At 71.9% G+C, this 55,766-nt stretch carries 56 protein-coding genes and 1 tRNA gene; 23 read left to right on the top strand and 34 right to left on the bottom strand.

Going from position 1 to position 55,766, the window contains the following annotated elements; all coding sequences use genetic code 11:
- Positions 1–1,140 precede the first annotated feature (1,140 nt).
- Entirely contained in the window at positions 1,141–2,304 is a 1,164-nt protein-coding gene (locus FL583_RS31040; RefSeq protein ID WP_205752617.1) for an ROK family protein, read from the bottom strand.
- A gap of 117 nt (positions 2,305–2,421) precedes the next feature.
- Between FL583_RS31040 and FL583_RS31035 the strand changes: the two genes are divergently transcribed.
- The 9 genes from FL583_RS31035 to FL583_RS30995 are packed head-to-tail and all read left to right on the top strand — an operon-like array spanning position 2,422 to position 9,588.
- Positions 2,422–3,150, top strand: a complete 729-nt coding sequence (locus tag FL583_RS31035) for an amino acid ABC transporter ATP-binding protein (protein WP_142708465.1) — start codon at positions 2,422–2,424, stop codon at positions 3,148–3,150.
- Positions 3,151–3,161: 11 nt separating this feature from the next.
- Positions 3,162–4,100, top strand: a complete 939-nt coding sequence (locus FL583_RS31030; protein WP_142708419.1) for a glutamate ABC transporter substrate-binding protein — start codon at positions 3,162–3,164, stop codon at positions 4,098–4,100.
- 58 nt (positions 4,101–4,158) lie between these two features.
- Positions 4,159–4,803, top strand: coding sequence for an amino acid ABC transporter permease (locus tag FL583_RS31025; RefSeq protein ID WP_142708418.1), 645 nt, complete (start codon positions 4,159–4,161; stop codon positions 4,801–4,803).
- Complete coding sequence (locus FL583_RS31020) at positions 4,800–5,627, top strand: amino acid ABC transporter permease (RefSeq protein WP_142708417.1); 828 nt, start codon at positions 4,800–4,802, stop codon at positions 5,625–5,627. Before FL583_RS31025 ends, FL583_RS31020 begins: the two co-directional genes overlap by 4 nt.
- The gene (locus FL583_RS31015) at positions 5,624–6,574 is read left to right on the top strand and encodes an asparaginase (RefSeq protein ID WP_142708416.1); all 951 of its coding nucleotides are present in this window, start codon (positions 5,624–5,626) and stop codon (positions 6,572–6,574) included. The genes FL583_RS31020 and FL583_RS31015 overlap by 4 nt, the downstream gene beginning before the upstream one ends.
- The gene (locus FL583_RS31010; RefSeq protein WP_142708415.1) at positions 6,571–7,251 is read left to right on the top strand and encodes a copper homeostasis protein CutC; all 681 of its coding nucleotides are present in this window, start codon (positions 6,571–6,573) and stop codon (positions 7,249–7,251) included. The genes FL583_RS31015 and FL583_RS31010 overlap by 4 nt, the downstream gene beginning before the upstream one ends.
- Positions 7,248–8,201 (top strand): ROK family protein, encoded by a 954-nt coding sequence (locus FL583_RS31005; protein WP_142708414.1) that lies wholly within the window; start codon positions 7,248–7,250, stop codon positions 8,199–8,201. The genes FL583_RS31010 and FL583_RS31005 overlap by 4 nt, the downstream gene beginning before the upstream one ends.
- A gap of 10 nt (positions 8,202–8,211) precedes the next feature.
- Positions 8,212–9,015 (top strand): SAM-dependent methyltransferase, encoded by an 804-nt coding sequence (locus FL583_RS31000; protein ID WP_240746875.1) that lies wholly within the window; start codon positions 8,212–8,214, stop codon positions 9,013–9,015.
- Positions 9,016–9,036: 21 nt separating this feature from the next.
- The gene (locus FL583_RS30995; protein WP_142708413.1) at positions 9,037–9,588 is read left to right on the top strand and encodes a TetR/AcrR family transcriptional regulator; all 552 of its coding nucleotides are present in this window, start codon (positions 9,037–9,039) and stop codon (positions 9,586–9,588) included.
- On the opposite strand, the gene FL583_RS30990 is transcribed toward FL583_RS30995, so the two are convergent.
- The 3 genes from FL583_RS30990 to FL583_RS30980 all read right to left on the bottom strand — a co-directional run bounded on the left by FL583_RS30990 (position 9,566) and on the right by FL583_RS30980 (position 11,041).
- The gene (locus FL583_RS30990) at positions 9,566–10,297 is read right to left on the bottom strand and encodes an SDR family oxidoreductase (RefSeq protein WP_142708412.1); all 732 of its coding nucleotides are present in this window, start codon (positions 10,295–10,297) and stop codon (positions 9,566–9,568) included. The genes FL583_RS30995 and FL583_RS30990 overlap by 23 nt on opposite strands.
- A gap of 70 nt (positions 10,298–10,367) precedes the next feature.
- Positions 10,368–10,715 carry a UBP-type zinc finger domain-containing protein gene (locus FL583_RS30985; RefSeq protein ID WP_142708411.1) on the bottom strand — a complete coding sequence of 116 codons (348 nt, stop codon included), beginning with the start codon at positions 10,713–10,715 and terminating at the stop codon, positions 10,368–10,370.
- Between the two features lie 125 nt (positions 10,716–10,840).
- Complete coding sequence (locus FL583_RS30980) at positions 10,841–11,041, bottom strand: hypothetical protein (protein WP_142708410.1); 201 nt, start codon at positions 11,039–11,041, stop codon at positions 10,841–10,843.
- Between FL583_RS30980 and FL583_RS30975 the strand changes: the two genes are divergently transcribed.
- Both FL583_RS30975 and FL583_RS30970 read left to right on the top strand, forming a co-directional pair.
- Positions 11,024–11,581: a GNAT family N-acetyltransferase gene (locus FL583_RS30975; RefSeq protein WP_205752616.1), complete on the top strand. Its 558-nt coding sequence runs from the start codon at positions 11,024–11,026 to the stop codon at positions 11,579–11,581. The two genes, FL583_RS30980 and FL583_RS30975, sit on opposite strands and share 18 nt — an antisense overlap.
- Positions 11,582–11,694: 113 nt before the next feature.
- Positions 11,695–12,870, top strand: coding sequence for an epoxide hydrolase family protein (locus FL583_RS30970; RefSeq protein ID WP_142708409.1), 1,176 nt, complete (start codon positions 11,695–11,697; stop codon positions 12,868–12,870).
- A gap of 36 nt (positions 12,871–12,906) precedes the next feature.
- Here the strand turns inward: FL583_RS30970 and FL583_RS30965 are convergent, their stop codons facing one another.
- Entirely contained in the window at positions 12,907–13,422 is a 516-nt protein-coding gene (locus FL583_RS30965; RefSeq protein WP_142708408.1) for a CGNR zinc finger domain-containing protein, read from the bottom strand.
- Between the two features lie 81 nt (positions 13,423–13,503).
- On the opposite strand from FL583_RS30965, the gene FL583_RS30960 reads away from it, so the two are divergent.
- Entirely contained in the window at positions 13,504–14,526 is a 1,023-nt protein-coding gene (locus tag FL583_RS30960; protein WP_205752615.1) for a DMT family transporter, read from the top strand.
- A gap of 14 nt (positions 14,527–14,540) precedes the next feature.
- Positions 14,541–15,167 carry a GNAT family N-acetyltransferase gene (locus FL583_RS30955; protein ID WP_205752614.1) on the top strand — a complete coding sequence of 209 codons (627 nt, stop codon included), beginning with the start codon at positions 14,541–14,543 and terminating at the stop codon, positions 15,165–15,167.
- Between the two features lie 49 nt (positions 15,168–15,216).
- On the opposite strand, the gene FL583_RS30950 is transcribed toward FL583_RS30955, so the two are convergent.
- Entirely contained in the window at positions 15,217–15,837 is a 621-nt protein-coding gene (locus FL583_RS30950; RefSeq protein WP_142708406.1) for an N-acetyltransferase, read from the bottom strand.
- A gap of 116 nt (positions 15,838–15,953) precedes the next feature.
- Here FL583_RS30950 and FL583_RS40480 point away from each other — a divergent pair.
- Both FL583_RS40480 and FL583_RS30940 read left to right on the top strand, forming a co-directional pair.
- Positions 15,954–16,017, top strand: a tRNA-Arg gene (locus FL583_RS40480).
- An 855-nt stretch (positions 16,018–16,872) separates the two neighbouring features.
- Positions 16,873–18,957: a DEAD/DEAH box helicase gene (locus FL583_RS30940; RefSeq protein ID WP_142708405.1), complete on the top strand. Its 2,085-nt coding sequence runs from the start codon at positions 16,873–16,875 to the stop codon at positions 18,955–18,957.
- A 2-nt stretch (positions 18,958–18,959) separates the two neighbouring features.
- On the opposite strand, the gene FL583_RS30935 is transcribed toward FL583_RS30940, so the two are convergent.
- The 3 genes from FL583_RS30935 to FL583_RS30925 form a co-directional block, all read right to left on the bottom strand.
- Positions 18,960–19,799 (bottom strand): carbohydrate ABC transporter permease, encoded by an 840-nt coding sequence (locus FL583_RS30935; protein WP_142708404.1) that lies wholly within the window; start codon positions 19,797–19,799, stop codon positions 18,960–18,962.
- Positions 19,792–20,757 (bottom strand): carbohydrate ABC transporter permease, encoded by a 966-nt coding sequence (locus tag FL583_RS30930; RefSeq protein ID WP_142708403.1) that lies wholly within the window; start codon positions 20,755–20,757, stop codon positions 19,792–19,794. The genes FL583_RS30935 and FL583_RS30930 overlap by 8 nt, the downstream gene beginning before the upstream one ends.
- A gap of 61 nt (positions 20,758–20,818) precedes the next feature.
- Complete coding sequence (locus FL583_RS30925; protein ID WP_142708402.1) at positions 20,819–22,114, bottom strand: ABC transporter substrate-binding protein; 1,296 nt, start codon at positions 22,112–22,114, stop codon at positions 20,819–20,821.
- Positions 22,115–22,343: 229 nt separating this feature from the next.
- Here FL583_RS30925 and FL583_RS30920 point away from each other — a divergent pair, with 229 nt between their 5' ends.
- Positions 22,344–22,697, top strand: coding sequence for a hypothetical protein (locus FL583_RS30920; protein WP_142708401.1), 354 nt, complete (start codon positions 22,344–22,346; stop codon positions 22,695–22,697).
- A 168-nt stretch (positions 22,698–22,865) separates the two neighbouring features.
- Here the strand turns inward: FL583_RS30920 and FL583_RS30915 are convergent, their stop codons facing one another.
- From FL583_RS30915 to FL583_RS30900, 4 genes are read right to left on the bottom strand one after another with little or no spacing between them, the layout of a single operon-like run.
- Entirely contained in the window at positions 22,866–23,900 is a 1,035-nt protein-coding gene (locus FL583_RS30915; protein WP_142708400.1) for a sugar kinase, read from the bottom strand.
- A complete protein-coding gene (locus FL583_RS30910) occupies positions 23,897–24,526 on the bottom strand; it encodes a bifunctional 4-hydroxy-2-oxoglutarate aldolase/2-dehydro-3-deoxy-phosphogluconate aldolase (protein WP_205752613.1) in 630 nt (209 codons plus the stop codon). Before FL583_RS30910 ends, FL583_RS30915 begins: the two co-directional genes overlap by 4 nt.
- Positions 24,511–25,266 (bottom strand): SDR family oxidoreductase, encoded by a 756-nt coding sequence (locus tag FL583_RS30905; RefSeq protein WP_142708399.1) that lies wholly within the window; start codon positions 25,264–25,266, stop codon positions 24,511–24,513. Before FL583_RS30905 ends, FL583_RS30910 begins: the two co-directional genes overlap by 16 nt.
- Positions 25,263–26,282: a zinc-dependent alcohol dehydrogenase gene (locus FL583_RS30900; protein WP_142708461.1), complete on the bottom strand. Its 1,020-nt coding sequence runs from the start codon at positions 26,280–26,282 to the stop codon at positions 25,263–25,265. Before FL583_RS30900 ends, FL583_RS30905 begins: the two co-directional genes overlap by 4 nt.
- Before the next feature lie 106 nt (positions 26,283–26,388).
- On the opposite strand from FL583_RS30900, the gene FL583_RS30895 reads away from it, so the two are divergent.
- From FL583_RS30895 to FL583_RS30865, 7 genes are read left to right on the top strand one after another with little or no spacing between them, the layout of a single operon-like run.
- Positions 26,389–27,744 (top strand): ABC transporter substrate-binding protein, encoded by a 1,356-nt coding sequence (locus FL583_RS30895; RefSeq protein WP_142708398.1) that lies wholly within the window; start codon positions 26,389–26,391, stop codon positions 27,742–27,744.
- Positions 27,741–28,661, top strand: a complete 921-nt coding sequence (locus FL583_RS30890) for a carbohydrate ABC transporter permease (RefSeq protein WP_142708397.1) — start codon at positions 27,741–27,743, stop codon at positions 28,659–28,661. The genes FL583_RS30895 and FL583_RS30890 overlap by 4 nt, the downstream gene beginning before the upstream one ends.
- 3 nt (positions 28,662–28,664) lie before the next feature.
- Positions 28,665–29,543, top strand: coding sequence for a carbohydrate ABC transporter permease (locus FL583_RS30885; protein WP_142708396.1), 879 nt, complete (start codon positions 28,665–28,667; stop codon positions 29,541–29,543).
- Positions 29,544–29,562: 19 nt separating this feature from the next.
- A complete protein-coding gene (locus FL583_RS30880; protein ID WP_142708395.1) occupies positions 29,563–30,741 on the top strand; it encodes a mandelate racemase/muconate lactonizing enzyme family protein in 1,179 nt (392 codons plus the stop codon).
- Complete coding sequence (locus FL583_RS30875) at positions 30,738–31,079, top strand: L-rhamnose mutarotase (protein ID WP_142708394.1); 342 nt, start codon at positions 30,738–30,740, stop codon at positions 31,077–31,079. Before FL583_RS30880 ends, FL583_RS30875 begins: the two co-directional genes overlap by 4 nt.
- A complete protein-coding gene (locus FL583_RS30870; RefSeq protein ID WP_205752611.1) occupies positions 31,076–31,885 on the top strand; it encodes an amidohydrolase family protein in 810 nt (269 codons plus the stop codon). Before FL583_RS30875 ends, FL583_RS30870 begins: the two co-directional genes overlap by 4 nt.
- Positions 31,882–32,853 (top strand): aldo/keto reductase, encoded by a 972-nt coding sequence (locus FL583_RS30865; RefSeq protein ID WP_205752610.1) that lies wholly within the window; start codon positions 31,882–31,884, stop codon positions 32,851–32,853. Before FL583_RS30870 ends, FL583_RS30865 begins: the two co-directional genes overlap by 4 nt.
- Here the strand turns inward: FL583_RS30865 and FL583_RS30860 are convergent.
- The 21 genes from FL583_RS30860 to FL583_RS30765 all read right to left on the bottom strand — a co-directional run bounded on the left by FL583_RS30860 (position 32,850) and on the right by FL583_RS30765 (position 55,440).
- The gene (locus FL583_RS30860; RefSeq protein WP_205752609.1) at positions 32,850–33,581 is read right to left on the bottom strand and encodes a FadR/GntR family transcriptional regulator; all 732 of its coding nucleotides are present in this window, start codon (positions 33,579–33,581) and stop codon (positions 32,850–32,852) included. The genes FL583_RS30865 and FL583_RS30860 overlap by 4 nt on opposite strands.
- 137 nt (positions 33,582–33,718) lie before the next feature.
- Complete coding sequence (locus FL583_RS30855; protein ID WP_142708391.1) at positions 33,719–35,140, bottom strand: GGDEF domain-containing protein; 1,422 nt, start codon at positions 35,138–35,140, stop codon at positions 33,719–33,721.
- Positions 35,141–35,172: 32 nt separating this feature from the next.
- Positions 35,173–36,060 (bottom strand): SGNH/GDSL hydrolase family protein, encoded by an 888-nt coding sequence (locus FL583_RS30850; RefSeq protein WP_142708390.1) that lies wholly within the window; start codon positions 36,058–36,060, stop codon positions 35,173–35,175.
- Entirely contained in the window at positions 36,057–36,881 is an 825-nt protein-coding gene (locus FL583_RS30845; protein ID WP_170323959.1) for a carbohydrate ABC transporter permease, read from the bottom strand. Before FL583_RS30845 ends, FL583_RS30850 begins: the two co-directional genes overlap by 4 nt.
- Positions 36,878–37,768, bottom strand: a complete 891-nt coding sequence (locus tag FL583_RS30840) for a carbohydrate ABC transporter permease (RefSeq protein WP_142708389.1) — start codon at positions 37,766–37,768, stop codon at positions 36,878–36,880. The genes FL583_RS30845 and FL583_RS30840 overlap by 4 nt, the downstream gene beginning before the upstream one ends.
- Positions 37,768–39,123, bottom strand: coding sequence for an ABC transporter substrate-binding protein (locus tag FL583_RS30835; protein ID WP_142708388.1), 1,356 nt, complete (start codon positions 39,121–39,123; stop codon positions 37,768–37,770). The genes FL583_RS30840 and FL583_RS30835 overlap by 1 nt, the downstream gene beginning before the upstream one ends.
- Positions 39,124–39,289: 166 nt before the next feature.
- Positions 39,290–40,270, bottom strand: a complete 981-nt coding sequence (locus tag FL583_RS30830; protein ID WP_205752608.1) for a LacI family DNA-binding transcriptional regulator — start codon at positions 40,268–40,270, stop codon at positions 39,290–39,292.
- A gap of 53 nt (positions 40,271–40,323) precedes the next feature.
- The gene (locus tag FL583_RS30825) at positions 40,324–41,283 is read right to left on the bottom strand and encodes a PaaX family transcriptional regulator (RefSeq protein WP_205752607.1); all 960 of its coding nucleotides are present in this window, start codon (positions 41,281–41,283) and stop codon (positions 40,324–40,326) included.
- Positions 41,280–42,518: a 2-hydroxyacyl-CoA dehydratase family protein gene (locus FL583_RS30820; protein ID WP_142708387.1), complete on the bottom strand. Its 1,239-nt coding sequence runs from the start codon at positions 42,516–42,518 to the stop codon at positions 41,280–41,282. The genes FL583_RS30825 and FL583_RS30820 overlap by 4 nt, the downstream gene beginning before the upstream one ends.
- Positions 42,515–43,588 (bottom strand): 2-hydroxyacyl-CoA dehydratase family protein, encoded by a 1,074-nt coding sequence (locus tag FL583_RS30815; RefSeq protein ID WP_142708386.1) that lies wholly within the window; start codon positions 43,586–43,588, stop codon positions 42,515–42,517. The genes FL583_RS30820 and FL583_RS30815 overlap by 4 nt, the downstream gene beginning before the upstream one ends.
- Entirely contained in the window at positions 43,585–44,829 is a 1,245-nt protein-coding gene (locus FL583_RS30810) for a CaiB/BaiF CoA transferase family protein (protein WP_142708385.1), read from the bottom strand. The genes FL583_RS30815 and FL583_RS30810 overlap by 4 nt, the downstream gene beginning before the upstream one ends.
- Entirely contained in the window at positions 44,826–45,653 is an 828-nt protein-coding gene (locus tag FL583_RS30805; protein WP_142708384.1) for an alpha/beta fold hydrolase, read from the bottom strand. The genes FL583_RS30810 and FL583_RS30805 overlap by 4 nt, the downstream gene beginning before the upstream one ends.
- Positions 45,640–46,974: an alpha/beta hydrolase domain-containing protein gene (locus FL583_RS30800; RefSeq protein WP_142708383.1), complete on the bottom strand. Its 1,335-nt coding sequence runs from the start codon at positions 46,972–46,974 to the stop codon at positions 45,640–45,642. The genes FL583_RS30805 and FL583_RS30800 overlap by 14 nt, the downstream gene beginning before the upstream one ends.
- Positions 46,971–47,999 (bottom strand): oligopeptide/dipeptide ABC transporter ATP-binding protein, encoded by a 1,029-nt coding sequence (locus FL583_RS30795; protein ID WP_142708382.1) that lies wholly within the window; start codon positions 47,997–47,999, stop codon positions 46,971–46,973. Before FL583_RS30795 ends, FL583_RS30800 begins: the two co-directional genes overlap by 4 nt.
- Positions 47,996–49,846, bottom strand: coding sequence for a dipeptide/oligopeptide/nickel ABC transporter permease/ATP-binding protein (locus FL583_RS30790; RefSeq protein WP_142708381.1), 1,851 nt, complete (start codon positions 49,844–49,846; stop codon positions 47,996–47,998). Before FL583_RS30790 ends, FL583_RS30795 begins: the two co-directional genes overlap by 4 nt.
- Positions 49,843–50,784 carry an ABC transporter permease gene (locus FL583_RS30785; protein ID WP_142708380.1) on the bottom strand — a complete coding sequence of 314 codons (942 nt, stop codon included), beginning with the start codon at positions 50,782–50,784 and terminating at the stop codon, positions 49,843–49,845. The genes FL583_RS30790 and FL583_RS30785 overlap by 4 nt, the downstream gene beginning before the upstream one ends.
- 9 nt (positions 50,785–50,793) lie before the next feature.
- Complete coding sequence (locus FL583_RS30780; RefSeq protein ID WP_205752606.1) at positions 50,794–52,359, bottom strand: ABC transporter substrate-binding protein; 1,566 nt, start codon at positions 52,357–52,359, stop codon at positions 50,794–50,796.
- A 223-nt stretch (positions 52,360–52,582) separates the two neighbouring features.
- Positions 52,583–53,341 carry an IclR family transcriptional regulator gene (locus tag FL583_RS30775; protein WP_205752605.1) on the bottom strand — a complete coding sequence of 253 codons (759 nt, stop codon included), beginning with the start codon at positions 53,339–53,341 and terminating at the stop codon, positions 52,583–52,585.
- Complete coding sequence (locus FL583_RS30770; protein WP_205752604.1) at positions 53,338–54,264, bottom strand: PDR/VanB family oxidoreductase; 927 nt, start codon at positions 54,262–54,264, stop codon at positions 53,338–53,340. Before FL583_RS30770 ends, FL583_RS30775 begins: the two co-directional genes overlap by 4 nt.
- On the bottom strand, positions 54,257–54,409 hold the full coding sequence (locus FL583_RS40475) for a hypothetical protein (RefSeq protein WP_170323958.1): 153 nt from the start codon (positions 54,407–54,409) through the stop codon (positions 54,257–54,259). The genes FL583_RS30770 and FL583_RS40475 overlap by 8 nt, the downstream gene beginning before the upstream one ends.
- Positions 54,406–55,440 carry an aromatic ring-hydroxylating oxygenase subunit alpha gene (locus tag FL583_RS30765; protein WP_142708379.1) on the bottom strand — a complete coding sequence of 345 codons (1,035 nt, stop codon included), beginning with the start codon at positions 55,438–55,440 and terminating at the stop codon, positions 54,406–54,408. Before FL583_RS30765 ends, FL583_RS40475 begins: the two co-directional genes overlap by 4 nt.
- Positions 55,441–55,766: the final 326 nt, after the last annotated feature.

Here is a 55,766-nt window from a genome sequence, read left to right as displayed (position 1 = left end):
CGGTCGGCTCGACCGTGGTCGGGCCCGCCAGCATGCTTCATCTGGCGGCCGATGCGGGACGGCCGTGGGCGCTGCTGGGCACCGCCGGCCAGGCCGGAGACGCATCTCCGTTCCGGTCCGTGATCGAGGCCGTCCGCGCGAGCAGCCGAGCCAACGGGTCCCGGACGGAGCCCCGGCCCCGGGCCCGGCCCACGGGGTTCGGGTTCGAACGCCGGTGGGCGGCCGCCGTGGCGGCCACGGCGTCGTGGTGGCCGATGCGGTCAGCCGGTTCCAGGGTCATGGCCGGTATCCCACGTTGCCGCCGGTTGGCGCAGAACCGTAGCAGCGGCACGCGGTCGAAGGCGGGATCAACCCTTCCTCGAGCGACGCCCGCTACCTGGCCGCCTGCCCGTTGCCGCCGGTCGCGGTGCGGGCCCGGGGCGGGCTCGGGGCGGGCTCGGGGCGGGCTCGGGGCGGGCTCGGGGCCTGCCGGCGACGGCGGCGAGGTAGAGCGGCGCGTTCCGGTCGTGCAGCCGACGTCGGCATGCGTTCACGCGGGGAGCCTCGTGGGGCTTGCCCACCGCCGCAGAACGGCCCTGACCTCGGTCAGCCTCGCCGCCCCCCGGACGCGCATACCGGGCCGGGCGCGCCCAGGTCGGCGCTGGCCGCGGCGGAAGTCGGCCGGTAGTGGTTCCCGCGATGCCCCCGGCCCCAGCGACACACCTGGGTAGCCGGGCGCGAACCTAGGCCCGCAGCTCGATGCCCTGCAGAATCGGCCCAACGCGCCTCCCGCCCCAGGTCTGCCGCCGGGCGCGCCGCGGCCTCTCGCCGGCCGGTCGAGGCCGCCGACCCACCTGCACCAGGGCCTGTGAGTCGCTGACCGGCCTGGTCGGATGCTCGGGTGGTTCGTCGGGACAAGGCCGTCCGGCTGACCGCCGGCACCCCGCAGCTCCGCTGCTGGAGGAGAATTCGGTGCCCCGGCCAGGGCCGAATGCGGACGCGGCCGGAGCGGATCGTGACCGACCAGGCCTCCCGCATCTCTCACCGCGACGCCGATCCGGCCTACCTGATTCGCAGGACAGCCCCACGGCGCGACCAACGCCGGGAGGCGATCAGCGCAGCCCCGGCCCTCACTCAGCGGCCGAGAACGGGCCGGAACCGCTACGCCTGGGCCAGCGCGTTGACCCGGTTCGGGTCGAACAGATGCTCCAGCATCAACTGCCCCCCACCGATCACGCCCGTACGGCGCCCCGCCCGGCTGGGCGTGATCGTCAGCTTCTCGACGGCCATCGGCAGGCACCGCTCGTACAGCGTCGACCGGATGCTCGCCACGTACGGCTCGGCCTGGCTGAGCTGCCCACCCAGCACCAGCGTGTCCGGGTTGAAGAAGTTGACGATCGTGGCCAGCACGTCCGCGGTGGCCCGGCCGGCGTCGCGGAACATCCGGGCCGACACCGGCTCGGCGTTCTTCGCGATCTCCACCACCCCGGCCGTCCCCTGGACGTCGAAGCCGGCTTCGGCGAGTTTGCGGGCCAGCGCGGCACCGCTGGCCACGGCGTCCAGACAGCCGTTCCGGCCGCAGGAGCACGGCACGTCCTGCTGATCGGAGACCGGCGCGTGCGAGATGTCGCCGGCCGCGCCCCGGGCCCCGCGGTGCAGCGCGCCGGACGCGATCACGCCGCAGCCGATGCCCGAGCCGGCCTTCAGGAAGACCAGGTGCTCGCATCCGTCGGGAGCGGCCGAGAACTCCCCCAGCGCCATCAGGTTCGCGTCGTTCTCCACCAGCACCGGCACGTCGACCAGCGCCTTCGTCAGCGCGGGCACGTCGGCACCGTTCCAGCCGGGCATCCGGGAGGGTGAGACGACCCGGCCGGCCCGGAAGTCGACCGGCCCGGGCACCCCGACGGTCAGCCCGGCCAGCGGGGCGTCCGACGCGGTGCGCAGCGCGCGGACCTGCTCGACGACCCAGCCCAGCACCCGCTCCGGGCCGTCGGCGATGTCCATCGGCAGGCTGCGCTCTTCCAGCAGCGCGCCACCGAAGTCGAACAGCGCCAGCGTGGCGTGGTTCGCGCCCAGGTCGGCGGCGGCCACGACCCCGGCGTCGGTGCGGAGTTCGAGCCGGCGCGGACGCCGGCCGCCCCGGGAGCGGCCGGCCCCGGTCTCGTGCAACAACCCGATATCGATCAGGGCTTCGACCCGGGTGGCCGCGGTAGACGCCGAAACGTGGGTAATACGGGCGATATCCGAACGGGAGGAAGCCTGTCCGGAGCGCACCAGACGCAGGACGGCACCCGGCGAGTCCGGGGCGAACGAGTCAGGCTGCACCCCTTCGTTGTACCAGGTCCATGTTAAATGTTCGATCGTCCGTTGACTTGTTTCGATAATTGGACTTAGTGTCACCGCAATCGCAAAAATGAACGGGAGGTGTCCAGCGTGACCGCGATGATCGAGGTACTCGGCGCGAACAAGTACTTCGGCGAGGCGCACGTGCTGCGTGACATCGACCTCACGGTGGAGTCCGGCGAGGTCGTCGTGGTCGTCGGCCCCTCCGGCTCCGGCAAGTCGACGCTCTGCCGGACGATCAACCGGCTCGAGTCGCTCAGCTCCGGCGAGATCCGCATCGACGGCGCCCCGCTGCCCAGCGAGGGCAAGGCCCTGGCCCGGCTGCGCGCGCAGGTCGGCATGGTCTTCCAGTCGTTCAACCTGTTCGGCCACCGCACGATCCTCGACAACGTCGCGCTCGGCCCCGTCCACGTCACCAAGGTCCAGAAGGCCCGGGCCCGCAAGGACGGCCTGGAGCTGCTGGAGCGGGTCGGCATCGCCGACCAGGCCGACAAGTACCCGGCCCAGCTCTCCGGCGGCCAGCAGCAGCGGGCGGCGATCGCCCGGGCCCTGGCCATGCGTCCGAAGGTCATGCTCTTCGACGAGCCGACCAGCGCGCTCGACCCCGAGATGGTCAACGAGGTCCTCGACGTCATGACCGAGCTGGCCCGCGAGGGCATGACGATGGTCGTCGTCACCCACGAGATGGGGTTCGCCCGCCGGGCCGCCAACCGTGTGGTGTTCATGGACGCCGGCCAGATCGTCGAGCAGGACACTCCCGACGCGTTCTTCACCCGGCCGTCCTCGGACCGCGCCCGGGATTTTCTCTCCAAGGTCCTCAGTCACTGAAAGGGATACAGATGGCCGCTCGCCGGACCACGCTGTTCACCGCAGCGCTCGCTGCGGTCGCGCTCGCACTCACCGCCTGCGGCGGCGACTCCGACGATTCCTCGTCGTCGGCGGTTCCGCCCGCGGCCAGTTCCGCTCCGAGCAACCTCTACTCGGACGCTCCGGTGGCCGACGTCGCGGCGATCCTGCCCGGCTCGACGATGGAGAAGATCAAGAAGCGCGGCAAGCTGATCGTCGCCGAGGCGCTGGACGCTCCGCTGCTCTCCCAGCAGGACCCGTCCAACCCCAGCAACGTCGAGGGCTTCGACGCCGACCTGGCCAAGCTGCTGGCGATCTACATCCTCGGCAAGCCCAGCGTCCAGATCGTGCCGCCGGCCACCGAGACTCGTGAGGCGCTGCTCGCCAACGGCACGGTGGACGTCGTCTTCAACACGTACACGATCACCACCGACCGCGCGAAGCAGGTCGACTTCGCCGGACCGTACTTCTCGTCCGGCCTGGCCGTGGCCGTGAAGACCGGCAACACCGCGATCAAGAGCGTCAAGGACCTCGACGGGAAGACCGTCATCGTCGGCGCGAACACCCCGGCCGTCACCGAGGTGCCGAAGCAGGCGCCGACGGCCAAGGTGATCTCGTTCGGCACCGACCCGCAGGCCGTCCAGGCGCTGACCCAGGGCCGCGGCGACGCCTACGTGCAGGACATCACGCTGCTGGCCAGCGACGCCAAGGCGAACCCGGCGATCACGGTGGTCGGCAACCCGTTCACCGAGGAGCCGTACGGCATCGGCCTCAAGCACGACGACGCGCAGATGAAGTCGTTCGTGAACACCTGGCTGAAGTCGATCCAGGACAAGGGCATCTGGGCGAACGTCTGGAAGGCCACGCTCGGCACGGTCGTGAAGTCCGACCCGCCGACCCCGCCGGCCATCGGTTCGGTCCCGGGTTCCTGATCCCCTCGTCCGCCGGGGCGCGCGCCCCGGCGGACGCCTCCGATAGGGAGAGCGGCGCGTGAACGTCCTGCTCGACAACTTGCCCGCGCTGCTCGACGGCGTGTGGACCACGGTCTGGATGACCGTGGTGGCCGGCGTCGGCGCGCTGATCCTCGGCGTGCTGGTGACCGCGGCCCGGGTCAGCCCGGTGCCGATCCTGCGGGCGATCGCGCTCGGCTACGTGCAGTTCTTCCTCAACGTGCCGGCGCTCGCGCTGCTGGTCCTGTTCGTGTTCGCGCTGCCCGACGTCGGCCTGCTGATGCCGCTGACCACCACCGCGGTGGTCGTGCTGATCATCTACGAGGCCGCCTACGTGGCGGAGGCCGTCCGCAGCGGCATCAACACGGTCGCGATGGGGCAGGCCGAGGCGGCCCGGGCGATCGGCCTGACGTTCTTCCAGTCGCTGCGGCTGGTGATCCTGCCCCAGGCGTTGCGCGCGGTCGTGCAGCCGGTCGGCAACGTGATGATCGCGCTGCTGATGAACACGTCGCTGGCCGCGGCGGTGGGCGTCGTCGAGCTGACCGCGTCGGCCAACAAGGTCAACCTCGTGCACGCCCAGCCGATCCCGATCTTCGTCGGGGCCGGTCTGGCCTACATGGCGCTGGCGCTGGTGATCGGGCTCTCCACCGGAGTGCTCGAACGGCGAGTGAGGATCGTCCGATGAGCGCGTCCGTCCTGTTCGACGAGCCCGGGCCGCGCGGGCGCCGCCGGATCCGGATCGCCTCGATCATCACGGTCGTGGTGCTGGTCGCGGTCGTCGCGCTCGGCCTGCACCAGTTCGGCGACCACGGCCAGCTCGACGCGGCCAAGTGGCGTCCGTTCGGGCAGTGGCCTATCTGGAAGTACCTGCTGGTGGGGTTGCGCGGCACGCTCGAGGCCGCGGCGCTGGTCGCGGTGCTCGGCGCGGCCGCCGGGCTGATCCTGGCGATCGGGCGGCTGTCCCGGGTGACCCCGGTCCGCTGGCTGGCCACCGGGTACATCGAGATCGCGCGCACGCTCCCGGTGCTGCTCCTGATCTACGTGACGCTGTTCGGCCTGCCCCGGTACGGCATCAACCTGCCGCTGCTCTGGAAGCTGGTGCTGCCGCTGACCGTGGCCAACGCGGCCGCGTTCGCGGAGATCTTCCGGGCCGGCATCCTGAGCATGCCCCGCGGGCAGAACGAGGCCGCGCTGAGCCTGGGGATGACCGGGTGGCAGTCGATGCGGCTGGTCGTGCTGCCGCAGGCGCTGCGCCGGGTCGCGCCCTCGGTGGTCAGCCAGCTGGTCAGTCTGCTGAAGGACACCTCGCTGGGGTTCATCGTCGCGTTCACCGAGCTGCTCTACCGCGCCCAGGTGCTCGCCGCCTACAACCACCTGCTGGTCCAGACCTACCTCGTCGTCACGCTCGTCTACCTGGTCTGCAACCTGATCCTGTCGGGGCTCGCCCACCGCCTGCAGAACTTCACCCGCCGACGGGCGGCCGGTCCGATCCTGGAGAAGATGCCGTGAAGGAGCTCGCTGAGCTGGCCGTCGTCGAGCGCGACGGGTTCCCGGAGAGCCGTCATTTCGGCACGCTCGTCGCGTTGGACGCCTCCGGCCGGATCGCGTTCTCGGCCGGTGACCCGGACGCGCCGATCCTCCCTCGCTCGTCGGTGAAGCCGTGGCAGGCCGTCGCCTGCCGCACCGCCGGTCTTTTTCTGGACGAGACGGGAACCGCGATCGCGGCCGGCAGCCACACCGGCGAGGACGCGCACGTGGCCCGGGCCCGGCAGATCCTGGCCGAGGCCGGTCTGGACGAGAGCGCGCTCCAGTGCCCGTCCGACTGGCCCGAGGACGAGGACACCCGCAACCGGCTGATCCGGGCCGGCGAGAGCCGCTCGCCGATCCGGATGAATTGCTCGGGCAAGCACGCGGCGATGCTCGCGGCCTGCGTCCACAACGGCTGGTCGACCGACGACTACCTGACGTTCGAGCACCCGGTCCAGCGCGCGGTCCGCGACGCGATCGAGGCCGCCACCGGCGGCGGGGTGACCCACGTGACCACCGACGGGTGCGGAGCCCCGCTGTTCGGGACGACCGTCTACGGGCTGGCCCGGGCCGCCTCGAACCTGGTGACCTCCGAGCCGGGGTCGCCGTCCCGGGCGGTGGCCGACGCGATGCGCGCCGAGCCGTTCTTCGTCGGCGGCACCGGGCACCAGAACACCGAGCTCATGCGGCGCGTGCCGGGCGTCGTCGCCAAGGGCGGGGCCGAGGGCGTGCTGATGGCCGCGGCCGCCGACGGCCGGGCCGTCGCGATGAAGGTGGCCGACGGGTCGCCCCGGGCCACCACGATGCTGGCCGTGGCCGCGCTGGCCGCCCTCGGCGTCGACACTTCGGGCGCCGGTGACCTGGCGTCGGTGCCGGTGCTGGGCGGCGGCCGGCCGGTCGGCCGGATCGTCGTCGGTCCGCTGCGATGACGCTGGTCGAGATCTGCCTGGACGACGTCGAGGGCGCGCGGGTCGCCGAAGCGGCCGGCGCCGACCGGATCGAGCTCTGCGCCGACCTGCTGGAGGGCGGCATCACGCCGAGCCTGGGCATGGTCACCGCGGTCGTCGAGGCGACGGCGCGGGTCGGGATCCAGGTGCTGATCCGTCCGCGCGGCGGCGACTTCGTCTACTCGGCCGACGAGGTCGCAGTGATGCTCACCGACATCCGGACGTTCTCCCACTTCCCCCGGGTCGGTTTCGTGCTCAGCGGGCTCACACCGGCCGGGCTGGTCGACGTCGAGGTACTGAGGCCGTTGCTGGACGCGTGCGCCGGTGCCCCGGTGACGTTCAGCCGGGCGTTCGACGACGTCGCCGACCAGTTCGCGGCGCTCGACACGCTGGCCGGGCTGGGCGTCGCCCGGATCCTGACCGGCGGTGGCCCGGGCAGCGCGTCGGCCGGTCGGAATCGGCTGCGTGAGCTGGTGAGTTACGGCGGCGACCGGATCACGATTCTGGCCGGCGGATCGGTGCGCTCCCCCAACGTCGCCGAATTGGTGGCGTTCACCCACGTCGCCGAGGTGCATCTGCGGGCGATGGCCGAGGCCGGCGGCCGGCTGCGGACCTCGGCGGACGAGGTCCGCGCGGTCCGCGCGGCGGTGGACGCGTGACCGGCGCGGTGATCGCCGTGGACATCGGCGGGACGACGGTGAAGGCGGCAGTCGTCGACGATCGCGGACGGCGGCGGAGCCGGCGGGAGGCGCCGAGCCTCGGCGGGGACGACACGGTCGCCGCGGTCCGGTCGATGATCGACGGGCTGCGCGCCGAGGCCGCGGCCGCGGGGCTGGACGTGCTGGCCGCCGGGGTCGTCACGCCGGGCCTGGTGGACGCGTCGACCGGGCGGATCGCCTACGCGTCGAACCTCGGCTGGCGGGACTTCGACCTGCGCGGGGCGTTGGAGACCGAACTGCGGCTGCCGGTGTCGGTCGGTCACGACGTGCGTGCGGCCGGCCGGGCCGAGGCTCAGCTGGGCGCGGCCCGGGGGGCCTCGGACTTCGTGCTGCTGCAGCTCGGCACCGGCATCGCGGCCGCCGTGATGACCGGCGGAGTGCTGGTCACCGGGGCCGGGAGCGCGGCCGGGGAGGCCGGGCACATGCCGGTGTACCCGGGCGGGGAGGACTGCCCGTGCGGCAAGCGCGGCTGCCTGGAGGCCTACGCGGCCGGGGCCGCGGTTCCGCGCCGCTACCGCGCGGCCGGCGGCACCGGCGCCTCGACGGCCCGGGAGGTCACCGCGCTACTGGGCCGGGACGCACTGGCCGACCAGGTCTGGACCGAGGCCACGACCGCGCTGGCGTTCGGGCTCAACACGCTGACGATGATGCTCGACCCGGCGCTGATCGTGCTCGGGGGCGGGATGGCGCTGGCCGGCGACGCGCTGCTGAAGCCGGTGTCCGCGGCGCTGAGCGAGTTGCTGGTCTGGCGGGCCGCGCCGCCGCTGCGGCTGTCGTCGGTCGGCCCGGCCGCCGGGCAGCTCGGCGCGGCGATCGAGGCCTTCGCGCTGACGGGTTCCGCGGCCTGCGTCGACGAGTGGACGAGCGGTCCAGCCGGGTGTCCTGAGTAGACTCGGACGGGTGGCGGAGAGCGAGCAGCCCCCGATCGACACCTCGGTGATGCACCCGGCCCGGCGCTACGACTACATGCTGGGCGGGACGACCAACTTCGCCGCCGACCGCGCGGCCGGCGACGCGGTGCTGGCCGTGTACCCGCAGGCGCGCGTCGCCGCGCTGGAGAACCGCGCGTTCCTGCAGCGGGCCGCCCACTTCCTGGCCGCCGAGGCCGGCGTCCGCCAGTTCCTCGACATCGGGACCGGCATCCCGACCTCGCCGAACCTGCACGAGGTGGTGCAGTCGGTCGCGCCGGAGGCGCGGGTCGTCTACGCGGACAAGGACCCGCTGGTCCTCGCCCACTCGCGGGCCCTGCTGGCCGGGACTCCGGAGGGCCGCACCGCGTACCTGCACGCCGACCTGCTCGACCCCCGGCGCATCCTCGGCAGCGCCGAGGTCGCCGACGTCCTCGACCTGACCCGGCCGGTCGGGCTGACGCTGATGGCCGTCGTGCACTTCCTCGACGACGCCACGCACCCCTACGACGTGGTGCGGACGCTCGTCGACGCGCTGCCGCCCGGCTCCTACCTGGCGATGAGCCACATGACGCTCGACTTCCTGCCGCCCGACCAGGCCCGGCAGCTGGGTGCGATCTCGACCGCCGAGGGCAGCCGGCTGCGCAGCCGGGCCGAGTTCGCGCGGTTCTTCGACGGGCTCGAGCTCGTCCCGCCCGGCATCGCGGTGCTCTCCGAGTGGCGCCGGGCCCCGGGCGAGAGCCCCGCCTCCCGGGCCGACGTCTCGGGCTACGGCGCGGTCGCCCGGATCGGGTAAACCGATCGGTACCATGAGTAGGTGACCGACCGACCGGGCGCCCGGGAGCGCATCCTCGCCGCGGCCGCGACCCTGTTCACCCGGCAGGGGATCAACGCGACCGGAATGGATCAGCTGTCGGCCACCGCCACCGCGTCGAAGCGCACCGTCTACACCCACTTCCGCACCAAGGACGACCTGGTCCTGGCCTACCTGGCCGAGGCTCGGCCGACCCCGGAGCAGGCCCTGGACCGCACCGACCGGCCCGCGCGGGAGCGGCTGCTGGCGATCTTCGAACCCCGCGCCGACGGCGACGACCCCCGGCGCGGCTGCCCGTTCCTCAACGCGGCCGTCGAGGTGCCCGATCCGGACGCGCCCGCGCACGCGTTCGCCCGGCAGCACAAGGTCGAGTTCGCCCGGCGGCTGACCGAGACCGCCCGGGAGGCCGGGGCCCGCGACCCGGAGACGCTCGGCGAGCAGCTCGCGCTGCTCTACGACGGGGCCGCCGGGCGAGCCGTCGTGATGAACTCCCCCGCGCCCGGCGCGCGCGCCCGCGAGATAGCGGAACTGCTCATCGACGCCCAGCTGCGCTGAGCGCCGCCCGGGCCGCGTCGCCGACCGGCACGCGCAACGGCACCGGGGCGGGGAGGTCGACGACGTCGGCGATGGCCTCGGCGACCTCCGCGGGCGGAATCGGCGCGCTGCGGGCCCCGGCGACCTCGCGCGCCAGCGGCTGGTAGACGTCGTCGTCGGTCAGATAGACCGGGGCGGCCGCCGGGCCGTCGGACGAGACCGCGCCCGGCTCCAGCAGCACCGCGTCGACGCCGAACCGGCGCACCTCGGCGGCCAGCGTCTCGACCAGCGCCTCGAGCCCCCACTTGCTCGCCGCGTAGGCGCCGATCAGCGGGACGGTCAGCCGGCCGAGGACGCTCGACACGTACACGAGACGGCCCGTACCCCGCTCGCGCATCCCCGGCAGCACGGCCTGGGTGACCCGGATGGCGCCGAGCGCGTTGAGGTCGAACAGCCGGCCGATCTCCGCGACCGGCGTCCGCTCGACCGGCCCGCGCATGGTCTGGCCGGCGTTGCTGACCAGGACGTCCACCGGCCCGGCGGACGCGACCGCTTGCTCCACCGAGGCCGGGTCGGTGACGTCCAGGCGGAGCCGCTGGGCGACGTCCAGGCCGGCCAGGTCGTCGGCGTTGCGGGCGGTGGCCACGACCCGGTGCCCACGGCGGGCCAGCTCGACCGCGGCGGCCCGGCCGATGCCCTGCGAAGCGCCGGTGATCAGAACCGTTGCCATGACTGCTCCCGAGGTAAACCGATCTGTTTCCTCGACGGTAGCACCCGGAGGAAACAGATCGGTTTACTCGTCAGCGGTTCAGGAGCGACTGCCAGTTGGGCGGTACCGCGCCGGCCGGCCCCGGAGCGGGCTGACCCTCCGGGTGACTGTTCGGCGGGGCCAGCACCGGCCCGGTGACGAATTCCTCGGTGGCGTAGTCGTAGAACCAGTCCTCGCCCGGCTCGAACGACTGGATGGTCCGGTGGCCCGACTGCCGGTAGTGCCCGGTCGCGTGCTGCGACGGCGAATTGTCGCAGCAGCCGATGTGCCCGCACTCCGCGCACCGGCGCAGGTGTAACCACCAGCCGCTGTTCGCGGTGCACTCGGCACAACCGGGGCCGGACGGCGGGACGGACGGATCGATCGAACTCTCGCTCATGGCCGAAATTTAGGCGATCCCGATTCCTCCGTCGACCTCGACGGTGCCCCTCCGGCGGCGACCGGAGGGCGACGTCTTCGCTCGGGAGGCCGAGGGCCTCGAGGCGCTCCGCACCGCCGGGCTCGCTACTCCTGGCGCGGCTGCACCACGACGACGACCTGCTGGTCCTGTCCCGGCTGCACCCCCGCCCGGCCGCCGAGCAGTTCTGGGAGCGGCTCGCGCACGACCTGGCACGGCTGCACCGGACGACGGAGACCGACGCCGAGCTGACCGGCGCGGAGCCGGGCTGGACCGACCGGTTCGCCTACGTGCAGCTGCGTCAGCACCTCGCTCTGATGGCGATGTTCGACGACGACTGGGGCTCGACCGAGGCGGTCCGCTCGCTGGTGGCACCGTTCCGCCGGGCCGTCGGAAATACTCTGCGGGTGAAGACTGCGTGGACGCTCCGCCCGGCCCGGCCCGCGGACGCCGGCCGGCTCGCGGACCTCAAGGCCCGCGCCATGCGACCCGACCTCGAACGCCTCGGCCTGTGGGACGAGGAGTGGGCCCGGCGTCGCTTCCTCGACACCTACGTTCCGGCCAACACCGACGTCATCGAGGTGGCCGGGGAGCCGGTCGGCGTCATCGCCGTCCGGCCCGAGATGGACGCGCTGTGGATCGAGCACTTCTACCTGGAGCCGGCGGTCCAGGGCCGGGGGCTGGGTGGTCAGGTGCTGCGTCAGGTGATGGACGCCCATCGTGACGAGCGGCCGTTCCGGCTGGCCATCGACCGCGGCAGCGCGGCGCGCAGGCTCTACGAGCGGGTCGGCTTCGTGCACCTGTGGGACGACGACAACGGCGTCGACCAGATCTTCGGCACACCCTGAAGACCAGGGTGTTTCCCGGGGTCGAGCGGCGTCGGATGCGGCCAGGCTGGGAGTCGCCCCGCACGCTGGGGCGACCCGGCACGCGCCGCTCCGGCAGAGAGGTAGCGCTCGACATGACGATCAGTCCGTTCACGGTGCAGATACCCGACAAGGCGCTCGACGACCTGCGGCAACGTCTGGCCGCGACGCGCTGGCCGACCCGGGAACTCGTCGGCGACCGCTCGCAGGGCGTGCAACTGGCCGCCCTGCACGCGCTGACCGAGTACTGGGCGACCGACTACGACGGACAGCGGGTCGCGTCCCGGCTGAACGCGCTGCCGCAGTTCACTACCGAGATCGACGGCGTCGAGATCCACTTCGTCCACGTCCGGTCGGCGAACCCGGACGCGCTGCCGCTGATCATGACCCACGGCTGGCCCGGCTCGGTCATCGAGATGCTCGACTCGGTCGGCCCGCTGACCGATCCGACCGCGCACGGCGGCGACGCCGATGACGCGTTCCACCTGGTGCTGCCGTCGCTGCCCGGCTACGGCTTCTCGGGCGAGCCGGCCGAGCTCGGATGGGACCTGGTCCGGACCGCGCAGGCCTGGGCCGAGCTGATGAGCCGGCTCGGCTACGACCGCTACGTGGCCCAGGGCGGCGACGTCGGCGCCGGGGTCACCGACGCGATCGGACGGATCGGCCCCGACGGGCTGGTCGGCATTCACACCAACCTGCTGGTGCCCGCGCTCAACGACCCGGCGTCGTTACCGAACGGCACCGACGCCGAGAAGGCCGCGCTGGCCGCCATCAAGACGTTCCAGACCAGCGGCAACGGCTACTTCGTCGAGATGGCCACCCGGCCGCAGACGATCGGGTACGCGCTGCTCGACTCGCCGGCCGCGCTCGCGGCCTGGATGATCGACCACGACACCGACGCCTATAACAAGATCGCCCGGGCGTTCGTCGCGGGCGAGCCGTCGGGCAACCTCACCCGGGACCACATCCTCGACAACATCACGATCTACTGGCTGACCAGCACCGGCGCGTCGACCTCGCGGTCGTACTGGGAGGCCTACGGACCGGACGCGCCGGCCGCCGGCGCGGCACCGCTCCCCGACCCCCGGGTCCCGGTCGGCTTCAGTGCGTTCCCCGGTGAGATCTGGCGGACGCCGAGGAGCTGGGCCGCGCAGTCCTACCCCACGCTGAACTACTTCGGCGAGGCGGAGCGGGGCGGCCACTTCGCCGCCTGGGAGGAGCCGGAGCTGTTCGCCGCCGAACTCCGCGCCGCGTTCCGCCCCCTGCGCTGACGTCTCGGCCGGTCGGCTCCCGGCCGTCCGCATGGTTCAGGTCGGCGCCGTACGGCGGTGGCGGTCGCGGAACGTGGCGGCCTTGGCGCGGTTGCCGCAGCCGGCCATCGCGCACCAGCGGCGGGAGCCGTTGCGCGAGCCGTCGATGAAGACCCAGCGGCAGTCGTCGCCGCGGCAGGCCTTGACCCGCGGCCAGCCCGGCCGGGCCGTCGCGCGCAGGAGGGCCGTCACCGTGGCCGCGGCGATCTCACGCGCGAGATCGCCGCGCTCTTCGGCGCGCAGCGACGGCGGGCCGCCGAGGTCGAGCCGGAGGCCGAGCGACTCCAGGCCTGCGGCCCGGCCGAGGTCGGGCTCAACGCCGTTGTTGCGCAGCGCCAGACCGCGAATGAGGACGCGCAGCGCGCGCACGATCTCGACGTCCACCGCCGGCGACGTGGCCGGATGCCCGAGCGCGAGCCACCAGGCGCGGAGCGATTCGCCGTCGACGAACTCGTCGTCCGGCCCGTGAGCGGTGTTGGCCACGGCCAGCAGCAGCTCCTCGTCGCCTCCCATGTAACCACCGTACTGGTTTAATCGGTTGCTTCGTCGACGAACCGGTGTGACCGTAACGGCGGTTACTTCGAGGAGGGCGACGTGCGTACCGGTGAGCCCGCGCTGCTGCTGGCGGCCACGATCTTCGGCGTCGGTACGACGGTGTCGGTGGTCGCGCTGCGGGCGGTCCGGCCGGTCGACCTGCTCGCGGTGGAGATCTCCGGGGCCGCCGTGCTGCTGGTGATCGCCGCTCTCGCCCGCGGCCGCCTGCGCAGGCGCGGGGCCGGACGCCAGATGCTGGTCGGCGCACTGGTGCCGGGGCTGGCGTTCCTCTTCGGCGACCTCGGGCTGGCCCGTACGAGCGCGTCCAGCGGCAGCCTGCTGCTGGCCGCCGAGCCGCTGCTGTCGGTGCTGCTGGCGGTCGTCCTGCTGCGCGAACGGCTCTCCGGACGGGCGGTCGCGGCCCTGCTGCTGGGTCTGATCGGGGGCGCGCTGGTGGCTCTCGGCCCACGCGGCCGTAGCGACACGACGCTAGGTAACGCGCTGGTGTTGCTGGCGGTGGCCGCGTCCGCGCTCTACCTGATCGCCACCCGACGCTTCAACGAGGACGACGACGGGCTGAACGCGAGCGCGTGGCAGAGCACCGGTGGGGCACTGAGCGTGGCGCCGTTCGTGGTCGGGTCGTGGTCCACCGGCGGCACCCGGCTCGACACCGCCGGGGCGTCGGCCTGGGTGGCGTGTCTCGCGGTGGTGGTCTGCGGGGCGATCGGCGGGGTGCTGTTCAACCGCGGGATCGCGCGGGTCCCGGCCGCCCGGGCCGGGCAACTCGACAACCTGACGCCGCTGGTCGGCACGCTGACCGCGGTGGTGTTCCTGGGTGATCGTCCGTCGGTTATCCAGCTGGCCGGGGGCGTGGCGGTCCTGGCCGGGCTCGCCCTGCTACTTCGTTTCCAGGAGGAACCGTGTTCTGCGGAATCTCGCTCGCCGGCCGCGTCGAGCGGGCCGAGGGACGGTTCATCGCCGCCTGCAGTGCCGCCGCCGCCCGCCGGCGAGGCGACCTTGCCGGGTTCGTCGTCCCGGTCGCCGGTGGGGTCGCCAGTTACGCCGAGCCGGACTCGCCGCTGAACAAGGTGGCGGGGGTGGGGTTCGACGGGGTGCCGGCGGCGGCCGAGCTGGAGGCGATCGAGCGGGCCTACGCGGAGCGGGGCGCGGCGGTGCAGGTGGAGGTGTCCAGCCTGGCGGATCCGGGGGTGCTGGAGTTGCTGGCCGGTCGGGGCTACCGGCTCGTGTCATTCGAGAACGTGCTCGGTTGCGTTGCCTCCGAGCGGCCGGACGTGGCTGATGTTCGACGCAGCGGCGAGGACGAGTTCGAGGTGTGGCTGGACGTCGTCGTGGAGGCGTCACTGCACCCGGACGCGGAGGGGGTCGCGTGGTACGAGCAGTTCTCGCGCGCGGTGCTGGAGAACGCCGAGCGTGATGCGGCCGGTCTCACCCGGCGGTATCTGGCCCGTCTGGACGGCACGCCCGCCGGTGGCGGCAGCATGCACGTCGTCGACGGGATCGCCCAGCTCACCGGGGCGGGCACCCGGCCGGAGTTCCGCCGCCGGGGCGTGCAGAGCGCGCTGCTCGGGGCCCGGCTGACCGATGCGGCGAAGGCCGGCTGCGACGTCGCGGTCGTCGTCGTGCAGCCGGGGTCGCGGTCGCACCAGAATGCCGCGCGCCACGGCTTCGAGGTGCTCTACACCCGGGCGGTGCTGGCGCTCTGACGAAAGCGGACGGGGGCGTCAGCGGACGGGGCGTCAGCGGGTGGGGGCGTCAGCGGGTGGGGGCGCGGCGCATCGGGACCATGATCGGACGGGCCCGGGTCTGGCCCGGCCCCCGGAATTCGCTCCCGACCGGCACGAACCCGTGCTGCGCACACAGCGTCACGCCCCGCGCGGACACCGCCTCGACCGTCGCCGCCCGCCCCACCCGATCCAGCTCCCGGAGCCGATGAGCCAGCAGCGACGATCCGAGCCCGACACCCCGACGACCGGGAACCACGGCCAGGAACCGCAGATACTCCTCGTCCCCGCCGGAATGACCGGCCAGCAGGAACTCCTCCATCTGCCGGAGCCGCGCGGCCGCCGTCCCGACCCCGGCCAGGTACCGCTCGAAGATCTCCGACGGAAACGGCGGACGCCCCGCGAACCACACCGCCGCGCCCAGCACCCGGCCGTCCTCGTCGGCGACGACGTCGGCGTGGCCGCCCGCGCCCGACCACACCTGGTCGACGGCCAGCCGGCAACTCTCCGCCAGCGCCTCGGCCCGGACCGCCGACTCGGGGAACACCCACCGGTAGACGTCGAGTTCGGCGCAGGAGGCGGTGACCAGCGCGGCGATGGCCTCCGCCATCTCTTCGGGGGCCCTGGCTACGACCTGCTCGGTGATGGTCATCGACGCCTCCTCTCGCCCGCTCTCATCGTGACGTAGATCTGCCCGTCACGTCGATGAGTTGGCCGCCCGCCGGGATCCTCCACGGTGGCCGGTGAACAGCACGAACGGTGCCGAACGCAGCGCGGATCAGCGCACCAGGTGACGAACCTGGAGATAGGCGGTTCGAATCCGCCCGCTGCGGGCTGCGGTAACGCCAATCCGACTCTTCCGCCAGCAATTCCGAGCCGCCAGCTCAGCCGGTAAAAGCATCTGCCCGATCGGTAGGACAGGCGACCGCAAACCGCCACGCTGCCGATCCGAGCCCGGCCGGCTGGAAGGCCACGACTCTCTGCGCGGAGTTCGCGGCACTCTACCGATGGGCCGCCTCCGCACGCAGCGCTCCGCCTCGATCCGCCGAGCGCAGCGCGCCCCCGGGGCTCGTCAAGCTCGGGCGACGCCTCCGTGGCCGCCGACGTCGGGCCGCCGGGCCGGGCGCCCGGCCCGGCTCGTCGTGCCGCTCCGAAGCCGCCGCGACCACCTCCTACCCGTCGGCCGGGTCGCCCCTGGCCGGCGGTCGCGGCCAGGAACGCTCCGCGGCCTCCGGCGGACCGGCCGACCAAGGCGGGTACCCTCCCGCACCCCATCGGAGTCCAGGATCGCCGAGCGGTCGCACAGGTCGGCGTCGAGGTACGCGGTCCGACCCTCGGCGCTGCCGGTGAGCGGGGCCCGAGCGTGGCGAGCACCACGCGGATGCCCGCGGCAGCCGGCTGCGCAGCCTCGTGCCGCAGGCGGCGCCGCGGAGAACCGCTGCTCCCCGTCCGTCAGCCCCGATACCCCCCCTCCGGCGCGGGCGGCCGGCCGAACCCCCGGTTCCAGCTCAGGCGCTCGGAGCCCCGGACCCCTAAGATGGGGAACGGCCCTGGGTGGGAACATCGCGCCGGCTCCGGCGTTGAGATCAACGAGGCACGCACGCCGGCTCGCGAACTCGCTGGATGCCGGCGCCGGGAGGACGCCCACCGAGGCCCTACGCTCGTGCCCGCATGCGAAGGAGATTTCATGGCTCGACCAGGCCAGCGCCGAACGGGTGCTCGCCGTCCCGCCCCGAACAACCAGCGGGGCCGCCATCGCGGCGACGTCATCGCGCTGCTCGCCGGCACCGCCCGCGAAGTCGAGGCGGCGGCCCAGCGCGGACGCGTGACGCCCGCTGTCCGCACGAAGTTCCACGCGGTCGCCCTGCTGCTGCGGGACGAGCGTGCCCGCCTGCGCAAGGACGCCGCCGGCTCCGAGAACCACCGCTCCGAGCAGCTCAAACGCCTCGACGGCATCGCGCAGATCCTCGCGACCACCGCGGTCCGCGACGTCGAGTTGATGGCACTGCTCGACGAGGACGCGGTCGTCGCCGACTCCGTCCGCTCGCTCAAGCGCGAGATGCTGCTCTCCGCCGGCCTCGAGCCGGCCCCCGAGGAAGCGCCGCCGCCCGCCGAGACCCCGGCCGCCCCCGAGCGCCGCGTGGTGCCGCAGTCGGTAGCGACCCGCCAGCTGGCGACCCCGTTCCTTGCCCCCGACTACTCTGCGTATGCACAGCGCTCCACTGCCCGGCCGCGCCGGCTGGCCAGCTGGGAGCTGCTCGGCCCGCTGCTCAGCTCGTTCGAGCGCGCCGGCAGCGGTGACTCCGCGTGCATGACGCTGCCCGCGCCCTCCACGCGCTACCCGAAGCTGATGGCCCACCAGGCCCGGCTGGTCGCCGCGGCCGCGGCCGGCCACCGCACTTTCCTGCTCGCCGACGAGCCCGGCCTGGGCAAGACCGCTCAGGCGCTGCTCGCGGCCGAGGCCGCCGACGCGTACCCGCTGCTCGCCGTCGTGCCGAACGTCGTCAAGACCAACTGGGCCCGCGAGGCCGGCCTCTGGACGCCGAACCGCCCGGTCACCGTCGTGCAGGGCAACGGCGACACCGTCGACGGCTACGCCGACATCGTCGTCGTCAACTACGAGGTGCTCGACCGGCACGTGGGCTGGCTCGGCAACTTCGGCTTCCGCGGGATGGTCGTCGACGAGGCGCACTTCATCAAGAACAAGACGTCGCAGCGCTCGCAGCACGTCCTCGAGCTGGCCGAGCGGATCCGGTCGCGCACCGCGCAGCCGCTGCTCATGGCGCTCACCGGCACCCCGCTGATCAACGACATCGACGACTTCCGGGCCATCTGGCAGTTCCTCGGCTGGATCGACGACACGAAGCCGCTCGGCGAGCTGATGCAGGCACTGGAAGACACCGGCCTGACGCCCGCCGACCCGGGCTTCTACCCGGCCGCCCGCGAGGCCGTCGTCGAGCAGGGCATCGTCCGGCGCCGCAAGGTCGACGTCGCCGCCGACATCCCCGACCGCCGCATCGCCGACCTGCCCGTCGAACTCGACGGTTCCGCCGGCCGGTCGATCCGCGCGGCCGAGCGGAAGCTCGCCCGCCGCATGGTCGAGCAGTACTCCCTCGCCGGGGGCCCGGCCGACGTCGTCGACGAGGTCCTCGTCCGCCGCATCGCGCGGGCCGAGCTCAAGGACTCCACGACGACGTCCGGCGAGAACGTGTTCAGCATGATGCGACGTATCGGGCAGGCGAAGGCCGGCCCGGCCGCCGACTACGCCGCCCAGCTGGCCCGCAGCGCCGGCAAGGTCGTCTTCTTCGCCAAACACGTCGACGTGATGGACGAGGCGGAAGAGATCTTCGAGAAGCAGGGGGTGCAGTACGCGTCGATCCGGGGGGACCAGACCCCCAAGGCGCGGCAGCGCAACATCGACGCGTTCGTGAACGACCCCGACGTCGCGATCGCCGTCTGTTCGCTGACCGCGGCCGGCGTGGGCCTCAACCTGCAGGTCGCGTCGAACGTCGTGCTGGCCGAGCTGTCGTGGACCGACGCCGAGCAGACCCAGGCCATCGACCGGAGCCACCGGATCGGCCAGACCGAGCCGGTCACCGCGTGGCGCATCATCGCCGCGCAGACGATCGACGCCCGGATCGCCGAGCTGATCGACACCAAGGCCGGCCTGGCCGCCCGGGCGCTGGACGGGTCCGACGAGGAGATCGTCCCGTCGGCCGACGTCCAGCTGGAGGCGCTGGTCGCGCTGCTCACCGAGGCCCTGCAGAAGTAGCCCTACTTGACCGCACCGGCGGTCAGCCCGGCCACGAAGTACTTCTGCAGGAACAGGAATGCGGCCACGACCGGCACGCTGACGACCAGCGACGCGGCCATGATCTGGTTCCAGTAGACGTCGTACTGGGTGGAGTAACCGGCGAGACCGACGGCGACCGTCCGGGTGGTCTCGTCGGTCATGACCGACGCGAACAGGACCTCGCCCCAGGCGGTCATGAACGCGTAGACCGTCACCGCGAGGATGCCCGGCACCGCGGTCGGGATCAGGACGCGGAACAGGATCCGCATCGGACCGGCGCCGTCGACGGCGGCGGCCTCGTCCAGCTCGCGGGGGATCGAGTCGAAGTAGCCGACGAGCATCCAGATCGAGAACGGCAGCGAGAACGTCAGATAGGTGATGATCAGGCCGGTCCGGCTCGCGTAGAGCTCGATCCCGGTGGCCCGGCCGACGTTCACGTAGATCAGGAACAGCGGCAGCAGGAACAGGATCCCCGGGAACATCTGGGTGGAGAGCGCGCTGGCGAGGAACAGTCCGCGCCCACGGAACCGCCACCGGCTCGTCGCGTAGGCCGCGAGGATCGCGATCGCGACCGAGAGGACGGCCGCGGACGTCGAGACGATCAGGCTGTTCACCAGGTACTGCCCGAGCGGCACCGTGTCCCACATGTCGACGAAGGCCTCGAACGACACTTTCTGCGGGAGCCAGGTGAACGAGTCGCGGACGTTGGACAGCGGCTTGATCGCGGTCGACAGCATCACGTAGAGCGGAATGACGACGAACAGCGTCAGCAGGGTCAGGACGATCCGGCGCGACCAGCGCTCGGCGGCGGTCTCATGCATCGGCGCGCGCCTTTCGGGTGAAGAACAGGTAGAGCCCGGAGACGATCGACAGGAACAGCAGCAGGCAGACCGACATGGCCGAGCCGAGGCCGAAGTTCCAGGTCACGAACGAGCTCTCGTAGATGTGGATCGAGATCAGGTCGGCTTGATCCGGTGCGCTCTTGCCGAACAGGACGTACGGGGTGTTGAAGTCGTTGAACGTCCACAGGAACAGGACCAGCAGCAGGACCTGGTTGACCGGGCGCAGCATCGGCAGCGTCACCGCCCGCAGCCGGCGCCAGAACCCGGCCCCGTCCATGTACGCGGCCTCGTAGAGGTCCTGGGGAACGCCCTGCAGCCCCGCCATCAGGCACAGGAACGCGAACGGCCAGTGCTTCCAGACCATCACGATCACCAGCGACCAGAAGCTGTTGCCGCCGATCAGCCAGAACGGCCGGTCGTCGACGAGATGCAACTGGTCGACGAGCACGTGGTTCAGTGCCCCGGTGTCGCGCTGCAACAGGAAGCTCCAGATGATCACCGCCGCGTAGACCGGCAGCGCATACGGCGTCAGAAAGAGCGTCCGCAAGAGGGCGCGGCCGCGGAACGGACGCTGCAGCAGCACGGCCGCGGCCAGGCCGAGTCCGTAGGACAGGCCGACCACCAGGATCGTGCAGGCGATCGTCACCCAGAACGAGTGCAGGAGTTCCTTGCCGGTCGCGCTGTCGACGTCGAGCGAGACCTTGTAGTTGTCCAGGCCGATGAACGGGGCGCCGGACCAGTCGCGGATGTGGAACTGGGTGAGTTCTCGCAGGCTCATCCAGATGCCGGTGAGCATCGGGATGACGTGCACGGCCAGTTCCAGCACGATGGCCGGAATCAGCAGCAGGTACGGCAGGGCCGGCGTCCGGCGGCGTTTCCGGGGCTTTCGGGTCGGCTCCGGGGGCGCTTCGTCGGGGGCCGAGAGCGTGGTCGTCATGGCGAAGGGGTCCTTTCCGGCCAGCCGGTCCGGGAGCGGGCGCTCCCGGACCGGCTCGGCGTTACTTGACCTGCTCCTCGGCGGTCTTCAGCTTGTCCTGGATCTCGGCGACCGACGGCGACTTGCCCTTGGCGGCCGCGGCGAAGAGGTCGTTCATGACGCCACCGATCAACGTCTCGTACTGGCTCTCCTCGGGCACCTGCGGCAGCGGGGCGGCGGTGGCGGCGAGCGTGTCGGCGATCACCTTCTGCTCCGGTCCGGCGAACGCCGGGTCGTCGGACAGCGTCACGACCGACGGCAGCGAGCCGTAGGCCTTGTTGAGCACGGTCTGCTCCTCGTCGCTGGTCATGAACTTCACGAAGTTCAGCGCACCCTCCTGGTTCTTGGAGTGCTTGAAGATCGCGATGTTGATGCCGGCGACCATGCTGTCGACCTTCTTGCCCCCGGCCGGCGGGTTGGCCAGGAACGGCACCGGGGCGACGCCCCACTGGTCGGGCTTCATGCCGTGCAGGGCGAGCTGCTGGCCGGCCGCCTGCCAGAGCAGCATGGCCGCCTTGCCGCTGGCGAAGTCGGTGACCGACTCGTTCTGCGCGTACTCGGCGTTGCCCGGGTTCGTGATCTTGTCGGCGGCCAGGAAGTCGACGTACCGCTTGATCGCCTCGGCGTTCTGCGGGGTGTCGAACGTCGGCTTGCCCTCCGCGTCGAACCACTCGCCGCCGTACTGCTGGGAGAGGATGAACGCGTGGTGCGAGTGCGCCGAGACGTGGGCGCCCTCCTGGGCCAGGCCCCACTTGCCGCCCTTGGTCAGCTTCTTGCCGTCGGCGACCAGCTCCTCCCACGTCGCCGGCGGCTTGGTGATACCGGCCTCGGCGAACATCTTCTTGTTGTAGTAGAGCGCGTAGGCGAGGCTGTAGAGCGGCACGGCCGTGGGCGGCTTGCCCTTGGCGCCGGCCGCGGCCAGCGCCGACGGGACGAACCGGTTCGTGCCGCCGACCTTGCCGATCGTCGCGTCGTCGAACGGCACGAACGCGTCGGTGGCCTGGAGGCTCGCCGACCAGGTGTTACCGATGTTGACGACGTCCGGGCCCTGGCCGCTGGTGGCCGCGGCCAGCAGACGGTTGAGCAGGTCGGACCACGGAACGACCTCGACCTTCACCTTGATGCCGGTCTGCTTCTCGAACTTGGCCAGCTCGGGCTTGAGGATCTCGGCGTCCTTGGCCAGGCTGATGCTCTGGTTGCTGGCCCAGTAGGTGAGCGTCTTGGAGTCGCCACCGGAGCCGCCGGAGCCGCCACAAGCGGCCAGGGTCGACGCCAGTAACGCGGCGGCGGCCACCGTTGCGATTCGTCGTTTGAACACACGCTGTCCTTTCCAGGGGCGCCGGCCTGCTCGGTGGGTGCGGGGTTCCGTGCGGGCGGAACCTCGGCCGAGGGCCTGCGGATGGGGAGCGGCGGGAGTCCAGAGCGTACGGATATTTCAACTTTGCAACCGAGAAGTGTCAGATCGAAGCGACGAACGGCGGGTTGCAAGCGCCGAATGGAAGCGCTTTCCTGTGAGCGGTCTCGACGTAACAGAAGGGACGTGAACGATGACCGCTCCGCACGCCGCAGGAGACGTCCCGGTCATGCCCCTCCCCGAACTGACGCTGCCCGCGTTGAGGCAAGCAGTCGCGACTCTCGTCCCCTCCAGGCTGCCGGAGTTCTTCAACGACATGCAGGCGGCGTTCGTGCGTGCCGGCGATGAAGACAGCGTCACTCCGATCCGGATGTTCTACCGTCAGTGGGGCGTCGTCATCGAGATCGAACGACACCCGCATACGGCCGCCCGCCTGCACGCCGCAGAACGTGCCGTCGACGATCCGGACCCCGACACTCGAGCGCGGGCGATCCGGGAGGCCGGAGAGATCGTTCGCGCTGCCCATCGCGAACTCGCCGGTGGCTGATTGGCGTTGGGGCTGTGACCCCGACGACCTCCTCGATGAACTCGACGAGGAAGTCCGAGCGCAACCTGACTGACATTCGGGGCCAGCAGATCGTTGTCGTTCAGGTCGCCTGGTTCGGCTGACCGCCGACCCGGTCAGCTTCTTGGCGCGGCCGGCGTCGGGCGGGCCTCAGCGGGTGACCGGGTCGTCCGGAGCGGCTTCTCCGTCCAGGGCGGACAGATCCGCCACCCCTTCCCAATCCCCCGCATGCCGGCACGCCGCCGCCCCGAGCAGGGCACCGGTCCGCAACCGACGCGACGGCCCGTGCCCCGCTACCAGCTCGGCCAGGTACCCGCCGACGAAGGCGTCGCCCGCCCCCACCGTGTCGACCACCCCGTCGAGCGGCACGGCCGGTACCGCGTACAGCTCCCCGTCGATTCCCGCGACAGCGCCGGCTGCCCCGGCCGTCACCACCACGTGCGAATACCCCCGCTCGCCCAACGCCACCGCCGCCGCTCCGGCGCCGCCTCCGCCCAAACCCGAGACCCCGCCCGGACTCGAGCCCCCGCCCGGTTCCGAGACCCCGCCCGGTTCCGGGCTCACCCCACCCCAGCCCGGAATCAGATACGGAACCTCCTCGAGGCTCGCGAACAGCACGTCGGCCCGCGACGCGATCTCGCGGTAGACCGGCGCGGCCGTCTCCCCCTCCCACAGACGGCCGCGATGGTTCACGTCGAACGAGACCGTTGCGCCCGCGGTCTTCGCCCGGTCGAGCAGGTGGTCGACCGCCGACCGCGCCTCCGGCGAGAGCGCGGGCGTGATGCCGGTGAGGTGGACCAGCGTCGCGCCGGTCAGCGGGATCCGGTCGACGTCGGCCGGGCTCAGCCGGCTGCCCGCGCTCCCCCTCCGGTAGTAGACGACGCTGGTCCGCCCACCGGCGTCGAGCTCCTTGACCAGCAGACCCGTCGGGTTCTCCCGGTCCACGACCGGGTGCACGTCGACGCCTTCCGCGCGCAGTTCCCGGACGACGCGACGCCCCAGCGAGTCGTCGCCCACCCGTCCGAACCAGCTGACCGGCACACCGCGGCGGGCCAGGGCCATCGCGACGTTGCCCTCGGCGCCGCCGGTCGAGACCGCGACCCGGGGCGCCGACCACAGCGGACCGTCGTCGCCGGCGCGGAACACCGCCAGGGCCTCCCCCACGGTCACCACGCGCTCGATCATCGGCCGACCGCCGCGCGGAACGCGCGGGCCCGCGCGGTGATCTCGTCGAACCGGCCGGCGGCGATCTCGGCCCGGGGCGCGATCCAGCTGGTGCTCACGGTCAGCACCGCGTCGAGGTCGTACTCGGCCGCGTTGTCGAGGCTGATCCCGCCGCTGGGGACGAACCGGACGTCCGGGAACGGACCGCGCAGAGCCGAGATCATCCCGGCCCCACCGAGCTGCGCGGCCGGGAACAGCTTCACGGTCGAGTGGCCGGCCGCACCGGCCGCGAGCACCTCGCTGGCCGTCGCCACGCCGGGAATCAGGGCGATCCCCCGCCCCGAGGCAGCAAGGCTGAGCTCACGATCGAATCCCGGGCTCACCGCGAAACGCGCCCCCGCGTCCACCGCCCGGTCGAGCTGCGAAGAGCCGACCACGGTGCCCGCCCCGACCAGGAACCCCTCCAGATCGGCCACCGCGGCGACCGCGTCGAGCGCGTCCGGCGTCCGCAGGGTGATCTCCGCGCACGGCACCCCGCCCTCGGCGAGGGCGTGCGCCAGCGGCACGCACCGGCCCGGGTCGTCGATGACGACGACCGGCAGCACCCGGATCCGGGCGAGCTCGTCCTCGATCATCTGCCCAGCCACCCACCGTCCACCGGCAGGATCGTGCCCGAGACGTAGTCCGACGCGGCCGAGCTGAGGAAGACGGCCGCGCCCGCGAGGTCGTCGCCGTTCCCCCACCGTCCGGCCGGGATCCGTTCCAGGATCGAGCTGGACCGCACCGGGTCCTCGCGCAGCGCCTGCGTGTTGTCGGTGGCGATGTAGCCCGGCGCGATCGCGTTGACGTTCACGCCCCGCCCGGCCCACTCGTTGGCCAGCGCCCGGGTGAGCCCGGCGATCCCGGACTTCGCGGCCGCGTACCCGGGGACGTTGATGCCGCCCTGGAAGCTCAGCAGGCTCGCGGTGAAGATGATCTTGCCCCGCCCGCGCTCCAGCATCGGCCCGGCGACCAGCTGGGTCAGCACGAACTGGCTGGACAGGTCGACCTCGAGCACGCGGTCCCACCACTCCAGCGGGTGCTCGATCGCCGGCGCCCGCTCGATCGTCCCGGCGTTGTTGACCAGGATGTCCGGGGCCCGCTCGGCGAGCTCGGCGCCCAGGGCGCACACCGCCCCACGGTCGGCGAAGTCCACCGCGCGCGCCTCGAACGTCCGGCCGAGGCCCTGGATCGTCTTCCCGACCTCGTCGTCCGGGCCCAGCTGGGCGCTGACCCCGACGACGTCGGCTCCGGCCGCGGCCAGGGCCTCGGCCATCGCCCGGCCGATCCCCCGCCGGGCTCCGGTGACGACGGCGAGCCGGCCGCTGAGGTCGAACAGGCCGCTCATGCGCCGGCCACGTCGACGAGGATCTTCATGGCCCGGCCGGCCGAGAGATCGGCCATGGCTCCGGGTGTCCCGTCGAGGGGCACGACCCCCGTGATCAGCTCGTCCGCCGGGATGACGCCCCCGTGCAGCAGCTCGATCGCGCGCTCGAAGTCGGATCGCTGGTAGACCCGGGCTCCGAGCAGGCGCAGCTCGCGCCAGAAGACCCGTTGCAGGTCGATCTCGCGGGCCGCGGCGTGAATCGCGACGACGACGATCGTGCCCCGGACCTTGGCCAGCGCAGTGGTGGACCGAGCCGCCGCGGCCGCGCCCGACACCTCGAACACCACGTCGGCTCCGGTGCCTCCGGTCCACCCCTCGACGAACTCGGGGACGTCGTCCGTAGCCGGATCGACGACGTCGAACCCGAGCGCGGAGGCCAGGCCACGACGGCCCGGATCGACCTCGGCCACCAGCACACGCGCACCCGCGTGCCGGGCCACGCACGCGATCAGGACGCCGATCGGACCGCCGCCGAGCACGACGGCGCGGTCTCCGACCTGTAATTCCGAGCGCCGGACGTCGTGGACCGCGACGGCCACCGGCTCCACCAGCGCGGCCGTGCGCAGGCTCAGATCGGCCGGGAGCGGCACCGCGATCGAGGCCGGGACGTTCCACCGCTGCTGCAGCGCTCCGGGCGAGTCGATGCCGACGAACGTCAGGTTCTGGCAGATGTGCTGGTGGCCGGCCAGGCAGGCCGCGCAGGTGCCGTCCCAGAGCAGCGGCATCACGGTCAGCGGGTCACCGACCGCCCAGCCCTCCACGCCCGGTCCGACCGCGGCGACGGTCCCGGAGGCCTCGTGGCCGAAGACCAGCGGCGTCTTCACGCGCGCGTCCATGTTGCCGTGGGCGATGTGGAGGTCGGTTCCGCAGAGCCCGCAGTAGGCCACCGCGACCTGCAGTTCGCCTGGTCCGGGCGGTTCGGCGGTCACCGGCGTCGTCCGCAGCAGGCCTTCGCCTTCGTAGGCCACACCAATCATCGACGAGCTCACTTTCCTCTCGCTCTTGCAAACATCATACGTGTGACCTTATGGTCTGGCCCCAACGTAGTTGGCGTCAAGGACGACGACAGAAAAGGACAACGACATGGTTCGGTTCAGAGCCGCTCGACGGTCCCGGCTTGCGGCCCTCGGCGCCGCCGGTGCCCTCGTTCTCGCGCTCACCGCCTGTAACGGCGGCGGCGACACCACCACCGGTTCGTACGGCTTCCCCCAGGTCAAGCAGGACGACAAGTCGACGATCACGGTCTGGGTGGACGCCGACCGCACCAAGGCCGCCGACGCGTTCGTCAAGGCCAACCCCGACGTCAAGGTCAAGGTCGTGACCTACGACGGGTCGGCGAACGGCTCGAACTCCTTCCGGACGAAGATGCAGCTCTTCGACCGGGCGGGCAGCGGCTGGCCGGACGTCGTGTTCTCGTCCCAGAACAACGACGCGGCCTGGGCCAGCCAGAAGAGCAACGGCAAGCAGGCGTTCGCGGCCGTGCTCAACGACGGGCTGGTCAAGAAAGAGACGCTCGACCAGTTCACCGCGGGCGCGCTGAACCCGTGCACGGTCGAGGGCAAGGTGTACTGCCTGCGCAACGACCTGGCCCAGGCCGTGCTCTGGTACAACAAGAAGCTGCTCGACCAGTTCGGCTACCAGGTCCCCAAGACCTGGGAGGAGTACCAGGCCCTGGGCGTGAAGGTCGGCCAGGAGCACCCCGGGTACATCGTCGGCACGGTCGGCGACGCCTGGACGCCCGAGGTCTTCTTCTGGGCCAGCAAGTGCCAGGCCAACGGCATCACCGGCCCGAAGTCGGTCACGGTCGATCTCGACAGCGACCAGTGCAAGCGCGCCGCCACGATGCTCGACACGCTGATCAAGAACGGCACGATGCCGAACGTCAGCGTCTTCACGCCCGAGTTCGTGCAGAAGTACTCCGGCAAGGTGCTCCTGATGCCCGGCCCGGCCTGGTACGCGGGGGCGATCTTCAACAACCCGGACTCGCTCAACGTCCCCAAGGGTGAGCTCGGCGTGGCCGCCCCGCCCGCCTGGGGCAGCGACGAGGCCGTGACCGGCAACGTCGGCGGCGGCACCTGGTTCGTCAGCAGCCACTCGAAGAACCTCGAGGCCGCGGAGTCGTTCGCCCGGTTCGTCACGACGGCCGACGACTACCAGGTCAACGTCGCCCCGGGCTACCCGGCGTACGCGCCGGCCGCCGAGAAGTGGGTGAAGAAGCAGGAGACCAGCGGCTACTACGCCACCGACCTGTCGGCCGTGGTCAAGGCCGGCACGTCGATCTGGGACGGCTGGGGATCCGGGATCTTCAGCCAGGAGGCCGTCTGGGCCAAGACCGTCACCCCGGCGATCGCCGACGGCAAGAGCCTGGTCTCGCTGCTCCCCGAGTGGGAGCAGGCGATCAAGAACCAGGCGCAGGTGAACGGCTACACGGTCAAATGACCGTTGTCGCCGAAGCGGCCGCGGTAGCGGGGCGGGCGGCCATCCGGCCGCCCGTCCGGCGCCGCAACGCGATGAGCTACGGCTTCGTCTCGCTCTACGCGGCGCTCGCGCTGGCGTTCGGGATCCTGCCCACGCTCTACGCGGTCTACCTGGCCTTCACCGACGCCGAGGGGCGCTTCGCCGGGGTCGCGAACTTCTCCAAGGTGGTCGACGACTTCCGGTTCTGGCCCGCGGTCCGGCACGTGGCCTTCTATCTCGGCATCTGGCTCGTCGCGCTGGTCGTCCTGGTGACGCTGCTCGCGGTCGTGGTGCACGCGATCAAGGTCCGCTGGCTGAGCCGGACCCTGCGGTTCGTCTTCTACCTGCCCGGAGCGCTGGCCGGCGCGTCGAGCGTGCTGCTCTGGCTGTTCGTGCTCGACCCGACGGCCAGCCCGGTCGGCGGCCTGCTGAAGCTGTTCGGCTTCGACAGCTTCGTGCAGGTCATCGTCCCGGGGAACCTGCCGGTCATCTTCGCGATCATCGCGTTCTGGACGGGCGCGGGCGGCTGGATCGTCATCATGTACGGCGCGCTGAACAACATCAGCGACGACGTCATGGAGGCGGCCCGGATGGACGGCGCGAACCCGGTCCAGATCGCCTGGAACATCCAGCTGCCGATGTTGCGCAAGTGGATCTCGTACATGGGCATCATGTCGCTCGCCGCGGGCACCCAGCTCTTCGTCGAGCCGCAGTTGCTCTCCCAGGCCAGCAACGCGATCGTCCCGAACGACTACTCGCTCAACCAGCTGGCCTACCAGTACGCGTTCCAGCAGAACGACTTCAACGGAGCGGCCGCCATCTCGTTGCTGCTGCTCGTCATCGCCCTGGCGCTGTCGGCCGTCTTCGTGACGCGCGGCGGCCTGTTCGAGCGGGATTGAGACATGAGAACCAGCGTGAGCGGCTGGAGCGGACGGACGATCGTCACCGTCATGGTGGCGGTCTTCGTCCTGTTCTTCGCCATCCCGATCGTCTGGCTGGTGCTGGCCACCACGAAGACGGCCCGCGGGCTGATCACCGACAACCCGTTCGCCCCGGGCAGTCCCGGGCACCTGGCCACGAACTGGACCCAGCTGTTCGACTTCCAGGACGGCGCGGTCACCACCTGGATCGGCAACTCGGCCCTGTACTCGGCCGGCGCGCTGGTGATCACGCTGGTCGCCAGCATCCCGGCCGGCTACGCGCTGGCGCTGACCGAGTTCCGGGGCCGCCGGCTGCTGCTCGTCCTGACCCTGATCGTCATGCTGATCCCGAACACGGCGCTGGTGCTGCCGATCTTCCTGGAGCTGAACGTCGTCGGCCTGATCGGCAGCCCGCTGTCGGTGATCCTGCCGATGTCGTTCTTCCCGTTCGGGGTGTACCTCACGTACATCTACTTCTCGACGAGCATCCCGCGCGATCTGCTGGCGGCCGCCCGGATCGACGGCTGCCGGGAGTACCAGGTCTTCACCAAGGTCGCGCTGCCGCTGGCCGCGCCGATCGTGGCCCTGGTCGCGTTCTTCAGCTTCGTCCAGAACTGGAACAACTTCTTCCTGCCATTCGTGATGCTGCCCTCCAGCGACGGCTACCCGGTGCAGGTGGGGCTGACGTCCCTGCTCGCGTCGACGCCGGCGTTCAACCCGAGCTCGGCCGGTGTGCAGTCGGTGCAGCTGCCCACGCTCGCGCTGGCGACCATCGTCTCGGTGCTGCCGGTGCTCCTCGTTTTCCTCGTGTCACAACGCTTCTTGGTCGCCGGCATGACGGCGGGCGGGACCAAGGAGTGAGCCCCACTAAGGAGTCTCTATGAAGATCACCGGTTATCGCAGTCTGCTCACCACGCACGAGTGGGGCAGGCTGACCGGTGATGCCAACGGGGTGATGCCCGGACCGCAGACCGACGTCCACGTGTTGATCCTCGAGACCGACAGCGGTCTCGAGGGGGTGGGCGTCGGCGCGCACGGCGACATCGACCGGGTGTTCGACGCCGTCGAGGGCGAGGACCCGCGCGCGGTCACCGCGCTCTACGACCGGATGCTGAACCGCGTCTTCAAGACCGGACACGCGGGCGCGGTCTTCGGGGCGATCGGCGCGATCGACATGGCACTCTGGGACCTCAAAGCGAAGGCGGCCGACGAGCCGCTGTGGCGCACCCTGGGAGCTCTGGATCGCTACGTACCCGGCTACGCGTCCGGCCTGGACATCGCGCTCGACGACGAGGCGCTGGTCGAGGTGTACGAGCGCTACGCCGAGCGCGGCTTCAGCGCGGCCAAGCTCAAGGGCGGCCACGACGCCACCCACGACCTGCGCCGGCTCCTCGCCGTCCGCGACGTCCTCGGCCGCAACTCGGCCCGTCCCGCGCTCATGCTCGACGCCAACGAGTCCTGGAACCGCAGCCAGGCGGTGCGGTACGTGAGCGAGCTGGAGAACTCGATCGACCTGGCCTGGATCGAGGAGCCGCTGCGCCGTTGGGACGCGGCCGGGCACGCGTCGCTGCGCCAGCACGTCCGGACCGCGGTGGCCACCGGCGAGAACCTGACCGGCCTCGAGCAGTACCGCCCGCTGTTCGACGCCGACGCGGTCGACATCGTCCAGGTCGGCAACGTCTGGGGCATCAGCCACTTCCTCCGGGTGGCCGCGGTCGCGCACAGCCGCGACCTGCCGGTGAGCCCGGTCTCGTACCACGCCAACCCGCTGGCCCACGCGGCCGCCGCGATCCCCAACCACCTGTCGTTCGAGATCCAGCACCTGCATTCGCCGGTCGGGCTCGACATCGACCAGGAGTTCACCGACGGCGGCATCGTCCTCGGCGACGCGCCCGGCCTCGGCATCCGGGTCGACGAGGAGCGCATCCGGGAGGTCCAGGCCGCCCCGTCGCTGGCCCTGGTCTCCGGCCCGCACGTCCGGTCCGAGCGGGCCGGGCTGCGCCTGGTGCCCGACGCCGGACGGCCCGCGTCGGTCGGCGCGACGGCGACTCCGGCATGAGCGCCGACCGGCCCGAGCGGCACGCGCTGGTCGTCGGGCTCCGGCCCGAGCGCCGGGAGGAGTACCTCCGGCTGCACCGGGAGGTCTGGCCCCAGGTCGAGCAGACGCTGCGCGACTGCAACGTCACGAACTACTCGATCTTCGTCACCGGCGACACGCTGTTCGCCTACTACGAGTACGTCGGCGACGACCACGACGCCGACCTGGCCCGGGTCGGCGAGGACCCGGTCACCCGCCAGTGGTGGACGCACACCGACCCGTGCCAGGTGCGCATCCTCGACGAGCGCATCCCGGGCGCGCTGTGGCAGCCCCTCGACGAGATCTGGCACCTCGCGTGAGCGGCCGGATCGACGCGCACGTCCACCTGTGGAACCGCGTCACCGACCCGCAGCCGTGGATCGATCCGGAGACGATGGCGGCGATCGACGCCGACTTCGGGCCGGTCGAGCTGGCCGGGATGCTCGCCGACACCGGCCAGGACCGGGCGGTCGTCGTCCAGGCCGGCAACGACCTCGGCGAGACCGGACGCCTGCTTTGCCACGACGTGCCGGTCGTCGCCGGGGTCGTGGGCTGGGTCGACCTGACCGGGAAGGTCGACGAGCAACTCGACGAGCTCGGCCCGGGGCGGCTGGTCGGGATCCGGCACCTGGTGCACGTGGATCCCGACCCGGACTGGCTGGGCCGGCCCGACGTCGGCGCCTCGCTCGACCGGCTGGCCGCCCGCGGGCTCGCGTTCGACCTGGTCGTCCGCTCGTGGCAGCTGGACCTGGTGCGCACGGTCGTGCAGGCCCACCCCGAGGTGAGGTTCGTGCTCGACCACCTGGGCGGCATCGCCGAAGCGCCCGACGAGGCCGAGTGGGAGCGCGGTGTCCGCGCGCTGGCCGGTCTCCCGAACGTCGCGGTGAAGATCTCCGGCCTGGCCGGGATAGTGCCGGACGCGGCCCGGCTGGCCCGTGTGGTCGGCGTCGCGCTCGAGTCGTTCGGGCCGCACCGGCTGATGTACGGGTCCGACTGGCCGCTGGCGAACCTCGGCGCCGGGTCGGTGGCCTGGCGGTCCGCGGTCGACGCGCTGATCGAGGACCTGAGCGACGACGAGCGCTCGGCGATCGACGGCGGCACCGCGTCCGCGTGGTACCGGCTGTGACGCCCGGGTTCCCGGCCCGGGCGGGGAAGCTCGGGCTCGGCGGCGCGCCGCTGGGCAACTTCGTCACCGCGATCAGCGACGACCAGGCCCGGCGCACGATCGACCGGGCCTGGGACCAGGGCCTCCGCTACTTCGACACCGCGCCGCACTACGGCCTCGGGCTGTCCGAACGCCGGCTCGGGGCCGCACTGCGCGACCGGCCGCGCGAGGAGTTCGTCGTCTCGACGAAGGTCGGGCGGCTGCTCGTCCCCCAAATTCCGGCCCAGGACTGGGACGACGACGGCTTCCGCGTCCCCGGCGCCCTGCGACGGCAGTGGGACTTCTCGCCCGAGGGCGTCGAGCGCTCGCTGTCCGAGAGCCTCGACCGGCTCGGGCTCGACGCGGTCGACATCCTCTACGCGCACGACCCCGACCAGGCCTGGGGTTCGGCGGCCCGGGAGGCGCTCGGGTCGCTGACCCGGCTGCGGGACGCCGGATTGGTCTCGGCGATCGGCATCGGCACGAACTCGACCGCCGGGCTCGCCGACCTGATCGGCGAGGGCCTGGTCGACGTCATCATGCTGGCCAACCGGTACTCGCTGCTCGACCACAGCGCGCTGGAGACCGTGCTCGCGCCGGCCGCGAAGGCCGGCGTCGCCGTGGTGGCGGTCGGCGTCTTCGCGACCGGTCTGCTGTCGACCGCCCGGCCGGCGGCCGGCGCGACGTTCGACTACCGTCCGGCCGACGCCGCCGTCCTCGAGCGGACCGGCCGGATCGCGTCGATCTGTGCCGACCACGGCGTCGACCTCCCGGCCGCCGCGCTCGCCTTCCCGCTGCTGCACCCCGCGGTGTCCGCGGTCGCGGTCGGAATGCGCTCTCCGGACGAGGTCGACGACGACGTCCGGCAGTTCGACGTCGACGTGCCGGCCGGGCTGTGGCGCGACCTGGTCTCGGGCGGGCTGGTACCGCCCGGCGCGGTACCGGGTTAGGACGGCGGGCCGGCCAGGCGGCGCCGCTGCCAGGAGCTGAGGATGTGGTCACGCATCGCCCGCGACGCGCCGTCGACGTCGCCGCGGGCGATCGCGTCGACCACGAGCCCGTGCTCCTCGATCGTGGACTCGAACGCGCCCTGGTAGTCGGCGCCCTGGTAGCGGTTGCTCTCCAGCGCGCGCCGGTACAGCCGCTTGGCGATGTTCTCGGCCAGCCGGTTCCGGGAGATCTCCATGATCGTCAGGTGGAAGACCACGTCCTCCTGGCGGGACGCGTCGCTCTCCTGCTGCATTCCGCGCATCGTCTCGAACACCTGCTGGATGCGCTCGAACTCCTCCGGCGTGTGCCGGGCGGCCACCGCGCCGGCCATCGCCGACTCCAGGTGGCCGCGGACGACCGTCAGCTCGTCGAGGATGCCCAGCGACTCGTCGTTGTCGATCAGCGCGGACAGGATGATCGGGTCGAGCATGTTCCAGGACCCGGACCGGCTCACCTGGGTGCCTCGCCCCTGGGTGACGACGACCAGGCCCTTCTCCTCGAGCCGCTTGACCGACTCGCGGATGACCGTGCGGCTCACCCCGAAGTGCTCGGCGAGCGGGCCCTCCGGCGGCAGCAGGTCGCCCTCGCCGATCTCGCCGGTGACGATCATCTCGACGAGTTCGCTGGTCACGGCCACACCCAGACGCTCCGCGCGGCCACGAGCGGGAAGCGCAAACGCGTCAGCCATGCGTGCAATATACGTGCGCGCTCAGGAGAGCAGACCGGCACGCTGCGCGAGCCCCTGGCCGAGCAGCACCAGGATCTCCCGTTCGCGCGGGCTTCTGCCGGACGACCGACAGCGCCCTACGACTTCGGTCGACGCCGTCAGGCGGCGGCCAGCGCCCACTGGCCGCGACCCAGTCGCTTCGCGTCGTACATCGCGATGTCGGCCGAGCGCAGCAGCCCGGCCGGACCGCAGTCGGCGGCCCGGGCCCGGGACGCGATGCCGATGCTGGCCCCGACCCCCAGGAGCTCGCCCTGGTACGGAACCGGCGCGGCCACGTCGACGAGGATCCGCTCGGCCAGGTCGACGGCGTCGTCCTCCGAGGCCCCCGGGCAGAACACCACGAACTCGTCGCCGCCCAGCCGGGACACCAGGTCGGTCTGGCGCACCGCGGCCGACAGACGCCCGGCCACCGCGCAGAGCACGGCGTCGCCGGCCTCGTGGCCGAGCCGGTCGTTGATCTGCTTGAAGCCGTCCAGGTCGAGGTAGAGCACCGCGACCGGAGCGGAGGCGTCGGCCTCGCCGAGCCGCTCGGTCAGCGCCGACCGGTTCGCCAGCCCGGTCAACGCGTCGTGGTGGGCCTGGAAGGCCAGCTGGGCCTGGGCCCGCTCCTGCTCGCGGACCGCCGTGGTGAAGCGGACCAGGACGAACGCCGAGCAGGCCGCGGTCGCCAGCAGCGCCACCACCGCGGTGCTGCCCACCTGGGCCCGGAGGATGACGATCGTCGGCGCGGTCATCAGCGCGCAGCCCAGAAAGAGCACCCGGGCCGCGTGCAGGGTCCGCAGCCGGGTGCCGGGCCGGATCAGCTCGGCGCTCGCCGGGTGCAGACCGGCCGCGACCAGTAGCGCGTTGCCGGCCAGCACCAGCGGCCCGAGCCGGACCACCCAGTCGTAGCTGATCACGTAGGGCAGGACGTTGAAGCCCAGGTCCACGACGAGGTACACGGCGACACCGGCGAGCAGGTACCGGGTCGGAAGGGTCCGACCGCCCGGCGAGAGCGCGATGATCAGCACGCCGGCCAGCAGCACGAGGTCGGCCACCGGGTAGAGCGCGGGCACCACCGAGACCGCCAGGCCCGACCCCGACGCGAACAGGGGCTCGATCAGGAACTGCCAGCTGAGCATGGCCCCGGCCAGCGTCAGCGTGAGCCCGTCGAGCACCGCGCTGCGCAGCTGGCCCGCCGCCCGCCGGTGCGCCATCCGGACGAGGGCCACGGCCAGCAGCGGGTACCCGCCGAGCCAGCAGACGTCGGACGGGCCGACGTTCGGAACCTCGGAGAAGTACAGCTGCAGGGTCTCGATCAGGTCACCGAGCATCCACAGCGAGATCGCGGCCGCGATCAGGAGGCCCGGGCCGCGGTCCGGCCGGCTCCGCCGGAGAGCCGACCACCAGGCCAGCGCGGCGACCGCGGCGTAGAGACCGAGGTAGCCGACGGACTCGCCCACGGTTCCGTAGGTGGCCATGCTCAGGGCCACCCCGGCGAACACCAGGGCGAGGAAGACGGTGACTCTCCGGGCGCTCATGCCCGTTCCGATCGACCCGGAGTTGCGCCGGGCTAACCCAAAACGGGCAAAGCGCCCGAGTCGCTACCGAAGGAACCGGCCGGCTCGACCAGGCGGGCCAGGACGCAGGTCAGGATGAAGCGCTGGCCGGCCACCGTCGGGTGGACGCCGTCGTCCTCGAGGTTGCCCGGCCGCGCCGTCCGCGTCCGGGCGTGCAGGTCGATCGCGGCCGGATCCACCGCCCGGACGACGTCGGCGAGCTCGGCGATCTCGGCCGCGTCCCAGTGCACCGGGGCGTCCGCGAAGGCCCGGTCGACGCGCACCTGGTCGACGGCGGTCGGGGTGATCATAGTGACCTCGGCGCCGAGATCCTCGGTGATCAGGCCGGCCAGCGCGCGCAGGTTCCGCTCGGTCTCGGCCGCGGTGGCCATCCGGAAGCGGCTGGTCCGGCCGTGCGAGCGGGCGTCGTTGGTGCCGAGCATGAGCAGCACCCGGCTCGGCTCGGCCGCTTCGAGCAGGTCGAAGCGCTCGATGACGTCCGCGGTCGTGTTGCCGCTGACGCTGAGGTTGACCAGCGTCGGACGCGGCTCGCCGTCGAGCTCGAGCGACGCCGCGAGCAGCTCGAACCAGCCCAGCCGGTCGGCGGTGATCGAGTCGCCGACCGCGACGACGCGCTCGCCCGGCCGGTACGGCAGCGACCGGACGGCCCGCCGGTAGGCGTCGTCGGAGAGCAGTTCGGCGGCCGCGGCCCGCAGCTCGTCGTCCAGCGACGCGCTCAGCTCGTCGATCAGGCCGGGCGGGCAGGACAGCATCCCGGCGAGCAGACCGGTGTGCCGGTCGGCGCCGATCGGGAAGCGTCCGAGCAGAGGCCACCGGTCGGTGCGGGTGTACCGCAGGAAGTGGCGACGCTCGTCGTCGGTGTAGACGCGGGTGTTGATCACCCTTTGCTCGAGCCCTGGAGCAGCGCGGCGACGAACCGGCGCTGGAAGATCAGGAAGACGGCCAGCGTGGGCACGAGGATCAGCAGCGCCCCGGCGCAGAGCAGCGGGATGTTGGTGCCCCACTGCCCCTGGAACGCGCCGAGCGCACCGGCCATCGTCCGTTTCGCCGGATCGTCGACGAGCACGATCGCCAGCAGGAACTGGTTCCAGGTCCACAGGAACAGCAGGATCGCCAGCGACGACAGCGCGGGCATGGCCAGCGGCACGTGCACCCGCCAGAACAACTGCCAGGTCGACGCCCCGTCGATCCGGGCGGCCTCCGACAGCTCGTCGGGCATCGTGACGAAGTGGGCCCGCATCCACACCACCGAGAACGGCATGAACAGGCCGATCAGCGGCAGGATGATCGCCCACCGCGTGTTCAGCAGCCCGAGGTCGCGGACCTGGTAGTACAGCGGCGTGACGATGCCCTCGAACGGCAGCGTCAGCCCGAGGACGAAGGCCAGGAAGCCGATCCGGTGGCCGGGCATCCGCAGGTGCCCGAACGCGAAGCCGGCCATCGTCCCCAGCACGAGCGAGATCGGCACGACCCCGAGCACGATCAGGATGCTCGACCACAGCAGCGCGCCCATGTTCGCGACCCGGAACGCGTCGACGAAGTTGCCCCACTGCGGATGGTCCGGCCAGGCGAGCCCGGACGGGTACGTCCCGGCCGGGTGCAGCGCGGTCACGAACAGGCTGACGAACGGGATGATCGTGATCGCCATCAGCAGGACGAGCAGGATCCGCCCGGTCAGCGTCTCCCGGCGAGTGGTGATCACCGCGAACCGTCCCGGGTGAGGCGCTGGATGGGCAGGACACAGACGAGCACGAGCACCACCAGGGCGACGGCGAGGGCGGAGGCCATCCCGACCTCGCGCTCGGAGAACGCGAGGTAGTAGATCTCCAGGCCGGGCACCGACGTGGAGCCGCCGGGACCGCCCTGGGTGGACACGAAGATGATGTCGAAGCTGGCCAGGGCCGCGATCACGGTGACCGTGACGCACACGCCGATCTCCTGGCGCAGGCTCGGCAGCGTGATCGACCAGAACTCCCGGATCGGCCCGGCGCCGTCCAGGCGGGCGGCCTCGTAGAGCGCGGGGTCGATCTTGCTCATCCCGGCCAGCAGCAACAGCGTGCACAGACCGACCAGCACCCAGGCCCCGATGACGCCGACCGCGGGCAGCGCGGTGTCGAAGTCCCCGAGCCAGGCCCGGGTCAGGCCGTCGAGGCCGACGGCCGAGAGCAGCGCGTTGGCCAGGCCGGTGGACGACAGCAGCCAGCTCCACATGATGCCGGCCGCGACCAGCGGGATGACCTGGGGCAGGAACAGCACGACGCGGGCCACGGTGGCCAGCCGGCTGGTCGCGATGCCACGAATCGCGGCCGCGACGAACAGCCCCAGCACCACCGGGATGAAACTGAAGAAGATGATCAGCTCGAGCGCGTGCACGATCGTCGCGAACAGCTCCGGGTCGGTGAACAGCCGCTGGTAGTTGTCCACCCCGACGAACGTGCTCGCGCCGATGCCGTTCCAGTCGTAGAACGAGTACTGCACGGTCAGCGCCAGCGGACGCAGCACGAAGACCGCGTAGACGAGAATCGCGGGCGCCGCGAACAGCCAACCGCCCCAGGACCTCCTGGGGCGGCGGGCCCGGTGCGCCACCATCAGCGCTTGACCTGGCTCTCGTAGTCCTTCTGGACGGACTCGAGCAGGGCCTTCGGCGTCTGCTGGCCGGCGGCGAGCTTCTGCAGCTGGGGCGTCCAGCTCTTGGCGTAGATCGCGCCGGTCGCGTTGGCGATGAAGTCCATCGCGCCGTTGTCCTGGCCGATCTTGGCCCCGGCGTCCAGCGTGGCCGCGGTGACCGTGTCCTTGGCGACGTCGGGCATGAACGCGTCGGCCGGGCCCATCGGGTGCGAGCCGCCGATCTTCACGTCGATGTCGCGGGCCTGCTGGTTGGTGGCGACCCAGTTCAGGAAGAACGCGGCGCAGTCGGCGTGCTTCGACTTGCTGCCGATGCCGAACGTCAGCGGGGCGGACATCGCGGCCTGCTTGCCACCGGCGGTCGCCGACGGCATCAGGAAGAAGCCCGCGTTGCCGGCCATCTGCTTGTCGAGGTTCCCCGACTCCCAGTCGCCGTCGAAGATGAACAGGTTCTTGCCGCCGATGAAGCGGCTCATCATCGTCGCGTAGTCCTGCGAGTTGATGTCGGGCGCGAAGTAGCCCGCCTTGATCCACTTCTCCAGGTGCTGGGCGGCCTGCAGGTTCGCCGGCGTGTCGATCGTCGCGCCGGACTTCTGGTAGATCCAGTCGTTGATCTTGGCCGGGTCGCCGTAGGCGGCCATCAGGTTCTGCAGCGGGAACGCCAGCCCGCCGGTGGCCCCGCCGTTGAACTGGTTGATCGGCACGAGACCGGCCTTCTTGGCCTTGTCCAGCACCGCGTCGAACTCGGCCAGCGTGGCCGGCGGCTGGGTCATCCCGATCTGTGCGGCGAGCTTCTTGTTGTAGAAGACGCCGGTCATGCTGAAGTTGATGCCCATCGCGTACAGCGGGCCGTCGCCACGCTCACCGCTGTCGGCCACCCGCATCTGCTCGAGCTGCGAGGCCGGCCACTTGTCCCAGCCGAAGCCCTGCGCGTACCCGTCGAGGTTCTTGAGCAGGCCGTCCTTGGTCAGCTCGGAGACCTGCGGCAGGCGCATGAGGTCCGGCGGGTCGTCGGCCAGCACCCGGGGTGCGTTCTGGGTGATGACCGCGAACTGGTCCTCGCGGATGTCCCAGGTGACGTTCGGGAACTGCTTGGTGAACTCGGTGGTCAGCGCCTTCGGCACCGGGAAGCCGGTCTCGAAGTAGCCCTTCATCGTGACCGGCTCGGTGCCGCAGGTCGCGTTGGTCACCGGGCTGGCCCCGGCGCTGGCGTCGGCGGTGCCCGCGTCGCTGCCCGGGCCGCTGCAGGCAGCGGCCGCGATCAGCCCGGCCAGCGTCAGGGTGGCGAGCAACGGTCTGCGGATCGGTCGGTGAGCCATGCAGGCCTCCAGCAGCGGAAAAGTCCAGCGACGAGGGTCATCGCCGGCAGAAAGAAGAAGAGCGGGGAACCGCACCGCGCTCGCGTAACAAGCACGAAACCGCATCCCGGCGGCCCCGTCAAGTGTTTCCATAAAAGCACTTTTATCGAGGGCCGCAGACCGGCGATCAGGTCGTCGAGCGCTCGACCACCTGCACGTCCAGCACGGTCGTCGAGCGGACCGGGGACCCCTCGAGGAGGATGTTCAGCGCCGCGCTGCCCGACTCCTCGAACGGCTGGCGGACCGTCGTCAGGTCGGCCGCGGCCGCGGCCTCGCCGTCGTCGAAGCCCATGACCGCGACGTCCTCGGGGACCCGCAGGCCGTGGTCGCGCGCGGCCAGCAGGACGCCGACGGCGAGCAGGTCGTGGTGCGCCATCACCGCGGTGGGCCGGTGCTCGGCGGCCAGCAGCGCCGACGCCGCCCGGCGGGCCCCGTCGACCGAGTTCTCGGCCGTCGCCACCGTCACCTCGCCCCCGGCCATGACCTGCTCGAAGCCGGCCAGCCGCTTGATCGCCTGCGACTCGTAGTCCGAGACCTGACGTTCGAGCAGGTACCCGACCCGCCGGTGGCCACGGTCGCGCAGGTGGGCGGCGGCGAGCCGTCCGCCCGCGTGGTCGTCGACCATGACCCGGCTGAACAACGCGCTGTCCGCGTCGACGACGACGGTCGGCAGTCTCCGCTCGCGCAGGCGGGCGGCGATCTCGTCCTCGATCGGCAGGCCCATCACGATCAGACCGTCCAGCCGGCCGTGGATCGGCATGCTGGCCAGCACCGGCGACGACGCCGAGGCGGCCGACTCGTGGTCGAACACGACGACGTCGATCTCCAGCTCGGCCGCCGACGACAGCACGCCGGCCAGCCGCCGCAGGTACGACCCGTACGAGGTGAACGGCGCCATCACGCCGATCCGCCCGGTCGCCCGGCGGGCCAGGCTGACCGCCTGCGCCTTCGGCACGAACCCGAGTTCGTCGGCGGCGGCCAGCACCCGGGCCCGCGTCGCCGGGCTGACCCGGTCGGGCTTGTTCAGTACGTTCGATACCGTGGAGATGCTGACCTGGGCCCGCTCGGCGACCTCGTAGATCGTGACCCGGTGGTCCGCCCCCAACATCGCCTCGCTTCGAGCCCGTCCCAACGGTCTAAAAGTGTTTTACCAGAAGCACTCTACGGGCGGGAAACGCCGATCCCGACCATCGGCCCGGACGTCGTCAGGTGATGGTCGACGAGCGGCGCCAGCCCCGGGGCGTGCTGGGACAGGATGTGCTGGAAACGGACCTGAGCCAGCGGCCCCAGCGCGTCGTAGACGCTGGCGAACACCTCCCGGGCCCGGTGCCGCGGCCAGCCGGCCGGAAGCACCTGGCTGGGCAGGCCCGGATCGAGCCCGGGGAACGAGCGCCACACGTCCATCACCGCGGTGCGCTCGACCAGAGCCTCGCTCGACCGGATGTCGCCGTCGAGAATGCGCTGGTAGAGCGGCTCGAAGCGGTCGATGAACTCCTGGTAGGCGGTCCGCAGCTGGTCGAGGTCCCAGGCCGACAGCGGGTGCCGGCCGGTGTCCCCGCCGACCGAGTCGAGGCTGGTCGCGCGGAAGATGCTGGCGTCCCGAATGCCGCATTCGCGCACGACGGCCTTGGCCTCCGCGGCCGACGCGTCGCCGCCGGCCGAGCCGCCCGCCGACACCCAGACGCCGTCGTAGAGGCAGGCGAACCCGAGCCAGCGCAGCCGGGTCCGCAGCGTGTGCCGGACGTCCCGCTGGTCCTCGGGGATCGAGAACGCGACGACCAGCCAGGTGCCGTCCCACTCGGCCGGGTCGTCGTCCATCCCGAACGAGAGGATACGGCTGCCGCCCTCGACGATCGTCTGCCGGGTCGTGGGCGCGAGGCCGTAGTAGGTGTGGCGCCCGATCTTCGACGCGGACAGCAGCTGTCGCCTGCGCAACCGGCTCAGCGCGGCCCGGGCCGAGGCCGACGAGATCCCGAACTCGCCGGCCAGCGCGACGAGCCCGGCCGACGGGAGGTGCTCGGCCCGGGCCCACCAGTAGTCGCCGAACAGCGTGACGAACAGGTGCTGCGGGTTCGGTCCTCCCTGCGCTCGGGGCAGCCGGAATTCGACCTCCGCCGTCACGAGGCCAACCCGTCGAGCCAGGTTTCGATCCGCCGGTTCACGTCGTCCGCGTCGTACGCCCGGGCGTCCGCGTTCTCCAGCTCGATCTCCAGGACGTCGACGCCGGCCTGGCGCAGGCACCTGGTCGTCGCCCAGGCGTTGCGCGAGTCGGCGCTGATCAGGTGGATCGCCCCCTGGACGCCATGGGTGCGCGCCTCCTTGACGTACCACTCCCCGCTCCAGGGCGGCGTGTACATCTGATCGTGGAACGCGCAGAACCGGGCGGCCAGCGCGCGCAGCGGGTCGTCGCCGTAGCGGGCGTAGGCGTCGGCCGCGAGCGCCAGGTACATCGACCAGACGAACACCGCGCCGTGCGACCGCTCGAACCGCCGGTAGACGTCCATGTCGTGCCAGAGCCCCCGGCCGATCCACATCAGCCGGAGCCGCTCCGGCTCGTCGCCGACGCCGGTGCCGATCCGCTCGCGCACCTCGTGGTAGAGCCGCTCGGCCGCGTCCACCGCCCACTGGGTGCCCCGGTGCCACTGCGGGATCATCACGCTCGGGATCACGTCGCTGACCCGGATCGGGCACGGGCGCACCCGGGCCAGCAGATCGCGGGTCCGCCGGTTCCACTCGGCCTGCTCGTTCGCCAGCCGCATGACCTCGCGCAGCCGGGACTGGCGCAGGGCCCGGCCGGTCAGCGTCTCCACGTGCCGGATCAGCCCGAGCAGCTCCTCGGTCATCAGGTCGATCCGGGCCGGCCCGATCGCCTGCTCCCACCGGTCGGGCATCAGCTCCCACCAGTTGATCGGCACGTCCGGCTCGGCCGCGCTCTCGAACGCGTAGTACGGCACCCCGAGCTCGGTCTCCCAGGCCTGGAACACCTTGTGCAGCGCGTCCCCGGACGTCTCCGCGACGACCAGCGACGGGCGGGGCAGGCCGCCCCACGGGCCGCCGTCGGCGTCCGGACCGAGCAGCCCGGCCAGGGCCAGCGAGTTGTACTGCTCGCTCGTGTCGGGGAAACCGAGGCCACGCAGGCGGCTCAGGTACGCGCCGGAGAGCTGCTTGGCCCCGATGATCGACGCCCACCACTGATTGACCACGTAGGGCACGTCCAGCGCCCGGAAGATCTCCTGGGGGGCGTCGGCGTTGGCCAGGACCACCGGCTCGCCGTCGGCCGCCCGGCGCTGGAGCTCGGCGAACCAGGTCCGCTGGTGCGCCAGCGCGGCCCCGGCCGAGGGGAGGCGGTCGGTCATCGTCGGTCTCCTACGGTCTTCAGTCCGGCGCGGACGGCCGCCAGGTCGACCGCGCCGTAGTCCTGAGCGCTCACCAGCGCGGCCGGCACCGGGACGGTGGCGTCGATCCCGCGGAAGTCCCACAGCGGACCGTCGTCGTGTTTCCGCACGTAGCTGAGGACGCCCTGGGCACTGGTCCGAGCCACCGCGGCGGCCGCGGACTCGGTGACCACCCGGTTCTGGTACCACTCGGCCAGGCCTTCGAGCGTCGGCGTCATCTCCGGCCCGCCCGCCGCGTTGCCGCAGTCGTGGTCTTCGACCACGACCAGCCACCCGTCGTCCTCCAGGTCGCGGTAGACCCCGGGCTCGTCGTGCGCGCTGCCGGTCACCACCAGGGGGACGCCCGGCCGCGGCTCCCGGCCGGCCAGCTCGTCGAGTGCCCGCCGCACCAGCGGCTCGTACTCGTCGGCCGGCAGGGTGCCGCCCGCGCCGATCACGGTGAGCGCCTCGACCCCGGTCAGCGCGCGCCGCTCGTCGCCCCGGAGCGCGGCCAGCTCCCGCCAGGCGGTGCGGATCCGGTCGTGCGCCGTGACGGCCGCGGCCAGCGCGTCGGCGTCGATCGACACGCCGAGGAACCGCTGCAGGCGGGTGCGGAGCTCCCGCAGGCGCACCAGGTTGTAGGCGGCCGTGCTGCGGTGCGGCAGGTGCAGCACGTCGACGAGCCAGGTCTCGGGCAACTGGGGCTCCAGCCCCAGCCGGCGGATCTCGCGGAGCGCGTAGAACAGCTGGAGGGAGGCCTCACGGTCGTGCGAGACCAGCAGCAGGTCGATCGGCGGGGCATCGTCGAGCAGCCCGGCGAACAGGCTCAGCGTGGCCGCGTCGACGCCGGAGCCCAGGTAGTCGACCGCGCGGCCGACCGGCCGCCCGGGACGACCGGCGAGCCGGACCGGGAGCGCACCGGCCGCGGTGATCAGCTCGACCGGCACGTCGGCCCCGACGTACCCGACGACGGTCCCGCCCTGCTCGCGCCAGGACCGGGCCCGGGCGTACCGATCGGTGTAGGCCTCGTCGAGGGTGGCGAGAGCGGTCACAGGGCGCCGTTCTGCCGCAGGGCGGCGATCTGCTCGGCGTCGTACCCCAGCAGCGTGCGCAGGATCTCGTCGGTGTGCTCGCCCAGCCGGGGCGCGGGCCGGTCGAAGCCGGCCGCCGACTCCGAGAACCGGATCGGCAGGCCCGGACCGGACACCCGGGCGGTGGCCCCGTAGTCCGGGTGCTCGAGGTCGACGACCTCGCCGCGCTGCCGCACGAGGTCGTCGTGGATCGCGTCGGCCGGCTCCCGGACCGGGGCCGCGGGAACGCCCTGCTCGGCGAGCAGGGCCACGATCTCCTCGGTGGTGTGCTTGCTGGTCCACTCGTCGATCTGGGCGTGCAGGTCGGTGGCGTTGCCGACCCGGCGGTCGCGGGTCCGGAAGCGCGGGTCGTCGGCCAGCTCCGGGGTCCCGAGCGCGCGGAACACCCCGGCGGCGAACGTGTCGGTGGGCGCGCACAGCGCGACCCACCCGTCGGCCGCCGGGAACAGGCCGAACGGCGCCAGGCGAGGGAGCGTCCGGCCGGTCCGGGTCGGCAGGCCCAGCTGCTCGAACGCGTCGAACGGCTCGATCGACAGCAGCGACGTGAGCGCGCCGAGCATCGAGACGTCGACCTGCTGACCGGTACCGCCCTGCTCGACCTCGATGACCGCCGACAGCACCCCGATCACCGCGAACAGCGGGGCCAGCAGGTCGGCGACCGGCAGCCCGACCCGCACCGGGTCGCTGTCCGGCTCCCCGGACGTGAACATCACGCCGGACAGCGCCTGGATGATCGAGTCCATGGCCTTGCCCGAGCCGGGCGCACCCTGGGCGCCGAACCCGCTGATCGACGCGTAGATGATCCGCGGGTTGACCTGCTTGCAGGCCTCGTGCCCGATGCCGAGCCGGTCGGCGGTGCCGGCCGCGTAGTTCTCGACCACGATGTCGGCGTGCTCGACGAGCTCGAGGAAGACCGCCCTGGCCGCGGACTGCTTGAGGTTGAGCGTGATGCTCTGCTTGTTGCGGGCCCGGGCGATCACCGAGACCGACATGTCCTCGGCGCTCCCCCGGTCCGGACGCAGCCCGCCCTCCCCCAGGTAGGGGGCGTTGTTGCGCGAGCTGTCACCGCCGGTGGCCGGGTTCTCGATCTTGATCACGGTCGCGCCCAGACCGGCCAGCAGCAGCGTGGCGTAGGGGCCGGCCAGCGCGGTCGTCAGGTCGAGCACGACCCGGCCACGCAGCGGCTTCTGCCCGGCCGTCATCGGGCACCGGCCAGCTCGTCCAGGAAGATCGCGATCTCCGGCACCAGCCGCTGCGGACGCTCCTCGGCCACGAAGTGCCCCTCGTCCTCGAACAGCACGGCCTTGGCCCGCTTGACGCTCCGGGCCGCCCGCAGCGTCGACTCCGGCGAGATCACGCCGTCGCGCATCCCGGCCAGGATCAGCACCGGCAGGTCGATGGTGCGCAGGATCGCGGCCACCGCGTCGTTGGTCGTCGCCTGCGGGAACGGCATGCCCTGGTTGATCCGGGCCTCCTCGTCGGTGTACGTCACGTGCTTGCGGACGATCGCGCCGATGGTCCGCTCCCGGAGTTCGGCCTGCTCCGGGGTGTCGGTCGGACCGCCGAGGACCTGGAACTGCCGTTCGATCTCCTCGACGTTGCCCCGGTTCTCGATCACCTTCCGGCGCCCGGCCGACGACGACGTGTCGCCGGTGCGATCGTGCGGCGTGCCGACGACCGAGATCAGCGCGCGCAGCCGCTCGGGGTGACGCCAGGCCAGGTGCCAGCCGATGCCGGCCCCGTGCGAGACCCCGGTGTAGACGAACCGCTCGGCCCCGACGTGATCGGCCAGCGCCAGGACGTCGTCGCCCCACTGGTCGAGCCAGCCCTGCGCGGGGGGCTCGGACTGGTGGTCGGACCGGCCGAATCCGCGGGCCTGGAGCGTGAACACCCGCGCGCCGATCGGCGGTTCGGCGAGCACCGCCGGGTACGTGCTGAACCCGGACGCGCAGGACACGACGACGTCCGGGCCGGTGCCGTACTCGTCGTACCAGAGCTTCGTTCCGGACACATCAAGATAGGGCACGGGAGCACTCCAGAAGTTGTTCGCGAGCGGTGGCCAGGAGCGTCTCGATGTCGTCGTCGAGCAGGAACCCCTCGTCGGCCAGGGCGCGGCAGCGCGCCGCGTACCGGGTCAGGTAGTCCTCGGCCGACGGGTAGCGGCTCCGGACGACCGACGGGTCGAGCGGCGTCCGGTGGCCGCGGAGGAAGGCCATCAGCGCCGGGTCGGCGACCGGGGACCACGGGGCCGCCGCCACCGTGGTGACCGCGGGCGTGCTGTGCGGGGCGTACCGGGCCAGCGGCTCGGCGATCCACGGGGTGCGGATACCGCCGAGCACGTTGCCGTCGGCGTCCCGGGCCAGGTTCCCGTCCGCGTCGAACGAGAACCGGTCGGCGGTCGGCGGCCGGACGCCGTCTCGGACCCACTCGTCGAGCCGGGCGAAGACCGCGCGGGCGACGAGGTCCAGCCGGGCCTCGCTGGGCTGCTCCACGATCGGCACGAGCCGGTCGGGCTCCGGACGCGGGCCGAGCGAGTCGTGCGAGGTGCCGGCCACCTGGTAGAGCCGGTAGCGGTCGTCGTCGGCGTCGCTGTCGGGCCGGAGCATCGCCCGGTGGGTCTCGGACTCGAGCTCGCTGAGCAGCTCCACGACCGGGACGTCGTGCCCGCCGATCACCCGCCGGGGGTCCTCGGCCGGCACGTCCCACTCGTCGGACAGGCCCGGGTAGCCGGCCCGTTCCGCACCGCCGGACGAGATGCCGATGACGTACCCGTCGAAGACCGGTGCGCCGGACGCGACGCGACGGCGCCGGTGGAAGCCGTCGCCGAGGAACACCCGGCCGAAGCTCCCGGTCATCGACCAGCCGGACAGGTACGCGCGGTCGACCTGGCCCTGCGGGCCCCAGGCCCCGAGCCGGTTGGTCCGGAGGGCCTCGGCGACGTCGGCGACGATCTCGTACCGCAGGTTCGGGATCGGGATCGACAGTTCGCCGTACCGGGCCGGGTCGACCTCGTCGCGGAGCCACTCGGCCAGCCGGTAGTCCTGGGTGACGCCGGCCCAGGCCGCACCGGTGCGCTGGATCCAGGGATGCAGGACCTGCCAGCTCAGCGCGGCGTCGTACTCCGGGTGGAGCGGCTCCACCTGGAGCACCCCGGTGAACCGGCCGTCGTCCGCCGGACGGCGGAGCAGGAACCTCGACGTGTAGGGCACGCCGGCCAGCCCGCGTTCGGGCTCACCCCAGGCGTCGTAGATCCACTCGTCGGCGAACCCGCTGACCAGATACTCCTGCTCGCGGTAGCCCGCCTGGAGCGCGGTGGTGCCGAGCAGCGTCAGCGAGGTGACGGTCACGCGACCACCCCGGTCGGCAGCGCGGGCAGCTCGCCGGCGCGGTGGCAGGCGACCTGCCCACCAGCGCCGGACGGCCGCAGCGCCGGACGCTCCTCGGCGCAGCGCGGGATCGCGAACGGGCACCGGTGCCGGAACGGGCAGCTCTCCCCCAGCGCGCCGGCCCGCGCCGGCGCACCGCGGTAGACCTCCCGGGCCGCCCGGCGCTCGCGCTGGAGCTTCGGGTCGGCCACCGGCGAGGCGGCCAGCAGCGCGCGGGTGTACGGATGCTCGGGGCTGCGGTGGATCACCGCGGCCGGACCGGACTCCATGACCCGGCCTCGGTAGAGCACGACGACGGTGTCGGCGAGGTGCTCGACGACCTGCAGGTCGTGCGAGATGAACAGGTAGCTGATCCCGCGCTCCGACCGGACGTCGCTGAGCAGGTTGAGGATCTGCGCCTGGATCGACAGGTCGAGGGCGCTGACCGCCTCGTCGCAGATGACCAGCCGGGGGTCGACGATCAGCGCCCGGGCGATCGCGATGCGCTGACGCTGGCCGCCGGAGAACTGGGCCGGGTAGCGGGCGGCGGCCGCGGCGCCGAGGCCGACCTGCCCGAGCATCGTCGCGACCTGCTCGCGGACCTCGGCCGGCGGCACCGTCCGCCCGGCCCGGCGGTGCTGGGCCAGCAGCGGCTCGGCGACCGTGTACCCCACGGTCTTGCTCGGGTCGAGCGAGCTGGTCGGGTCCTGGAACACCGCCTGGATGTCGGTGACCGGCTTGCGCCTGCGGACGCGCTTCGGGTCCAGCGCCGTGCCGTCGAAGCTGATCACGCCGGCCGAGACCGGCGCGATGCCGAGGATCGCCTTGGCGATCGTCGACTTGCCGGAGCCCGACTCGCCGACCAGGCCGAGCGTCTCGCCGGCCCGGATCGTGAGGTCCACCGCGTCGACGGCCCGGAACGTGCGTCGCCGCGCGGTCGGGTAGTCGACCTGCAACTGCTCGACGCGGAGCAGCGTGTCGTCCGTGCTCACTGGGTCGGCGCTCATTGGGCGGCCTCCTGTTCGAGCAGCACCGGGACCCGGATGCACCGGGACCGGTGGACGCCGCTGACGTCGATGAGCGGGATGGCCTCGGCCCGGCAGGCCGGTTGGGCCAGCTCGCAGCGGTTGGCGAACCGGCAGCCGGACGGCCACTCGTCCGGGGCCGGTACCGTGCCCGGGATGGCCCGGATCGGCTGCCCGATCCCGGCCTTCTCCGGGCTCGACGCCAGCAGCGCGGCCGCGTACGGGTGAGCGGGCAGCGCGAACAGGTTGTCGACCGGAGCCTGCTCGACGACCTGCCCGGCGTACATCACGAGCACCGTCGAGCACATGTCGGCGATCACGCCCAGGTTGTGGCTGACCAGCAGCACCGCCATCCCGTTCTCCTGCTGCAGGCGGCGCAGCAGGTCGAGGATGTCGGCCTGGACCGTGACGTCGAGCGCGGTCGTCGGTTCGTCGGCGATCAGCAGCCGCGGGCGGCCGGCCAGCGCCATCGCGATCGCGACCCGCTGGGCCATCCCGCCCGAGATCTGGTGCGGGTACCGGCGCGCGACCTCGGCCGCGTCCGGGATCTCGACCATCGTCAGCAGCTCGACGACGCGGTCCCGCTGCGCCCGGCCGCGCAGCCCCTCCACCGCCCGGACGACCTCGCCGACCAGCGACCCGATCCGGAACGAGGGGTCGAGCGCGGCCATCGGCTCCTGGGAGATCATCGCGATCTCGCGGCCGCGGACCGCCCGGAAGCTGCCCTCGTCGAGCGTCTTTCCGTCGAACACGACGTGGCCGGACTCGACCAGGCAGTTGGTGGGCAGCAGGCCGATCAGGGCCCGCGCGGTCATGCTCTTGCCGCTGCCCGACTCGCCGACCAGCCCGACCACCTGCCCGGCGGCGATGTCGAAGCTCACGTCGTCCAGCAGGCGCAGGGAGGACTCACCGCCGACGGCCACCGACAGGCCCTGCACCGAGAGCAGCGCGGTCGACGGCTCGGCCGCGGTCGCGGGCCGGGAGGCCCGGCGGCGGGTCCGGCCCGCGCCGGCCGCCGACCGGCGCTCCGAGGTCGCGTCCCGGACGACGTCACCGAGGACACCGAACGCCAGCACGGTGAGCGCGATGACGGTGCCGGGCGGCACCAGCATCCACGGGTCCTGGCTGAACACCGAGGCGGCTTCGGCGACCATCCCGCCCCAGGTCGGCGCGGGCGGCTGGGGGCCGAGGCCGAGGAACGTGAGGCCGGTCTGCACGCCCAGCGCGATCGCCGCGAACAGCGACGTCTGAACGATGATGACGCCCCGGCAGCGGCCCAGGACGTGCCGGACCATCACCTGGAAGCGGGAGAGGCCCATCAGCTCGGCCGCGGTGACGTACAGCTCCTCCCGGGCGACCAGCGCGGCCCCACGGACCAGGCGCATCAGCCCGCCGGAGCTCAGGACGCCGAGCGCGATCATGGCCACCGGCAGGCTGTTGCCGAAGATCGCCAGGACGGCCAGCAGGATCATGATCGCCGGGATCGACATCAGCAGCTCGGCCAGGCGCATGATCACGCGGTCGGCGAGCCCACCGAAATAGCCGGCCACCAGACCGAGCGGCACCGCGACGACCAGGTGGGCCACGATCGCTTCCACCACGCCGAGCAGCGACGACCGGCCGCCGTAGAGGATCCGGCTGAACAGATCGCGCCCGAGGATGTCGGTGCCGAGCCAGTAGGTGCCCGACGGCAGCCCGCGGACCGTCTCGATGTGCTGTTCCAGCGGGCCGAACCGGGTGAGCAGCGGCGCGAACACGCACGCGAGCGTCAGCAGGACCAGGAACACGACCGCGACGAGGCCGCGCGGACGGCGCAGGATCGCGCTCATGAGGCCCGCACCTTCGGGTTGAGGAATCCGTAGGCCACGTCGACCAGCAGGTTCGCGACGATGACGAGCACGGTGAAGTAGACGCCGAGGCCCAGGATCACCGGCAGGTCGTGGTCGAGCGTCGACTGGGTCGCGAGGCTGCCCAGGCCGGGCAGGACGAACACGCTCTCGATGAACACCGAACCGCCGACCATGCCGACGGCCACCACGCCCATCGCGGTGACGATCGGGATCGCCGCGTTGCGCAGCACGTGGACGAACAGGATGCGCCGTTCCGACACCCCGTTGGCCCGCAGGACCCGCACGTACTCGGCGTCGAGCGTGTCGAGCACCGAGTCGCGGGTCTGCTTCCCGATGACCGCGATGCCGAGCAGGCTCAGCGCGGCCACCGGCATCGCCAGCGAGCTGATCCACTCCGACGGCGACGTCGTGAGCGGGACGTACCCGGTGGCCGGGAAGAGCCGGAACTGCACGGCGAACAGCGAGACCAGCACGATCGCGATCCAGAAGTTCGGCAGCGCCAGCCCGATCAGCGACACGACGTCGACCAGGCGGCCGAGGAACCCGCCCCGGACGGCGCTGACCAGGCCCAGCGCCACGCCGATCACCGTGCTCACGACCAGGGCCGTGAGCACCAGCGACAGCGTGACGCTCAACCGGGTGTTCAGCGTCGTCCAGACGTCCTGACCGCTCAGGATCGAGGTGCCGAAGTCGCCGTGCAGGACTCCCGCCAGCCAGCTGCCGTACCGGTCGTACCAGGGCCGGTCGAGCCCCATCTGGTTCCGCAGGTAGTCGACGGCCTGCGGCGTCGCCTGTTCGCCGAGGATCGTCCGGGCGGCGTCACCGGGCACCAGCGACGCCAGCCCGAAGACCAGTACGGAGACGACGAACAGCAGCGGTACCGACAACGCCAGCCGGTTGACGAGAAGCCGGAGCATGACCGACCCCTAGGCCTTACGCCAGGAGAGGTCGGGCGTCGGACCGATCGGCATCGGGTTCGGGTTGCCCACCGACGCCGAGACGCCCTCGAGCTTGCTGTTGACGTAGTAGACGTTCTCGGTCGCGATGACCGGGATCAGCCAGGCCAGCTCCTGGAAGCGCTTGGAGGCCTGCTGGTACAGCCCGGTGCGTTCCGACCCGTCGGCCGCCGAGGCCCGCTGCATGATGCCGTCGAGCTGTGCGTCCTGGTGGCCGAACGGGTTGAACAGACCGCCGGAGACCTGGCTGTAGTTCTGGAACATGTTCGGGCCGGCGCTCGGCCAGATCGCGGCCGCGTACTTCTTGCTCGTGGCCTCCCCGATGAACTGGGGAACGGTGGTCGAGATGACCTTCAACTTGACCGTGATACCGATGGCCTTGAGCGCGTCGGCGATCGCCTGCGAGTAGGTCGTGTTCCGGTCGAGCACGGACTCGGTGAGGATCTCGAGCGGGAAGCCCTTCGAGTACCCGGCCGCGGCCATCAGCGACTTGGCCTTCTGCAGGTCGTAGGTGTAGCCGATGCTCTGGTCGTAGCCGTCGGCACCCTCGATGAGCTGCTGCGTGCTCGGCTTGGTGAAGTCGGCGTTGAACGCCTTGGAGAGCGCGTCGCGGTTGATCGCGTACCCGATCGCCTGCCGGACCCGCGGGTCGGCCAGCGGCTTGCTGATCGTGCCCTTCGTGTCGCCCAGGATCAGTTCCCAGTTGAAGAACGGCGCCTTGACGATCTTCAGGCCGGCCGCCTTGGCCGCGTCGGCGGTCGAGTCGTTGCCGGAGGCGTAGTCGACCTGGCCCGTCCGCACCGCGGAGAGGACGGCCTGCGGGTCGCCGATCACCCGGACCGACACCTTGGAGAAGCGCTGGGCCTTCGGGTTGAAGTAGTTCGGGTTCTTCGTGTAGCTGTACCGGCTGCCGGCGACCGACCCGGCGTTGTCGTAGGCGTAGGCCCCGGTGCCGTCGCTCTTGGTGAGCAGGCTCTGGGGGTTGGCCAGGCCGTCCGGGCCGATCAGCGTGCCGATGCCGTGGTACTGCTCCATCGTCCCGGCCGCGTCGGGGTTGGGCTGCTTGTAGGTGACCCGGACGGTCAGCGGCCCGGTCGCCTCGACCTTGTCGATGGCTCCGACCGACGGCACCAGCGGGCCGCCGGCCTTGAGGAAGTACTGCATCGACGCGACCGCGGCGTCGGCGGTCAGCGGCTTGCCGTCGGTGAACTTGACGCCGGACCGGAGCGTGAGCTCGAAGACCTTGTTGCCGGTGCCGACGTACTTCCACGACTCCGCGAGGTCGGGCTCCAGCTTGCCGTCGTTGCTCAGGTGGATCAGCGAGTCGTAGGCGAGCGCGGTGTAGACGGTCGAGCCGCCGTTGCCGGCCAGGGCCGGGTTGAGGCTGATCGGTACCCCGACGAACTGCAGGTTGAGTTCCGAGGTGGTGCCGCCGCTGGACGACGACGAGCTGTCGTTCGTGCACGCGGTCAGCGTCAGCGCCATCGCACTGGCCACCGTCGCCGCAAGAAATTTGTAGCGGTGAAGAGTCGGCATTGATTCTCCAAGACCTGGGGGTGGGTCCGGATGACCGGGTCACGCGAACGTAATACATGTGATGTCAGGCGGCAAGGTATCTGTCACGCGTTCTGAATACTTCTTTCCCGGGAGGTGGGCACGCTTCGACCGGGATAATTGGGGATGAGCAGGCATTTCAGGGCGTCGAGATGTCACTTAGCCAGACGTACGTAATGTGTTCTGCAACGTATCTGGCGACCGATTAGTCGGAAGTGTCGCTCCCGAGCGATCGGGAGATGCCCCGCGCGGCCGCGCGGACCATCGGCGCCAGCGCGTTCGCGGTCGCGGATCCGGCCGACACGACGACCGACACCGCGGCCACGACGCTGCCGTCGCCGGCCCGCACCGGGGCCGCGACCGACAGCGAGTCCATCGTCACCTGGCGGTCGTTGACCGCCCAGCCCAGCGACCGGACCTCGGCGAGGATCTTCCGCAGGGCCCGCGGATCGGTGACGGTCCGCGGTGTGAACGACGCCAGCGGCCGGGCCAGCACGGCTTCCTGCACGTCGGGTGGGGCGTAGGCCAGCAGCACCCGCCCCAGCGCCGTGGGGTGCAGCGGGAACCGGCCGCCGACCCTGGTCAGGACGGGCACGGCCAGCCGCCCGGCCAGGCGTTCGACGAACACCGACTCCAGCCCGTCGCGGATGCCCAGCTGCACGTTCTCCTGGGTGACCGCGTACAGGTCCTCCATGAACGGCAACGCGACCTCGCGCAGGCCGAGCCCACGCGGGGCCAGCGCCGCGATCTCCCACAGCCGCAGACCGACGTGGTAGGCGCCGGCGTCGTCCCGTTCCAGCAGCCCGCACTCGGTCAGCACCCCGGCCAGCCGGTGTGCGGTGGTCAGCGGCAGGCCGGTGCGGTGCGCCAGCTGGGTGAGCGTCATCGTGCGCCGGTCGGGCCCGAACGCCTCCAGCAGCCGGGTCGCCCGCCGGATGGCGAGGCCGTGGGCGCTGCGGGTCACAGGTCGAGTATCAGAGGCGAGGACGCGGCTCGCGACACGCAGACGAACATCGTGTCGTTGGCGGCCTGCTCGTCGGCGGTGAGCAGGGTGTCGCGATGGTCGACCGTGCCGTCCAGGACCGCGGTCTCGCACGTGCCGCAGGTGCCCTCGCGACACGACGACAGCACCGGGACGCCGGCCGCTTCGACGACGTCGAGGATCGACCGGCCGGGCGGGACGGTCAGCGTGAGCCCGCTGCGCCGGAGCACGACCTCGAACGCGGTGCCCTCGTCCCGGGGCTGGGCCGAGAACCGCTCGACCCTCAGTTCCCCGGCCAGACATCGCTGTTCGACCGCCTGGAGCAGGGGTTCCGGCCCGCAGCAGTAGACCAGCGTGCCGGACCGGGACCCGCCGAGGATGCGGTCGAGGTCGAGCAGGCCGGTCTCGTCCTGCGGGTGGACCCGCACCCGGTCGCCGTAGTCGGCCGCCAACCGGTGGGAGAACGCCATCGACGCGCGCGACCGGCCGCCGTAGTGCAGCTCCCAGTCGGCCCCGGCCGCGGTCGCCGCGGCCACCATCGGGACGATCGGCGTGATGCCGATCCCGCCGGCGACGAACAGGTACCGCGGCGACGGGTCGAGCCGGAAGTGGTTCCGGGGCCCACTCACCGCGACGACGTCCCCGGCCGCGAGCCGGTCGTGGGCGAACGCGGATCCGCCCCGCCCGTCGGCGTCCCGGAGGATCGCGATCCGCCAGCGGGCCCGGTCGGCCGGGTCGCCGCAGAGCGAGTACTGCCGGACGTACGGCCCCAGCACGAGGTCGATGTGGGCGCCCGGATCCCAGGCCGGGAGCGCCCGGCCGTCCGGGTCGACGAGTTCCAGCAGCACGACCCCGTCGGCCGCGGTCTCGCGTCTCTCCACCCGGAGCAGTCGATCGTCAGTCACCGGCGTGCTCCGGATGGTCGAGCAGCCAGTCCCACAGGGCCACCGGATCGCTGCTCGTCCGCTCGGCTCCGCAGTGGCAGCGGCCGTGGAGCAGGTCGGAGCCGGGGATCCAGGTCACCCGCAGCGGCCGACGGGCCCCGGTCATCGACCGGTGGCCAGGCGGTCCAGCATCCGGCGGGCGGCCAGACCGCCGGTGTCGATGTTGATCGACAGCTCCTGGTAGCCGTCCGGCTCGCCCGCGATCACCTGCTCGAGGACGTTCAGCGCGGCCACGTCCTGCAGGACGACAGTCCGGTTGCTCTCGGCGAGGAAGTCCGACACGCCCTGGTCGTCCAGGGCGAAATCGCGGGCGACGGCCCAGAAGTCGTGGGTCGAGTGCTCGGTCTCCGGGGTGATCGCGTACACGACCTCGACGTGGAACGCGTCCGGGTCGGTGCCGTCGTCGTTCGGGAGCACGCCGACCGGGGCGATCCGGGAGTGCAGCGTGTAGAGGCAGGGCGGCTGGTACTCGATGTCCTGCCAGCGGGTGATCCGTCCGGTGAGGCCGGTGGAGTTCGCGTAGAACGGCGGGCAGGCCGCGTCGGCCATCCGCCGGGACACCCGGACGACGCCGGCCTCGTCGTCGACCTCGGTCGTGATCGGGGTCTCGGCCACCTCCGGCGTCCCGATGTAGCCGCCGTGCAGGTACGTCTCGTGGGACAGGTCCATGAGGTTGTCGACCAGGAGGCTCGCCCGGGCGGCCAGCGGCTCCCGGCCCGCGACCGTGGTCCACCCCTCCTGGCTCAGCCAGGGTGCGCGGGGAATCGGGACCGACTCCGCGAGCGCGGGCTCCCCGATGAAGACCCAGACGAACGAGTCCTGCTCGACGACCGGGTAGGACCGTAACCGGGCCGTCCGCGGCACCCGGGCCTGCCCGGGGACGGCCACGCAGACGCCGTCGGCGCCGTAGGTGAAGCCGTGGTAGCCGCAGACGACCGTGTCGCCGACGAGATGGCTGGGCTTCTCGGCCAGCGGGAACCGGCGGTGCACGCACCGATCGGACATCGCGGTCACCGCACCGGCTTCGGTCCGCCAGAACAGGATCGACTCCCCGCAGATCGTCCGGGAGAACAGGTCGCGCCCGATCTCCCGGCCGTACGCGGCCACGTACCACTGGTTTCGCACGATCGACGTCATCGTCGGACCTCCGCCTCGGCTCGGAGGCGTCAGTGTGGGCTCCGCACCGGGACGTACGGGCGGGCACTTCCGCAGTGCGGAAGAACCCGATCAGCGGACTTTCTCAAACATCCCAGGGATCCGGGCGGTACCGAAACATTTCGGCGCCTACCGATCGATGAGAGCGCTTCAGCCATCGGAGCAATGTTACGTCTTCGTTACCGCGCGCGCTGGCCCCGGGGTGTACACATCGGATGCCGCGCAGACCTGCGTCCTACCCCGGAGGCCTTCTGGTGACGACCCCGATCGCGCTCCCCCAACCACCGCCACGGGCGCCCGAGTTCGGC

This window comes from Cryptosporangium phraense, from assembly GCF_006912135.1.
Classification (GTDB): domain Bacteria; phylum Actinomycetota; class Actinomycetes; order Mycobacteriales; family Cryptosporangiaceae; genus Cryptosporangium; species Cryptosporangium phraense.
Note: the sequence above shows the minus strand (reverse complement) of the source record. Positions and strands in the feature narration are given on the sequence as shown.

Bases quoted from the DNA above. Each gene is read 5' to 3' on its own strand.
- FL583_RS30840 (WP_142708389.1), bottom strand. From the start codon at position 37,768: ATGGTGGCGCACCGGGCCCGCCGCCCCAGGAGGTCCTGGGGCGGTTGG.
- FL583_RS30900 (WP_142708461.1), bottom strand. From the start codon at position 26,282: ATGATTGGTGTGGCCTACGAAGGCGAAGGCCTGCTGCGGACGACGCCG.
- FL583_RS30765 (WP_142708379.1), bottom strand. From the start codon at position 55,440: ATGACGTCGATCGTGCGAAACCAGTGGTACGTGGCCGCGTACGGCCGG.
- FL583_RS30895 (WP_142708398.1), top strand. From the start codon at position 26,389: ATGGTTCGGTTCAGAGCCGCTCGACGGTCCCGGCTTGCGGCCCTCGGC.
- FL583_RS30970 (WP_142708409.1), top strand. From the start codon at position 11,695: ATGACGATCAGTCCGTTCACGGTGCAGATACCCGACAAGGCGCTCGAC.
- FL583_RS31020 (WP_142708417.1), top strand. From the start codon at position 4,800: ATGAGCGCGTCCGTCCTGTTCGACGAGCCCGGGCCGCGCGGGCGCCGC.
- FL583_RS30965 (WP_142708408.1), bottom strand. From the start codon at position 13,422: ATGGGAGGCGACGAGGAGCTGCTGCTGGCCGTGGCCAACACCGCTCAC.
- FL583_RS30785 (WP_142708380.1), bottom strand. From the start codon at position 50,784: ATGCTCCGGCTTCTCGTCAACCGGCTGGCGTTGTCGGTACCGCTGCTG.
- FL583_RS30820 (WP_142708387.1), bottom strand. From the start codon at position 42,518: ATGACCGACCGCCTCCCCTCGGCCGGGGCCGCGCTGGCGCACCAGCGG.
- FL583_RS30940 (WP_142708405.1), top strand. From the start codon at position 16,873: ATGGCTCGACCAGGCCAGCGCCGAACGGGTGCTCGCCGTCCCGCCCCG.
- FL583_RS30950 (WP_142708406.1), bottom strand. From the start codon at position 15,837: ATGACCATCACCGAGCAGGTCGTAGCCAGGGCCCCCGAAGAGATGGCG.
- FL583_RS30880 (WP_142708395.1), top strand. From the start codon at position 29,563: ATGAAGATCACCGGTTATCGCAGTCTGCTCACCACGCACGAGTGGGGC.
- FL583_RS30860 (WP_205752609.1), bottom strand. From the start codon at position 33,581: ATGGCTGACGCGTTTGCGCTTCCCGCTCGTGGCCGCGCGGAGCGTCTG.
- FL583_RS30890 (WP_142708397.1), top strand. From the start codon at position 27,741: ATGACCGTTGTCGCCGAAGCGGCCGCGGTAGCGGGGCGGGCGGCCATC.
- FL583_RS30790 (WP_142708381.1), bottom strand. From the start codon at position 49,846: ATGAGCGCGATCCTGCGCCGTCCGCGCGGCCTCGTCGCGGTCGTGTTC.
- FL583_RS31030 (WP_142708419.1), top strand. From the start codon at position 3,162: ATGGCCGCTCGCCGGACCACGCTGTTCACCGCAGCGCTCGCTGCGGTC.
- FL583_RS30810 (WP_142708385.1), bottom strand. From the start codon at position 44,829: ATGACGGCCGGGCAGAAGCCGCTGCGTGGCCGGGTCGTGCTCGACCTG.
- FL583_RS30915 (WP_142708400.1), bottom strand. From the start codon at position 23,900: ATGATCGAGCGCGTGGTGACCGTGGGGGAGGCCCTGGCGGTGTTCCGC.
- FL583_RS30885 (WP_142708396.1), top strand. From the start codon at position 28,665: ATGAGAACCAGCGTGAGCGGCTGGAGCGGACGGACGATCGTCACCGTC.
- FL583_RS40475 (WP_170323958.1), bottom strand. From the start codon at position 54,409: ATGACCGGGGCCCGTCGGCCGCTGCGGGTGACCTGGATCCCCGGCTCC.
- FL583_RS30920 (WP_142708401.1), top strand. From the start codon at position 22,344: ATGACCGCTCCGCACGCCGCAGGAGACGTCCCGGTCATGCCCCTCCCC.
- FL583_RS30780 (WP_205752606.1), bottom strand. From the start codon at position 52,359: ATGCCGACTCTTCACCGCTACAAATTTCTTGCGGCGACGGTGGCCAGT.
- FL583_RS31035 (WP_142708465.1), top strand. From the start codon at position 2,422: ATGATCGAGGTACTCGGCGCGAACAAGTACTTCGGCGAGGCGCACGTG.
- FL583_RS30990 (WP_142708412.1), bottom strand. From the start codon at position 10,297: ATGGCAACGGTTCTGATCACCGGCGCTTCGCAGGGCATCGGCCGGGCC.
- FL583_RS30875 (WP_142708394.1), top strand. From the start codon at position 30,738: ATGAGCGCCGACCGGCCCGAGCGGCACGCGCTGGTCGTCGGGCTCCGG.
- FL583_RS30930 (WP_142708403.1), bottom strand. From the start codon at position 20,757: ATGACGACCACGCTCTCGGCCCCCGACGAAGCGCCCCCGGAGCCGACC.
- FL583_RS30835 (WP_142708388.1), bottom strand. From the start codon at position 39,123: ATGGCTCACCGACCGATCCGCAGACCGTTGCTCGCCACCCTGACGCTG.
- FL583_RS30905 (WP_142708399.1), bottom strand. From the start codon at position 25,266: ATGAGCGGCCTGTTCGACCTCAGCGGCCGGCTCGCCGTCGTCACCGGA.
- FL583_RS30795 (WP_142708382.1), bottom strand. From the start codon at position 47,999: ATGAGCGCCGACCCAGTGAGCACGGACGACACGCTGCTCCGCGTCGAG.
- FL583_RS30830 (WP_205752608.1), bottom strand. From the start codon at position 40,270: ATGTTGGGGGCGGACCACCGGGTCACGATCTACGAGGTCGCCGAGCGG.
- FL583_RS31010 (WP_142708415.1), top strand. From the start codon at position 6,571: ATGACGCTGGTCGAGATCTGCCTGGACGACGTCGAGGGCGCGCGGGTC.
- FL583_RS30855 (WP_142708391.1), bottom strand. From the start codon at position 35,140: ATGAGCGCCCGGAGAGTCACCGTCTTCCTCGCCCTGGTGTTCGCCGGG.
- FL583_RS30935 (WP_142708404.1), bottom strand. From the start codon at position 19,799: ATGCATGAGACCGCCGCCGAGCGCTGGTCGCGCCGGATCGTCCTGACC.
- FL583_RS30985 (WP_142708411.1), bottom strand. From the start codon at position 10,715: ATGAGCGAGAGTTCGATCGATCCGTCCGTCCCGCCGTCCGGCCCCGGT.